General features: G+C 70.7%; 60 protein-coding genes and 1 tRNA gene (1 of these 61 cut by a window edge). 34 read left to right on the top strand and 27 right to left on the bottom strand.

Annotated elements, in window-relative coordinates; translation table 11 throughout:
• Nucleotides 1–29: 29 nt before the first annotated feature.
• Genes ACFQU4_RS25430 through aroA form a run of 4 tightly spaced genes read left to right on the top strand, consistent with a single transcriptional unit; the run spans nucleotide 30 to nucleotide 3,496 of the window.
• Nucleotides 30–635: a TetR/AcrR family transcriptional regulator gene (locus ACFQU4_RS25430; RefSeq protein ID WP_377497369.1), complete on the top strand. Its 606-nt coding sequence runs from the start codon at nucleotides 30–32 to the stop codon at nucleotides 633–635.
• Complete coding sequence (locus ACFQU4_RS25425; protein ID WP_377497367.1) at nucleotides 632–1,261, top strand: GNAT family N-acetyltransferase; 630 nt, start codon at nucleotides 632–634, stop codon at nucleotides 1,259–1,261. Before ACFQU4_RS25430 ends, ACFQU4_RS25425 begins: the two co-directional genes overlap by 4 nt.
• Before the next feature lie 9 nt (nucleotides 1,262–1,270).
• Nucleotides 1,271–2,155, top strand: coding sequence for a DoxX family membrane protein (locus ACFQU4_RS25420; protein WP_377497365.1), 885 nt, complete (start codon nucleotides 1,271–1,273; stop codon nucleotides 2,153–2,155).
• Nucleotides 2,156–2,206: 51 nt separating this feature from the next.
• Nucleotides 2,207–3,496 (top strand): 3-phosphoshikimate 1-carboxyvinyltransferase, encoded by a 1,290-nt coding sequence (aroA, locus tag ACFQU4_RS25415; protein ID WP_377497363.1) that lies wholly within the window; start codon nucleotides 2,207–2,209, stop codon nucleotides 3,494–3,496.
• Here aroA and ACFQU4_RS25410 read toward each other — a convergent pair.
• Complete coding sequence (locus ACFQU4_RS25410) at nucleotides 3,493–4,077, bottom strand: DUF1361 domain-containing protein (protein WP_377497361.1); 585 nt, start codon at nucleotides 4,075–4,077, stop codon at nucleotides 3,493–3,495. The genes aroA and ACFQU4_RS25410 overlap by 4 nt on opposite strands.
• A 100-nt stretch (nucleotides 4,078–4,177) precedes the next feature.
• On the opposite strand from ACFQU4_RS25410, the gene rsgA reads away from it, so the two are divergent.
• From rsgA to ACFQU4_RS25395, 3 genes are all read left to right on the top strand, one after another.
• The gene (gene rsgA / locus ACFQU4_RS25405) at nucleotides 4,178–5,155 is read left to right on the top strand and encodes a ribosome small subunit-dependent GTPase A (protein WP_377497359.1); all 978 of its coding nucleotides are present in this window, start codon (nucleotides 4,178–4,180) and stop codon (nucleotides 5,153–5,155) included.
• A 217-nt stretch (nucleotides 5,156–5,372) separates the two neighbouring features.
• Nucleotides 5,373–6,233 (top strand): inositol monophosphatase family protein, encoded by an 861-nt coding sequence (locus tag ACFQU4_RS25400; RefSeq protein WP_377497357.1) that lies wholly within the window; start codon nucleotides 5,373–5,375, stop codon nucleotides 6,231–6,233.
• Nucleotides 6,234–6,277: 44 nt separating this feature from the next.
• Nucleotides 6,278–7,222, top strand: coding sequence for an SRPBCC family protein (locus tag ACFQU4_RS25395; protein ID WP_377497355.1), 945 nt, complete (start codon nucleotides 6,278–6,280; stop codon nucleotides 7,220–7,222).
• Between the two features lie 30 nt (nucleotides 7,223–7,252).
• Here ACFQU4_RS25395 and serA read toward each other — a convergent pair whose 3' ends face one another.
• The gene (gene serA / locus ACFQU4_RS25390) at nucleotides 7,253–8,452 is read right to left on the bottom strand and encodes a phosphoglycerate dehydrogenase (protein ID WP_377497353.1); all 1,200 of its coding nucleotides are present in this window, start codon (nucleotides 8,450–8,452) and stop codon (nucleotides 7,253–7,255) included.
• Between the two features lie 222 nt (nucleotides 8,453–8,674).
• Between serA and ACFQU4_RS25385 the strand changes: the two genes are divergently transcribed.
• A complete protein-coding gene (locus ACFQU4_RS25385; RefSeq protein ID WP_377497351.1) occupies nucleotides 8,675–9,847 on the top strand; it encodes an MFS transporter in 1,173 nt (390 codons plus the stop codon).
• Here the strand turns inward: ACFQU4_RS25385 and ACFQU4_RS25380 are convergent.
• The gene (locus tag ACFQU4_RS25380; protein WP_377497349.1) at nucleotides 9,788–10,099 is read right to left on the bottom strand and encodes a hypothetical protein; all 312 of its coding nucleotides are present in this window, start codon (nucleotides 10,097–10,099) and stop codon (nucleotides 9,788–9,790) included. The genes ACFQU4_RS25385 and ACFQU4_RS25380 overlap by 60 nt on opposite strands.
• A 78-nt stretch (nucleotides 10,100–10,177) precedes the next feature.
• Between ACFQU4_RS25380 and ACFQU4_RS25375 the strand changes: the two genes are divergently transcribed.
• Nucleotides 10,178–10,636, top strand: a complete 459-nt coding sequence (locus tag ACFQU4_RS25375) for a MarR family winged helix-turn-helix transcriptional regulator (RefSeq protein WP_377497347.1) — start codon at nucleotides 10,178–10,180, stop codon at nucleotides 10,634–10,636.
• Between the two features lie 40 nt (nucleotides 10,637–10,676).
• Nucleotides 10,677–11,090 (top strand): hypothetical protein, encoded by a 414-nt coding sequence (locus ACFQU4_RS25370; RefSeq protein WP_377497343.1) that lies wholly within the window; start codon nucleotides 10,677–10,679, stop codon nucleotides 11,088–11,090.
• Here ACFQU4_RS25370 and ACFQU4_RS25365 read toward each other — a convergent pair whose 3' ends face one another.
• Complete coding sequence (locus ACFQU4_RS25365; RefSeq protein ID WP_377497341.1) at nucleotides 11,091–12,179, bottom strand: Gfo/Idh/MocA family protein; 1,089 nt, start codon at nucleotides 12,177–12,179, stop codon at nucleotides 11,091–11,093.
• Nucleotides 12,176–12,994 carry a ThuA domain-containing protein gene (locus tag ACFQU4_RS25360; protein ID WP_377497339.1) on the bottom strand — a complete coding sequence of 273 codons (819 nt, stop codon included), beginning with the start codon at nucleotides 12,992–12,994 and terminating at the stop codon, nucleotides 12,176–12,178. The genes ACFQU4_RS25365 and ACFQU4_RS25360 overlap by 4 nt, the downstream gene beginning before the upstream one ends.
• Nucleotides 12,995–13,064: 70 nt before the next feature.
• Between ACFQU4_RS25360 and ACFQU4_RS25355 the strand changes: the two genes are divergently transcribed.
• Together ACFQU4_RS25355 and ACFQU4_RS25350 are read left to right on the top strand one after the other, a co-directional pair.
• Nucleotides 13,065–14,246, top strand: coding sequence for an aromatic acid exporter family protein (locus ACFQU4_RS25355; RefSeq protein WP_377497337.1), 1,182 nt, complete (start codon nucleotides 13,065–13,067; stop codon nucleotides 14,244–14,246).
• Nucleotides 14,247–14,304: 58 nt separating this feature from the next.
• A tRNA-Met gene (locus ACFQU4_RS25350) sits at nucleotides 14,305–14,381 on the top strand.
• A gap of 142 nt (nucleotides 14,382–14,523) precedes the next feature.
• Here ACFQU4_RS25350 and ACFQU4_RS25345 read toward each other — a convergent pair.
• Nucleotides 14,524–15,147, bottom strand: a complete 624-nt coding sequence (locus ACFQU4_RS25345) for a hypothetical protein (protein WP_377497335.1) — start codon at nucleotides 15,145–15,147, stop codon at nucleotides 14,524–14,526.
• Between ACFQU4_RS25345 and ACFQU4_RS25340 the strand changes: the two genes are divergently transcribed.
• Entirely contained in the window at nucleotides 15,124–15,726 is a 603-nt protein-coding gene (locus ACFQU4_RS25340) for a S41 family peptidase (protein ID WP_377497333.1), read from the top strand. The genes ACFQU4_RS25345 and ACFQU4_RS25340 overlap by 24 nt on opposite strands.
• A gap of 41 nt (nucleotides 15,727–15,767) precedes the next feature.
• Here the strand turns inward: ACFQU4_RS25340 and ACFQU4_RS25335 are convergent, their stop codons facing one another.
• The 4 genes from ACFQU4_RS25335 to ACFQU4_RS25320 form a co-directional block, all read right to left on the bottom strand.
• Nucleotides 15,768–16,367, bottom strand: coding sequence for a dihydrofolate reductase family protein (locus tag ACFQU4_RS25335; protein WP_377497331.1), 600 nt, complete (start codon nucleotides 16,365–16,367; stop codon nucleotides 15,768–15,770).
• A gap of 96 nt (nucleotides 16,368–16,463) precedes the next feature.
• Nucleotides 16,464–17,045 (bottom strand): dihydrofolate reductase family protein, encoded by a 582-nt coding sequence (locus tag ACFQU4_RS25330; RefSeq protein ID WP_377497329.1) that lies wholly within the window; start codon nucleotides 17,043–17,045, stop codon nucleotides 16,464–16,466.
• Nucleotides 17,046–17,101: 56 nt separating this feature from the next.
• Nucleotides 17,102–17,926, bottom strand: a complete 825-nt coding sequence (locus ACFQU4_RS25325; RefSeq protein WP_377497327.1) for an MBL fold metallo-hydrolase — start codon at nucleotides 17,924–17,926, stop codon at nucleotides 17,102–17,104.
• 107 nt (nucleotides 17,927–18,033) lie between these two features.
• On the bottom strand, nucleotides 18,034–18,429 hold the full coding sequence (locus tag ACFQU4_RS25320; protein WP_377497459.1) for a RidA family protein: 396 nt from the start codon (nucleotides 18,427–18,429) through the stop codon (nucleotides 18,034–18,036).
• 100 nt (nucleotides 18,430–18,529) lie between these two features.
• Here ACFQU4_RS25320 and ACFQU4_RS25315 point away from each other — a divergent pair, with 100 nt between their 5' ends.
• Complete coding sequence (locus ACFQU4_RS25315) at nucleotides 18,530–19,498, top strand: helix-turn-helix transcriptional regulator (protein WP_377497325.1); 969 nt, start codon at nucleotides 18,530–18,532, stop codon at nucleotides 19,496–19,498.
• Nucleotides 19,499–19,564: 66 nt separating this feature from the next.
• The gene (locus tag ACFQU4_RS25310) at nucleotides 19,565–20,566 is read left to right on the top strand and encodes a TerC/Alx family metal homeostasis membrane protein (protein ID WP_377497323.1); all 1,002 of its coding nucleotides are present in this window, start codon (nucleotides 19,565–19,567) and stop codon (nucleotides 20,564–20,566) included.
• Here the strand turns inward: ACFQU4_RS25310 and ACFQU4_RS25305 are convergent.
• The gene (locus tag ACFQU4_RS25305) at nucleotides 20,563–21,174 is read right to left on the bottom strand and encodes a maleylpyruvate isomerase family mycothiol-dependent enzyme (protein ID WP_377497457.1); all 612 of its coding nucleotides are present in this window, start codon (nucleotides 21,172–21,174) and stop codon (nucleotides 20,563–20,565) included. The genes ACFQU4_RS25310 and ACFQU4_RS25305 overlap by 4 nt on opposite strands.
• A gap of 26 nt (nucleotides 21,175–21,200) precedes the next feature.
• A complete protein-coding gene (locus tag ACFQU4_RS25300) occupies nucleotides 21,201–21,542 on the bottom strand; it encodes an ArsR/SmtB family transcription factor (RefSeq protein ID WP_377497321.1) in 342 nt (113 codons plus the stop codon).
• A gap of 92 nt (nucleotides 21,543–21,634) precedes the next feature.
• On the opposite strand from ACFQU4_RS25300, the gene arsM reads away from it, so the two are divergent.
• The 3 genes from arsM to ACFQU4_RS25285 all read left to right on the top strand — a co-directional run bounded on the left by arsM (nucleotide 21,635) and on the right by ACFQU4_RS25285 (nucleotide 24,693).
• The gene (gene arsM, locus ACFQU4_RS25295; RefSeq protein ID WP_377497319.1) at nucleotides 21,635–22,435 is read left to right on the top strand and encodes an arsenite methyltransferase; all 801 of its coding nucleotides are present in this window, start codon (nucleotides 21,635–21,637) and stop codon (nucleotides 22,433–22,435) included.
• A gap of 51 nt (nucleotides 22,436–22,486) precedes the next feature.
• Nucleotides 22,487–23,446, top strand: a complete 960-nt coding sequence (sigJ, locus tag ACFQU4_RS25290; RefSeq protein ID WP_377497317.1) for an RNA polymerase sigma factor SigJ — start codon at nucleotides 22,487–22,489, stop codon at nucleotides 23,444–23,446.
• A gap of 71 nt (nucleotides 23,447–23,517) precedes the next feature.
• A complete protein-coding gene (locus ACFQU4_RS25285; protein ID WP_377497315.1) occupies nucleotides 23,518–24,693 on the top strand; it encodes an NAD(P)/FAD-dependent oxidoreductase in 1,176 nt (391 codons plus the stop codon).
• On the opposite strand, the gene ACFQU4_RS25280 is transcribed toward ACFQU4_RS25285, so the two are convergent.
• Together ACFQU4_RS25280 and ACFQU4_RS25275 are read right to left on the bottom strand one after the other, a co-directional pair.
• The gene (locus tag ACFQU4_RS25280; protein WP_377497313.1) at nucleotides 24,658–26,223 is read right to left on the bottom strand and encodes a glycosyltransferase; all 1,566 of its coding nucleotides are present in this window, start codon (nucleotides 26,221–26,223) and stop codon (nucleotides 24,658–24,660) included. The genes ACFQU4_RS25285 and ACFQU4_RS25280 overlap by 36 nt on opposite strands.
• Before the next feature lie 71 nt (nucleotides 26,224–26,294).
• The gene (locus ACFQU4_RS25275; RefSeq protein WP_377497311.1) at nucleotides 26,295–26,684 is read right to left on the bottom strand and encodes a VOC family protein; all 390 of its coding nucleotides are present in this window, start codon (nucleotides 26,682–26,684) and stop codon (nucleotides 26,295–26,297) included.
• Nucleotides 26,685–26,749: 65 nt separating this feature from the next.
• On the opposite strand from ACFQU4_RS25275, the gene ACFQU4_RS25270 reads away from it, so the two are divergent.
• Nucleotides 26,750–27,481 (top strand): ArsR family transcriptional regulator, encoded by a 732-nt coding sequence (locus tag ACFQU4_RS25270; RefSeq protein ID WP_377497309.1) that lies wholly within the window; start codon nucleotides 26,750–26,752, stop codon nucleotides 27,479–27,481.
• A 9-nt stretch (nucleotides 27,482–27,490) separates the two neighbouring features.
• Here ACFQU4_RS25270 and ACFQU4_RS25265 read toward each other — a convergent pair whose 3' ends face one another.
• Nucleotides 27,491–27,856, bottom strand: a complete 366-nt coding sequence (locus ACFQU4_RS25265) for a cupin domain-containing protein (RefSeq protein ID WP_377497307.1) — start codon at nucleotides 27,854–27,856, stop codon at nucleotides 27,491–27,493.
• 30 nt (nucleotides 27,857–27,886) lie between these two features.
• Here ACFQU4_RS25265 and ACFQU4_RS25260 point away from each other — a divergent pair, with 30 nt between their 5' ends.
• Together ACFQU4_RS25260 and ACFQU4_RS25255 are read left to right on the top strand one after the other, a co-directional pair.
• Nucleotides 27,887–28,453 carry a mismatch-specific DNA-glycosylase gene (locus ACFQU4_RS25260; RefSeq protein ID WP_377497305.1) on the top strand — a complete coding sequence of 189 codons (567 nt, stop codon included), beginning with the start codon at nucleotides 27,887–27,889 and terminating at the stop codon, nucleotides 28,451–28,453.
• The gene (locus ACFQU4_RS25255) at nucleotides 28,450–28,881 is read left to right on the top strand and encodes a GNAT family N-acetyltransferase (protein WP_377497303.1); all 432 of its coding nucleotides are present in this window, start codon (nucleotides 28,450–28,452) and stop codon (nucleotides 28,879–28,881) included. Before ACFQU4_RS25260 ends, ACFQU4_RS25255 begins: the two co-directional genes overlap by 4 nt.
• Here ACFQU4_RS25255 and ACFQU4_RS25250 read toward each other — a convergent pair whose 3' ends face one another.
• Nucleotides 28,882–29,544, bottom strand: coding sequence for a GPP34 family phosphoprotein (locus ACFQU4_RS25250; protein WP_377497301.1), 663 nt, complete (start codon nucleotides 29,542–29,544; stop codon nucleotides 28,882–28,884). It lies immediately after the preceding gene.
• Between the two features lie 62 nt (nucleotides 29,545–29,606).
• Here ACFQU4_RS25250 and ACFQU4_RS25245 point away from each other — a divergent pair, with 62 nt between their 5' ends.
• From ACFQU4_RS25245 to ACFQU4_RS25235, 3 genes are read left to right on the top strand one after another with little or no spacing between them, the layout of a single operon-like run.
• Nucleotides 29,607–30,923: a M16 family metallopeptidase gene (locus ACFQU4_RS25245; RefSeq protein WP_377497299.1), complete on the top strand. Its 1,317-nt coding sequence runs from the start codon at nucleotides 29,607–29,609 to the stop codon at nucleotides 30,921–30,923.
• On the top strand, nucleotides 30,920–32,269 hold the full coding sequence (locus tag ACFQU4_RS25240) for a M16 family metallopeptidase (protein WP_377497297.1): 1,350 nt from the start codon (nucleotides 30,920–30,922) through the stop codon (nucleotides 32,267–32,269). Before ACFQU4_RS25245 ends, ACFQU4_RS25240 begins: the two co-directional genes overlap by 4 nt.
• 32 nt (nucleotides 32,270–32,301) lie before the next feature.
• Complete coding sequence (locus tag ACFQU4_RS25235) at nucleotides 32,302–32,694, top strand: zf-TFIIB domain-containing protein (protein WP_377497295.1); 393 nt, start codon at nucleotides 32,302–32,304, stop codon at nucleotides 32,692–32,694.
• Nucleotides 32,695–32,769: 75 nt separating this feature from the next.
• Here ACFQU4_RS25235 and ACFQU4_RS25230 read toward each other — a convergent pair whose 3' ends face one another.
• Genes ACFQU4_RS25230 through ACFQU4_RS25215 form a run of 4 tightly spaced genes read right to left on the bottom strand, consistent with a single transcriptional unit; the run spans nucleotide 32,770 to nucleotide 37,704 of the window.
• Entirely contained in the window at nucleotides 32,770–35,592 is a 2,823-nt protein-coding gene (locus ACFQU4_RS25230) for a UPF0182 family protein (protein ID WP_377497293.1), read from the bottom strand.
• Nucleotides 35,589–36,167 (bottom strand): PPA1309 family protein, encoded by a 579-nt coding sequence (locus ACFQU4_RS25225; protein WP_377497291.1) that lies wholly within the window; start codon nucleotides 36,165–36,167, stop codon nucleotides 35,589–35,591. Before ACFQU4_RS25225 ends, ACFQU4_RS25230 begins: the two co-directional genes overlap by 4 nt.
• A gap of 38 nt (nucleotides 36,168–36,205) precedes the next feature.
• Nucleotides 36,206–37,246 (bottom strand): PDZ domain-containing protein, encoded by a 1,041-nt coding sequence (locus tag ACFQU4_RS25220; RefSeq protein ID WP_377497289.1) that lies wholly within the window; start codon nucleotides 37,244–37,246, stop codon nucleotides 36,206–36,208.
• Nucleotides 37,243–37,704 (bottom strand): molybdenum cofactor biosynthesis protein MoaE, encoded by a 462-nt coding sequence (locus ACFQU4_RS25215; protein WP_377497287.1) that lies wholly within the window; start codon nucleotides 37,702–37,704, stop codon nucleotides 37,243–37,245. The genes ACFQU4_RS25220 and ACFQU4_RS25215 overlap by 4 nt, the downstream gene beginning before the upstream one ends.
• Nucleotides 37,705–37,886: 182 nt before the next feature.
• Between ACFQU4_RS25215 and ACFQU4_RS25210 the strand changes: the two genes are divergently transcribed.
• Together ACFQU4_RS25210 and ACFQU4_RS25205 are read left to right on the top strand one after the other, a co-directional pair.
• Nucleotides 37,887–39,389, top strand: coding sequence for a zinc-dependent metalloprotease (locus ACFQU4_RS25210; RefSeq protein WP_377497285.1), 1,503 nt, complete (start codon nucleotides 37,887–37,889; stop codon nucleotides 39,387–39,389).
• Complete coding sequence (locus ACFQU4_RS25205) at nucleotides 39,386–39,919, top strand: NUDIX hydrolase (RefSeq protein ID WP_377497283.1); 534 nt, start codon at nucleotides 39,386–39,388, stop codon at nucleotides 39,917–39,919. The genes ACFQU4_RS25210 and ACFQU4_RS25205 overlap by 4 nt, the downstream gene beginning before the upstream one ends.
• Here the strand turns inward: ACFQU4_RS25205 and ACFQU4_RS25200 are convergent.
• Nucleotides 39,885–41,282, bottom strand: a complete 1,398-nt coding sequence (locus ACFQU4_RS25200; RefSeq protein WP_377497281.1) for a serine hydrolase domain-containing protein — start codon at nucleotides 41,280–41,282, stop codon at nucleotides 39,885–39,887. The genes ACFQU4_RS25205 and ACFQU4_RS25200 overlap by 35 nt on opposite strands.
• A gap of 46 nt (nucleotides 41,283–41,328) precedes the next feature.
• On the opposite strand from ACFQU4_RS25200, the gene ACFQU4_RS25195 reads away from it, so the two are divergent.
• From ACFQU4_RS25195 to ACFQU4_RS25185, 3 genes are all read left to right on the top strand, one after another.
• Entirely contained in the window at nucleotides 41,329–41,751 is a 423-nt protein-coding gene (locus ACFQU4_RS25195) for an OsmC family protein (protein WP_377497279.1), read from the top strand.
• Between the two features lie 372 nt (nucleotides 41,752–42,123).
• The gene (locus ACFQU4_RS25190) at nucleotides 42,124–42,531 is read left to right on the top strand and encodes a MarR family winged helix-turn-helix transcriptional regulator (RefSeq protein WP_377497277.1); all 408 of its coding nucleotides are present in this window, start codon (nucleotides 42,124–42,126) and stop codon (nucleotides 42,529–42,531) included.
• Nucleotides 42,532–42,548: 17 nt separating this feature from the next.
• Complete coding sequence (locus ACFQU4_RS25185) at nucleotides 42,549–43,436, top strand: LLM class F420-dependent oxidoreductase (protein WP_377497275.1); 888 nt, start codon at nucleotides 42,549–42,551, stop codon at nucleotides 43,434–43,436.
• Nucleotides 43,437–43,439: 3 nt separating this feature from the next.
• On the opposite strand, the gene ACFQU4_RS25180 is transcribed toward ACFQU4_RS25185, so the two are convergent.
• The 3 genes from ACFQU4_RS25180 to ACFQU4_RS25170 form a co-directional block, all read right to left on the bottom strand.
• Nucleotides 43,440–44,033, bottom strand: coding sequence for a M48 family metallopeptidase (locus ACFQU4_RS25180; protein WP_377497272.1), 594 nt, complete (start codon nucleotides 44,031–44,033; stop codon nucleotides 43,440–43,442).
• 13 nt (nucleotides 44,034–44,046) lie between these two features.
• On the bottom strand, nucleotides 44,047–44,382 hold the full coding sequence (locus ACFQU4_RS25175; RefSeq protein WP_377497270.1) for an L-rhamnose mutarotase: 336 nt from the start codon (nucleotides 44,380–44,382) through the stop codon (nucleotides 44,047–44,049).
• A 109-nt stretch (nucleotides 44,383–44,491) separates the two neighbouring features.
• Nucleotides 44,492–44,788, bottom strand: a complete 297-nt coding sequence (locus ACFQU4_RS25170; RefSeq protein ID WP_377497268.1) for a hypothetical protein — start codon at nucleotides 44,786–44,788, stop codon at nucleotides 44,492–44,494.
• 638 nt (nucleotides 44,789–45,426) lie between these two features.
• On the opposite strand from ACFQU4_RS25170, the gene ACFQU4_RS25165 reads away from it, so the two are divergent.
• The 4 genes from ACFQU4_RS25165 to ACFQU4_RS25150 all read left to right on the top strand — a co-directional run bounded on the left by ACFQU4_RS25165 (nucleotide 45,427) and on the right by ACFQU4_RS25150 (nucleotide 48,220).
• Nucleotides 45,427–45,588: a DUF5679 domain-containing protein gene (locus ACFQU4_RS25165; protein ID WP_170304471.1), complete on the top strand. Its 162-nt coding sequence runs from the start codon at nucleotides 45,427–45,429 to the stop codon at nucleotides 45,586–45,588.
• A 168-nt stretch (nucleotides 45,589–45,756) separates the two neighbouring features.
• On the top strand, nucleotides 45,757–46,653 hold the full coding sequence (locus ACFQU4_RS25160) for a hypothetical protein (protein WP_377497265.1): 897 nt from the start codon (nucleotides 45,757–45,759) through the stop codon (nucleotides 46,651–46,653).
• A gap of 5 nt (nucleotides 46,654–46,658) precedes the next feature.
• A complete protein-coding gene (locus tag ACFQU4_RS25155) occupies nucleotides 46,659–48,038 on the top strand; it encodes an ABC1 kinase family protein (RefSeq protein WP_377497262.1) in 1,380 nt (459 codons plus the stop codon).
• A 5-nt stretch (nucleotides 48,039–48,043) separates the two neighbouring features.
• The gene (locus tag ACFQU4_RS25150) at nucleotides 48,044–48,220 is read left to right on the top strand and encodes a hypothetical protein (RefSeq protein WP_377497260.1); all 177 of its coding nucleotides are present in this window, start codon (nucleotides 48,044–48,046) and stop codon (nucleotides 48,218–48,220) included.
• Nucleotides 48,221–48,451: 231 nt separating this feature from the next.
• Here the strand turns inward: ACFQU4_RS25150 and ACFQU4_RS25145 are convergent, their stop codons facing one another.
• From ACFQU4_RS25145 to ACFQU4_RS25135, 3 genes are all read right to left on the bottom strand, one after another.
• Nucleotides 48,452–48,763, bottom strand: coding sequence for a WhiB family transcriptional regulator (locus ACFQU4_RS25145; RefSeq protein ID WP_377497258.1), 312 nt, complete (start codon nucleotides 48,761–48,763; stop codon nucleotides 48,452–48,454).
• Nucleotides 48,764–48,900: 137 nt separating this feature from the next.
• A complete protein-coding gene (locus ACFQU4_RS25140; RefSeq protein ID WP_377497256.1) occupies nucleotides 48,901–49,272 on the bottom strand; it encodes a hypothetical protein in 372 nt (123 codons plus the stop codon).
• 85 nt (nucleotides 49,273–49,357) lie between these two features.
• A complete protein-coding gene (locus ACFQU4_RS25135; protein ID WP_377497254.1) occupies nucleotides 49,358–51,547 on the bottom strand; it encodes an ATP-dependent DNA helicase UvrD2 in 2,190 nt (729 codons plus the stop codon).
• Between the two features lie 162 nt (nucleotides 51,548–51,709).
• Between ACFQU4_RS25135 and recC the strand changes: the two genes are divergently transcribed.
• Nucleotides 51,710–53,559, top strand: the 5' portion of a protein-coding gene (recC, locus tag ACFQU4_RS25130) for an exodeoxyribonuclease V subunit gamma (RefSeq protein WP_377497252.1). The gene runs 1,534 nt beyond the window's last position; only the first 1,850 of its 3,384 coding nucleotides appear in the window; its start codon is at nucleotides 51,710–51,712; its stop codon lies beyond the right edge, outside the window.

The following is a 53,559-nucleotide window of genomic DNA, read 5'->3' as shown; positions in this document are numbered from 1 at the left end:
AGTTCACTCAACAGCCAGGAGGATCGACGGTGCCGCGGAGCGAGGCGCAGAACGAGGCGATCCGGGCGGCGACCCGGGACAAGTTGCAGGCGGCGGCGATCACGCTGTTCACGCGCAAGGGTTTCGCGGCGACCAGCGTCGGCGACATCGCGGGCGCGGCCGGGGTCAGTGTCGGGTTGCTGTATCGGCACTACCGGACCAAGGAGGACCTGTTCGGGGACCTGGTCGAGCAGGCGGCGACCGGGTTGGAGCGGGTCGCTGCGATGTTTCGGACCGAGGCACCGGCGGACGAGTTGATCTTGGCGTTCGCGACCGAGTTCCTGGACGACATCGCAGCCGGCGGGGCGACGCTCGAGTTCTATCTGCTGCTGCAGCAGGCGGTGCTCAAGGGACCGGACGACGCCCGGATCGAGGCCCTGCTGGACCGGCACCGGGAGTTGCACGGCGAGACCGTACGGCTGATCGAACGGGGTCAGCGGGACGGCACCTTCCGGCCCGGGCCGGCCGATGCGCTGGCCGATCTCTTCTACGCCGCTCTCGGCGGTCTGGCCCAGCTGCGGCTGATCCGCGGCGACCGGTTCTCCGGCCCGAGCCCGGAGCTGCTCACCACCTTCTTGATCAAGGAGCCCTCATGATCGACATCGTGCCCGCCCGCTCCCTCGGCGACGATGCCGCGCGGAGCGTCAGCGAGATCTTCGTTGACGGCTTCGGCCAGCACTTCACCGCGTTCGCGAAGGACCCGGCGCGCCTGGTCGACGCGTTCGCGCACACGTTCGTCCTGGACCTGTTCCACGTCGCGACTGTGGACGGTGAACCGGCCGGGATCGCCGCCTGCACCGACGGCGTGCAGGGCTGCGTCCGGTCCGACGTGGCGACCATGCGCCGGCACCTCGGGCTGATCCGCGGCAGCTTCGCGCACTGGGTGTTCACCAGCCAGTTCAGTGAGCCGATCAAGGATCCGCGGCCTCGGCAGGGCTCGATCGAGTTCGTCGCGACGGCGGCCCGGCACCGCGGCCGGGGTGTCGCGTCCGCACTGCTCCGGCAACTGCACACGCTCCCCCAGTACGACAGCTTCGTGCTCGCCGAAGTCGCCGACAGCAACGCCGCCGCGCTCAGCGTCTATCGCCGGCTCGGCTACGTCGAATACGACCGCAAGCCGGTCCGGCACGGCCGGTTCTCCGGGATCAACGCGTACGTGTCGCTGCGGTACGCCAAGGACTCACCGGCCGCCCCACTTGGCCGCGGTCCGGCGGCACGGTAGGAATGGGTCATGACTTTGCTTCGTGCAGCCGCCCGAACCCTGCTCGCCTCGTACTTCGTGGTCTCCGGGGTCAAGGCCGTCAAGGATCCGGACTCGCTCGTCCCCGCCGCCCAGCCGATCGCCGACAAGGTGGTGCCGCTGGTCAAGGACTACGCGCCGGACGCCGTCGCCAAGTACATCCCGGAGGATGCGGCGACCCTGATCAGGATCAACGGTGCGCTGCAGCTGGCCGGCGGGTTCGCCCTGGCCACCGGCAAGGGCCGCCGGCTCGGTGCGCTGCTGCTCGCCGCCTCGCTGGTGCCCAGCACGATCGCGAAGCACCCGTTCTGGACCCGGGACACCCCGGAGGAGGAAGCGGTCGACAAGGCCCACTTCCTCAAGAACGCCAGCCTGCTCGGTGGGGTGCTGCTGGCGGCCGGTGACACCGAGGGCAAGCCGAGCCTGGCCTGGCGGGCCCGGCGCGGCAGCGAGGCACTGGCCCGGGACACCAAGAAGTCGGGCAAGAAGGCCGCCAAGGAGGGCCGGGAGTTCGCCGAGGAGGCGCTGGCCAGCGGCGCCCTGCTGGCGGGCACGGTGGTCGCCGGGTCGCGGCGGGCCCGGAAGAAGGCCGCCAAGGATCTGAAGAAGGCTCGCGAGGTCGCCGAGAAGCAGGCGGTCGAGGCGCGCAAGGTGGCCGAGAAGCAGGCGGCGGAGTTCAAGAAGAACGCCGAGCGCGCCGCCAAGGACGCCAAGAAGAACTTCAAGAAGGGCCGGGACAACCTGGCCAAGGGCGCCGAGCAGGCCCGGGACGACGTCGCCAAGCAGGCCGAACAGGTGATCAAGGACGTCAAGAAGAGCGACGTCGCGAAGAAGATCAACAAGGCCACCGAGAACATCCACCTCGGCGAGAACTGATCATCACCCGCGGTGGCGGCCGCGGCAGGTCAACCGCGTAAACTCGCCCGCGTGTCCGCGACCCCGACCGCCACCTGGCCCGCACCGCTGGCCCCGGCCCCGATCCGGGCCACCGTCTCGGTGCCCGGATCCAAGTCCGAGACCAATCGCGCGCTGATCCTGGCCGCGCTGTCCGACGGGCCCTCCACGATCAGGTACGGGCTCGACGCGCGGGACACTCGGCTGATGCGGGACGCGCTGCGCACCCTCGGGGTCAAGATCACCGAGTCAGCGGACGAGTGGCGGATCGAGCCGCCGGCGACCTTCACGGCCGGCGGCACCATCGACTGCGGACTGGCCGGGACCGTGATGCGGTTCGTCCCGCCGGTGGCGGCGCTGGCGCCCGGCGAGGTGGCGTTCGACGCCGACGAGCAGGCCTACCGGCGGCCGATGGACGTGCTGCTGAACGCGTTGCGGGACTGCGGAGCGACGGTTCCGGACGAGGCCTCGACGCTGCCGTTCCGGCTGACCGGCCGGCCGGACCTGCCGGGCGGCGTGATCACCGTCGACGCCTCCACCTCGAGCCAGTTCGTCTCCGCCCTGCTGCTCGCCGGCGCCCGGTTCGCCCAGGGTCTTGATCTTCGCCACGACGGCAAGGACGTGCCGTCGCAGCCGCACATCGACATGACGGTGGCGATGCTGCGTGACCGCGGGGTTGCGGTCGACGACAGCGAGCCGGCCCGCTGGGTGGTCTCCCCCGGCCCGATCGCGCCGGTCGACGTCGACATCGAGCCGGACCTCTCCAACGCGGCGCCGTTCCTGGCCGCCGCGGCGATCACGGGCGGTACGGTCACCGTACCCAATTGGCCGGAGCAGACCCACCAGCCCGGTGATCATCTTCGGGAGATCCTGACGAGGTTCGGCGCCGCGGTCGGCCGCAACGACTCGGGACTGACCGTGATCGGCACCGACCAACTGCACGCGGTTGATCTTGATCTTCGCGAGGCCAGCGAACTGACCCCGGTGGTCGCGGCGATCGCGGCGCTGGCCGACGGCACCAGCCACATCCGTGGTGTGGCGCACATCCGCGGCCACGAGACCGACCGGCTCGCCGCGCTCGAGACCGAGTTGGACGCCCTCGGCGCCCACGTCAGCCAGACCGACGACGGGCTGACGATCCATCCGAAGCTGCTCGGCGGCGCCCTCTGGCACTGCTACGCCGACCACCGGATGGCGCATGCCGGTGCGTTGCTCGGCCTGGTGGTGAACGACATCGAGCTGGACGACATCGGCTGCACGGCCAAGACGATGCCCGAGTTCGCCGAACTCTGGCAGACCATGATCAACGACTCGGCCGACTAGACCAGGCTCCTGGCGCGGTTCATGATCGTCGGCAGGGCCCGGGCCAGGGCCGCGCCGACGGCGAGGATGCCGAACAGCGCCAGCAGCACCAGCACGGTCCGCGGCTGCGGGATCCGGACCAGTTCGAGCAGGCCGCCCGGATCGGCCACCACGTCCCAGGAATTGAACCGGAACACCCGGCCGATCACGATCCCGACCGCGCACAGAGCGTGCAGCGCGAGGTCGATGATGATCACCGACCGGCGGGACACACCCCGGGCGGTCAGCCAGCGCTGCAGCCGGACCAGGGCCACCACGTAGGCGCCGAAGCCGATCGCGAACAAACAGAGGTATTGCGTCAGCAGGGCCGCGACGAGCCAGGGATTGCCGTGCGCGACCGCAAGATCACCGGGCAGGTGCAGCACGTCGGTCAACACGTACGGCGCGTTCGGCAGGAACACGACGAACGCGGCGGCACCGATGATCAACAGCCAGACGGGACGCTCGCGCTTGCCGAAGATCAACCAGGCCAGCAGCAGCGGCACCAGGGCGAGGATCGTGTTCCAGGTCATCCAGAACGCGTTGCCCACCAGCAGAGACATGCCATGATGGTAGCCAGGATCGGACCCACCCCAAGGAGGTCGGAGAGATGAATCAACGCCCGGCCCACCAGGTGTCGACCTGCGGCCGATCAGCGATCGGATGACGACTCGCGGACTGCGGGACGACGACCACACCGGCTTCGACCGGCCTCGTCGGCGCAGCAGGCCCCGGACCAAGGACCGGCCGGACTACTCCGAGGCCGAGATCGGCATGATCATCACGATCGACCGCGGGCGCTACCGGGTCCTGGTCGACGGCCGTGAAGTGACCGCGGTCAAGGCCCGCCAGCTCGGCCGCAAGAGCGTGATCGTCGGCGACCGGGCCCGCGTCGTGGGCGACACCTCCGGTGAGGAGGGCACGCTGGCCCGGATCGTCGAGGTCGAGGACCGGACCACGGTGCTGCGCCGGACGGCCGACGACGACGACCCGTACGAGCGGCCGGTGGTCGCCAACGCCGACCAGCTCGCCATCGTCACCGCGCTGGCCGACCCGCCGCCGCGGACCGGGATGATCGACCGGATCCTGGTCGCCGGGTACGACGCCGGCCTGGAGCCGCTGCTCTGCCTGACCAAGGCGGACCTGGCCGCCCCCGACGAACTGCTGGCCGCCTACCGGCCGCTCGGCGTACCGAGCGTGGTGCTGGCGCCGGACAGCGACCTGGAGCCGCTGCGGGCGGCGCTGGCGGGCCGGGTCAGCGTCCTGGTCGGGCACTCCGGTGTGGGCAAGTCGACCCTGGTGAACCGGCTGATCCCGGGCAGTGACCGGGCGATCGGCCAGGTCAACGAGGTCACCGGCCGGGGCCGGCACACCTCGACGTCGGCGATCGCGCTCGCCCTGCCGGGCGGCGACGGCTGGGTCATCGACACGCCCGGCGTCCGTTCCTTCGGGCTCAGTCACGTCACCCCGGACCGGATCGTCGCCGCCTTCGGCGACCTGGCCGAGTTCGCCGCGGACTGCCCCCGCGGCTGCCACCACACCGCCGCCGACCCGGAATGCGCGCTGGATGCCGCGGTCGCCGACGGCCGGCTCGGCGCCGGCCGGCTGGAGTCGTTCCGGCGAATGATCACGACTGCATAGGAGGGTGGTGTCGGACGGTGGCCGTAGCGAGCAGGTGCCCGGGTGCGTGCATCGGGGCGCGCGAGGCGCGAAGGGCTACCGGGCCGTAACGCGAGCGCCTCGCGCGCCGCGAGGCGCGTGCCCGGGTGCCGCGCAGTAGGTCACCGTTCGACACCACCCTCCTGCACGGCGTGGTGGCGCCGGGGACTGTCGGCGGGTCACTAGTACGGTATGCCCCATGGCGGCGAGCATCCCCTCCCAGCAGAGTCTGACGGACGATCTGCGCTTGGCGCATCTGCTGGCCGATGACGCCGATTCGATCACGATGAGCCGGTTCAAGTCGCTCGATCTGCACGTGATGACCAAGCCCGACCTGACCCCGGTGACGGATGCCGACACCGAGGTCGAAGAGGTGCTCCGGCGCACGCTGGGCCGGGCCCGGCCGCGGGACGCCGTCCACGGCGAGGAGCTGGACGACACCGGCTGGGGTCCGCGGCGCTGGGTGATCGACCCGATCGACGGTACGAAGAACTTCGTCCGCGGCGTGCCGGTCTGGGCCAGCCTGATCTCGCTCATGGTCGAGGAGGAGGTCGTGGTCGGCGTGGTCAGCGCCCCGGCGCTCGGCCGCCGCTGGTGGGCCTCGCTCGGCAACGGCGCGTACACCGGGAAGTCGCTGATGTCGGCCAGCCCCTGCCACGTGTCGGACGTGACCAAGATCGAGGACGCGTCACTCAGCTACTCCTCGATCGGCGGCTGGGTGGAGAACGGCCAGGGCCAGGAGTTCGTCGACCTGCTGCGGTCCTGCTGGCGGACCCGTGCGTACGGCGACTTCTGGTCCTACATGCTGCTCGCCGAGGGTGCCGTCGACATCGCCTGCGAGCCGGAACTGGCCCTGCACGACATGGCCGCGTGTTCGATCGTGGTCGCCGAGGCGGGCGGCCGGTTCACCGATCTGGACGGCCTGCCGGGACCGAACGGCGAGGGCGCGTACGCCACCAACGGGAGGCTGCACGAGGCCGTCCTGGACCAGCTCAGACCCGATGACTACGAACCCGAGACCGAGGGCGCCGACGACGAGGAGGACGTGCCGGGCGCCTGAGGTGAAGTTGGCAGCCAGCCACGACTGCAGGAGACAATGACCGGATGCAGCTCAACCACCGATTCACCGTCCCAGCCCGGGTCGAGGATGTGTGGGCCGCATTCCATCGCCTCGACCGGGTCGCCCCGAGTTTCCCCGGCGCCACCCTGGAGAGTGTGCGCGGAGACGACTTCACCGGATCGATCAAGATCAAGTTCGGCGCGATTCTCCTGCTCTACAGCGGATCCGGACGGATCGTCGAGCGTGATCAGGCCGAGCGCCGGCTGATCATCGAGGCCAAGGGCCGGGACCGCCGCGGTCAGGGCGGCGCGACCGTCGAGTTGACCGCGCGGTTCGACGGGCTCGGTCGCGCGGGCACCGAGATCGTGGCCGAGACGAATCTCAACCTGACCGGCCGGCCGGCCCAGTTCGGTGAGGCGGTGATCTCCGACGTGGTGGACCGGGTCCTGGAGCGGTTCGTGCACGGGGTCGCCGACCAGCTGACCGGGCGGGCCGCGGCGCCGGACCTGGAGCCCGTTCCGGCCGAGCCGGCCGCGGAGCCGGAGCCCGAGCTGGTCGAGTTCGCCGAGGACGAGGAGCAGGTCGACGTCGAGCAGACCGCCGCGGCCGACGACGAGTTCGGGTACGACGAACTGGGCCCGGTCGCCACGCCGGAGGCCGAGGCCCCGGAACCACCGGCGGAGCCCGAGCCCGAGCCTGCCGGCGCACCGGTGGACGACTTCGTGGACGAGGACGACGATCCGATCGTCGATCCCCGCGGGGACGACGCCGATTTCGCCACCGCCCCGATCCCGGAGCCGGCGCCGCCGGCCGGTGCGGCGGCGCGAGACGACCGGGCCGGCCAGGAACTGGTCCGACCCACCTCTGGGAGCCTGCCGGTGCCGACCGACACCGCCGCCACGGTCAAGCGGTACGCGCCGGCCGCGGCCGCCGCCGTCGCCGGCGTGGCCGCGGTCGTGGTCTGGGCCCTGGGCCGCCGGCGCCGCTGAGCAGACCCGGACTCCGGCGGACCGACCCGGTCAGTCCGCCAGGCGGAGCCGGATCGTCTCCGGCAGGCTGCCCAGCTTGTCCAGCAGCTCGGCCGGTACTCCCCCGGCGACGTCGGTGATCACGTAGCCGAGGTCGCCGCGGGTGGACAGCGACTGGCTGTCGATGTTGACGCCGAAGTCGGCCAGCACCCCGTTGGCGGTGGCCAGGACGCCGGGCACGTTGCGGTGGATGTGCAGGATCCGGGTCCGGTCCGTCGGCGTACCGTCCAACTGCACGGTCGGCAGGTTCACCGACATCGTGGTGGCACCGGCACCGAGGTAGTCGCGCAGCTTGCCGGCCACGAACCGGCCGATGTCCTCCTGCGCCTCCTCGGTCGAGCCGCCGACGTGCGGCGTCAAGATCACGTTCGGAATCCCTTGCAGGGAAGAGGTGAACGGGTCCCCGGTCTTCTTCGGCTCACTCGGGAAGACGTCCACCGCGGCGCCCGCGATGTGCCCGGACTCGAGCTGCGCGCGGAGCGCCTCATGATCGACGACGATGCCCCGGCAGAGGTTGAGGAACAGGCTGCGCGGGCGCATCTTGGCGAACTGCTCGGCGCCGAAGAGACCCGCGTTGCCCGGCCGGCCGTCGACGTGCAGCGACACCGTCTCGGACACCTCGAGCAGCTCGTCCAGCGTCTCGCAGCGGCGCGCGTTGCCCAGCGCCAGCTTGTCGGCCACGTCATAGAAGTAGACCTGCATGCCGAGCGCTTCGGCGATCACCGAGAGCTGGCTGCCGATGTTGCCGTACCCGACGATGCCGAGGGTGCGGCCGCGCACCTCGTGCGCACCGGTGGCCGACTTGTCCCAGACCCCGGCGTGCATCTTGGCGTTCTTGTCGGTCAGGTGCCGGGCCATCGAGATGATCTCGGCGATCACCAGCTCGACGACGCTCCGGGTGTTGGAGAACGGAGCGTTGAACACCGCGACACCGTGGCCGGTCGCCGCGGAGAGATCGATCTGGTTCGTGCCGATGCAGAAGGCACCGATCCCGACCAGCTGCGGAGAGGAGGAGATCACCCGCTCGGTCACGGTCGTCTTGGACCGGATGCCGAGCAGCTGGACGTCGCGGACGGCGTCGATCAGCTCGTCCTCGTCCAGTGCGCCCTTCACCGTCTCGAGCTCGATCCCGCGCTCGGTCAGCAGTCGTTCGGCCTCGGGGTGGATGTTCTCCAGCAGAAGTGCCTTCATCGCTCCTCATCAACTCGGGTTCGCCCGGGCCATTCTAAGGACCGTCCCGAGCCGGGTCGTCCGTAATCTCATCCCCGCGTCCGTAATCGGAGACTAGAGTTCGCCCCGTGGAGTGGAGATCACCCGGTGTCCCGGGCCGGCGCTGACCGGCCCGACTGAGACGTTCCGAGGCCCGCAGCGCCCTTCCTTGCGCCATCACTCCTTCTGCCGCAAAGGGTCTCCGTGTTCCTCCTGCTCCTGGCCTACCTGGCCTTCCTCAGCCTTGCCCTCCCGGACGGGATGCTGGGCGTCGCCTGGCCGACGATGCGGCTCAGCCTGGACGAGCCGCTCGACGCGCTCGGCTGGCTGCTGCCGTTCGGTGTCGGCAGCTATCTCGCCTCGGCCGCGCTGACCGACCGGCTGGTGGCCCGGCTCGGGCTCGGCCGGTTGCTCGCCCTGAGCACCTTCGGTACGGCAGCGGCCCTCCTCGGCACCGGGCTGGCGCCGGCGTTCTGGGTCACCATCGCGGCGAGCGTGCTGAACGGGCTCTCCTCGGGCGCGATCGACGCCGGCCTGAACAGCCATGCCGCCCGTACCTTCACCCCGACGGCGATCAACGTGATGCACGCCTGCTACGGGATCGGCGCCGCCCTCTCGCCGCTGCTGGTCACCGCGATCATCGTCGGCAACGGGTCCTGGCGCTGGGCGTACCTGATCGTCGCCGGGCTGCAGCTCGGGATCGCCGTCGCGTTCCTCGTCTCGGCCTCGCGCTGGCCGGCCCCGCCGCCGGCAAACCGCCCGGGCGGACCGACCACCGGGCCCCGCCTACCGAGCCGGGCGGCGGTGCTCGGCGTCGTCGCGGTCGGAGTGCAGTCGGCGTTCGAGTCGAGCCTGAGCCTGTGGTGCTTCGTCTTCCTGACCCAGGGCGCCGGGCTGTCCACCGCCGCCGCGGGCCTGACCGTGTCCGGCTACTGGGTGGCGCTCTGCGCGACCCGGCTGGCGATCGGCCCGGTCGCCGACCGGGTCGGTCCGTGGCCCGTGCAGCGGGTCGCCGCCGGTGGCTTGGTGATCTTCGCCGCGCTGCTGTTACCGGGTCGGCCGGTGCCCGCCATGATCGCGGTGATCGGGCTCGGCATCGCCGCCGCTCCCCTGTATCCGCTGCTGATGCTGACGACCAGGGACCGGGCCCACCGGGTCGACCGGGTGGTCGGCCTGCAGACGGCAGCCTCGGGACTCGGTGCCGTGGTCCTGCCCGGGTTGCTCGGGATGATCATCGAAGGATCGCCCGGCCGCTACGCGATGATCATGGCCGGGTTCGCCGTCCTGGTACTGCTGTTGCAGGCCGGACTGGCCCGGTCACAGGATCCAGTACGCCGAGACGGCCATCGGCAGCAGCCCGAGCAGCGCGAACGGTGACCAGGGCCGGCGCCGGTTGACGACCAGGGTCGCCACCGCCGTGATCAACCCGATCACGCCGGTCATCACCCACAACCCGACCGTACGGGAGTAGCCGAGATCGGACTCGCCACGCACGGCGAGGTAGGCCGCGAGCACGATCGCGATGGAGCCGAACACGATCCAGGCGGCGACGCTCAGCAGGGCCCGCTGGACGACGTCCAGGCTCTGCCGCTCGGCCTCCCGTTCCTCCCGGCTCAGGCTGGCAGGCATTCGATCACTCTCCCCGGTCAACATCACACGCTAAGGGTTCGTACCCTAATCGTTCGTGCATTAACTATACTCTCCGGCATGCCTTCCGAAGCACCGAGCCCCGACGCCGCGGACACCGACCTGCTTGCCCTGGAGCAACAGGTCTGCTTCGCCCTGGCCGTCGCGTCACGGACCGTGATCGGCCTCTACCGCCCGTTGCTGGACCCGCTCAAGCTGACCCACCCGCAATACCTGGTGATGCTGGCCCTGTGGCAGCACGGCACCCTGTCGCTCCGGGAACTCGGCGACCTCGTCTCGTCCGACGCAGCCACCCTGTCGCCCCTGGTCAAGCGCCTGGCCGAGATCGGCTACGTGACCCGCGAGCGCGAGCCGGGCGACGAGCGCAGCCTCCGGATCACGCTCACCCCGGCCGGCCGCAGGCTGCGCCGCCAGGCCGTCAAGATTCCGCCGGCGATCCTCGACCGGCTCGGCATGGACCTCTCCGAACTGCGCCGGATCCACGCGGACCTGACCGACCTCATCGCGCGAGCCCGATGATGATCATGAACGCACGGACCTGATCTGCGAGGATGACGCCATGGCGAGGGGACGGGCCGCGGGCCTGCTGGCGGGGTTGATGATCATGGGACTGCTCGGCGGCTGTGCGTCGGCCGGGCAGGATCCCGAGGGTACGGCGACCGAGTGGCTGAAGCGGTTCGACGACGGCGACCATGCCGGCGCCTGTGCTCTGATGGTGGACACCGACGACACGCCGGTCGCCCGGAAACCTCAGCAGCGCAAGGATTCCTGCGTCGCCGGGCTGGAACGGCTGGCCGATCAGGCGGCGCAGAGTTCGCTGGACGCGTGGCGCAGTTCCCCGCGCACGACCCGTACCGAAGGAAACACGGCGGTGATCGAATTCACCGCCGTGCAGGGCAAGCTCAGCGAGGTCCGGGTCGACGACGTCTGGTACGTCGCCGACCCGGGTCTCGGAGTGTTCTCGTTCGCCTGATCAGAGCGCGACTTCGGTGCCCTTCGCCGCAGACGCGTAGATCCCGTCCAGCACCTTGGCCCGGATCAACGCCTCCTCGCCGCGATGATCACCGAACTTGCCGGACTGGACCTTGTCCAGGAACTGCAGCACGCTCGCCTCGTGGTGGCCGGCGGGCGGCACGATCGGCTGCAGCTCGGCCGGGATGCCGTCGATCTCGGTCCACACGTTGAGCCGCTGGTACGGCTCGACGCCCCAGCCGCCCCACTCGATGCTGGCGCCGCCCTCGGACCCGTACAGCGCGACGTAGCACTGGTCGTACGGAATCCACTGGGCCCAGCTCGACTCGAGCAGCAGCGTGCCGCCGCCGTCCAGCCGGAGGAACGCGGTGGACAGGTCCTCGACCTCGAAGTCGACCTTGGTGTCGGCGTTGGCCCGCGGGCCGTACGCCGAACCACCGCGGCCGCGCGGGCCGAACTCGGCGTAGGTGGCGGCGGTGGCCGACGACACCTGCGGGTTGCCCAGCAGGTGCAGCGCCATGTCCAGCATGTGCACGCCGATGTCCATCATCGCGCCGCCGCCGGCGAGCGAGGCGCGGGTGAACCAGGTGCCGAGGCCGGGGATACCCTGCCGCCGCAGCCAGCCGGCCTTGGCGTAGTAGATCTGGCCCAGCCGGCCACGGTCGACGATCTCCTTCAGCGCGGTGACCTCGCCGCGCTGCCGGTGGTTGAACGACACGTCGAGCACCCGGTCGTTGTCCTTGGCGGCCTGCACCATCGTCGCCGCCGCGGCGCCACTCTCGGCCATCGGCTTCTCCGACAGCACGTGGATCCCGGCGTTCAGCGCGCCGACCGCGATCGGTGCGTGCAGGGCGGTCGGAGTGGCCACGCTGATCACGTCCAGGTCACCGGACCTGACCATGGATTCCCAGTCCGGGTAGCGCCGTTCGACGCCGTACTTGTCGCCCAGTTCGGCCAGCTTCTCGGACTCCATGCCGGCCAGCGCGACGAGGTCGGCGTTGGCGGCGTCGAAGTAGGCCTGCATGTGCTGCTGGCCCGCCCAACCGAGGCCGACCACGCCGGCCCGGAGCTTCTTCTGCTCGTCGGTCACTTGTCCTCCTTCAGGCCGCGACCGGTGAAGATCGGCGGCGGCTGGTTGACCACGGACGGGGTGACGAACTCGCCGGCCCGATCCGGCGCGGCCCAGCGGACGCCGTTGGCCAGCACGCGCTTGATGTCCGGGTGGTGGTAGACGGGGTACTCCTGATCACCGGGCGAGAAGTAGAACACCTTGCCCTTGCCGCGGCGCCAGGTGCAGCCGGACCGGAACACCTCGCCGCCGGAGAAGGTCGAGATGAAGATCTGCTCGTCCGGGTGCGGGATGTCGAAGTACTCGCCGTACATCTCCTGCTCGTCGATGACGATCGGATGCGGTACGCCCTCGGCGATCGGGTGGCCGGGATTGGTCGTCCAGACCAGCTCCGTGTCCTGGGAGTTGCGCCAGGTCAGCGAGCAGCTGGTCCCCATCAGCTTGATGAAGATCTTGGAGAAGTGCGCCGAGTGGAGCGCCAGCAGCCCCATCCCGCCGAGCACCCGCTGGTAGACCTTGTCGACGATCTTGTCGTCCACCTGGCCGTGCGTCGCGTGGCCCCACCAGGTCAGGACGTCGGTGCTCTCCAGCACCTCGTCGGTCAACCCGTGCTCGGGCTGGTCCTGGGTCGCGGTGCGAACCTGAACCTGGTCGCCGAGCAGCTCGGTCAGGCCCGCGGCGATGGCGCCGTGCATGCCATCCGGATAGCGCTCAGCCATCCCCTCGCGGTCACGGTCGCTGTTCTCGTGATGATTTTCGCCCCATACGGTGACGCGGATCGGTGAAGTCACGATGGACAAGTCTGCGCCTTCAAGTCCCGGCACGCAAAGCCCCATTTCGCAGCGGTCCAGCACGCGGGACGCGTCGGTCGGTGGCGAGCGCCGGCCGGCGGGCCATGATGGTGCGATGGAGCGCCGATCGCGGGCTGACCAGGGTGCCGACGCCGAGGACGGGCGGCCGCCGGTGCCGTTGATCCGTCAGTTGAGCCTGCGCGCCTTCGATCTGTCCGGGCGTACGCTGCGGCGCAGCCGGGAGTCCGCGGAACGCCGGGTCAGCCGCTGGCGGGACCGCATCTTCATGATCATCCAGTGTGCGGTGACCGCCGGGCTGGCCTGGTTGCTGGCCCAAGTCGTCCTCGGCCACCCGATGCCGTTCTTCGCTCCGGTCGCGGCGATCATCACCCTCGGATTCACGTTCGGGCAGCGATTGCGGCGCGGCATCGAGGTCGCGATCGGCGTCGCCGTCGGCGTTCTGGTCGGCGATCTGTTCGTGATCGCGTTCGGCACCGGGCCGGTGCAGATCATCCTGGTCTGCGCGATCGCGATGTCACTGGCCACCCTGCTCGGCGCCGGCAATCTCATGATCATCCAGGCCGGCGTGCAGTCGATCATCGTGATCACCTTGACCCCGATGCCCGGCCAGGGAGTCAACCGCTGGCTGGACGCGGTGACCGGCTGCGCGATCGCCCTGCTGCTGGCCACCATCGCCCCCAGCGCCCCGCTGCGGCTGCCCCGGCTGGTCGCGGCCAAGATCCTGCAGGAGTTCGCCGCCACCCTGGACGCCGCCGCCGAGGCGCTGCGGACCGGGGACGAGGAGGGCGGCGACGCCGTTCTGGTCCAGGCCCGGGCGACCGAGACCGCGCTGGACGACCTGCGCGAGGCGACCGACGAGGGCCTCGGCGTGGTCCGCCACTCCCCCTTCCGCCGCCGCGACCTGCCCGCCGTGCAGGCGTACGCCGATCTCCAGGTGCCGCTCGACCACGCCAGCCGGAACCTCCGCGTCCTGGCCCGCCGCAGCGCCATCGCCCTGTGGCGGGACGAGACCGTACCGCTGGCGTACCTGACCTTGATGAAGGATCTGGCGGACGCCGTGCGCTACATGGCCGGCGAGCTGTACAACCGACGGCTCCCGACCGCCGCCCAGGCCCGGCTGGTCGCCCTGGGCCGAGCCAGCTCCCGGCTGCGGCTCGCCGACACCATGTCCGCGGTGGTGATCTTGGCCCAGTTGCGGTCGATCATCACCGACCTGCTGGAGCTCACCGGCCTCGACTACGCCGAGGCCAGAACCCGCGTCCCGGACATGGACTGAGGGTGTCCGGGGGTCGATTTGTGATCTCCGGAGGCGTGAACTATGGTTATCAACGCGACGCGGGGTGGAGCAGCTCGGTAGCTCGCTGGGCTCATAACCCAGAGGCCGCAGGTTCAAATCCTGCCCCCGCTACCACCAGAAGGGCCCGGACCGAAAGGTCCGGGTCCTTCGTTGTTTTCAAGGGATCCCAGGCGTTGCCTGCCGTGGGCCGTCTTGGGTACGGACCCGTCGGTAGGTTGTGGGCGTGGCCTCCGATCAGCTCGCTCCCGCGAGTGATTCAGCGCGCAGCCTCTATCTCCCGCCGGATCGATCCGGCGTCGCCTGGCTCCTGGATCCCAGCAGCGCGGCGGCGTCCAGGCTGGCTCGACAAGCGAAGGTTCGGAGCAGTGGGGACGCCTGCGACTCGGCTGCGTTGGCTGCCGATCTTCCCGATCTTGCCGTGCTGATCACCGAGCGACATTTCGGAGTCGCCGATGGGGTCCTGGACCCGGCTGCTGCCGAGGACGTACTCGACCGGTGGCGGCACCGGCTCCGATCCGAACAGCCGCGAACGTGGGGCCAGGCGTTGGGCACGTCCGTTCATGATCTTCGCTGGCTCTTCCACGACAACCACCTCTGGGCGGCCGGCGAAGATTCGGACCTTCTCCGCGCGGTCGACCGACGAGCCGACGAACCCGTGCTGCAGGATGACCCGGGCCCCGTGGTGAGCGAAGAGATCGTCGAAGGGGTGCTGTGCATCCGGCTGCGCCAGTGCGGTGGCGGCGGTCCCGACGGCCGGCTGCTCACGCAGCAGTGGCGGGGCGATCATGCCCGGCACTTCACCCACGACCGGATCCTTGTCGATCTTCGGGGCAATCCCGGCGGCGAGGACTCGCACATGATCGCTTGGATTCGTGATCATGTACGTCGCGAGGTCGTGTGGCCCGGGTGGCGTGAGTGGCGCATCGGCGAGCAGGTGGTCAACCGGTGGAACGTGGCCGTCTTCAGCGAACCCGAGGGTCGTGGCGCACCGCTCGAGTCGATCATCGACGCGTTCGCACTCAGTACGTCCAGCAGCCTGCGAACGGTCGATGAGCCGTACATGATCGCCAGGTCGGCTTCGCCCTGGAGCGGGCGCATGCTGGTCCTGACCGACAAGGGCAGCGCACCGGCCGCGGAGAGTGCTGCCTGGATGCTCCGCACCGGTCTGGATGCGAAGATCATCGGCGGACGCTCGGCGGGCGCCGTCGGCTTCGGGAACCTGGCTCCCTATCTCCTGCCGCGCAGCGGACTGAAGCTCGACCTCCCCACGGCCTCGTCCGGCTGGCACGAAGAATCGATGACCGGGATGCCGATCGACCTCGCCTACGACGTGTGCGCCACACTCCACGAGACCGCAGCCAACTTCGACGCGCTCCATGCCGACGCACACGCCGCAAGCCGCGAGGTCTCTGTGGAACTTTCGGCCGCGTTTGGTGCCATCGAAGTTCCACGCTGTTGATCGGGGCCCGGGCCAGCCCGGGCACGGAGCCGAATGAAGGTCTAGCGGACCCGGTCGTAGGTCAGGGCGAGCACACCGGGGCCGCTGACCTGATGATCGACGAGTTTCCAGTCGGTCAGCGGGTTGTCGTCGTCGAACAGCCGGATTCCGTCGCCGCCGAGGACGGGGGCCACCACGAGATTGAGGCGGTCGATGGCGTCGGCGGCGAGCAGTTGCTTGATCACGCTGGCGCTCCAGTTGATCAAGATGTCGCCCTGACCGGTGGACTTGAGTTCCGCGATCAGCTCGGCCGCGGGCGCGTTGACGACCCGTACGCCCTCCCACGGCGATTCGGTCAGGGTGCTGGTCAGCACGATCTTCTCGGCGGCGACCAGCCACTTGGCGTACTTCTCGTCGCGCGGGTCGACCTTCTCGGTGCCGATCACGCTCGGCCACCAGACCAGGAACTCCTCGGCGTTGACCCGGCCCAGTACGGCGGTCGTCGCCGTCTCGATGGTCCGCACGATCTGGTCGTAGCCGACTTCCGCATCACCGAGGTAGGCGATGCCCTCGTCGCCACTGCGGCGGTAGTAGCCATCGAGGCTGAGCCCGATGTTCGCCACGACTCGGCGGCCGGCTGCGTGTTCGTGATTGCTGGTCATTGATGACTCCTTGGCGTCTTCCTCGGACGGCCCCTGCGGCCGCTTGCCAACACCACGAACGGCCGAGCCCGAATCGGACACCCGGGCCGGACTTGATCAAGAATTCTGGCGTACGCGATAACGGAGGTGCGTGGCCTCGGGGGTGTCGATCACCCGCATGACGTCCAGTTCGACCCGGTCGGGCAGTACGTCGAACAGGCGCAGCCCACCGCCGAACAGCACCGGCACCAGGTGGACCTGCAACTCGTCCAGCACGCCGGACTCGAGGGCTCGCTGGGCCACGGAGGCACCGTGCATCAGCACGTCCTCGCCCCGAGCCGCCGCCAGGGCCTGGGCCACGGCGGATTCGATGTCGGTGACGTAATGCACCAGCGGAAACTCCGCCACGGCCGGGTCCGGCGGGCGGTGGCTGACGATGAAGATCGGGACCCCGTTGTGGTTGTCCCCGTTCCAGTGGTTGACCTGTTCGGCGGTACGTCGTCCGGCGATCAGCGCGCCGGTCCGGTCCCATTCCTGGCGGAACTCGGTCGGGACACCGGGCCGGATCTTCCAGTCCTCGGTCCACATCCAGTCGTGCAAGCGATCGAACCCGTCACCGCCGGGGTTACCGGGGTTGTCGTTGGGCCCGGCGATGTAGCCGTCCAAGGACATCGACATGTACAGCACCGTTGAAGCCATGCTCGCCTCCTGGGGTCGTGGCGGCCCGGCAGCCCGCCCGTTGATCATCCTGCAGGTCAGCCGCCGGGCGTCTCGTTGCGGCGCTCGGCGAACGTCCGGAACTGGCCCGTGTGGATGTCGCCGACCCATTCCCAGCCCGGCTCGGCCGAGACGACCCGCGGATCTTCGGTGGACTGCCCGTCGCGCAGGGCGACGACGTAGGCGCGGTCCAGCTCGATCCGGTCCCGGACTTGATCACCGACGGAGCCGTGGCCGGGGATGACGACGTCGAGCTCGCCGGCCACGTCCGCCAACTGCTGCAGCCCGACCAGGTACTCCGCTACGGGGTCGTTGGCGCCGTTCGGCTCGTCGAGCATCGGGACGAAGAGGTCGGACAGCATGTCGCCGGCCACCAGGACGCGGCGTTCCTTGATCAACAGCGCCGCGTGGCCCGGGGAGTGGGCCGGGTGCTCGATGATCAGGACCTCGGGTCCGGCCCAGGGCAGCCGGGTCGTTCCCGCGGGCAGGCCGGTGATGAGGCCGAACAGGTCCAGCGGAGTCTCGTCGGCGATCTCCGGCGGCAGGCCTTCGGTGACGCGGGTCCGCCAGTCCGGGTCCGACCGCAGCTCCTCCATCCGGGCCGCACAACGAGCCGTACCGTAGCGGGGAGCGTCGCCGAGCTCGGTGTGCCAGAGCACGTGGTCCCAGTCCGGGTGCGTCGCGAACCCGGCCACGACGGGCCGGCCGAGCTCGGCCACGTCGCGGGCCAGGCAGGACAGCTCGGCGTCGGTGATGCCGGGATCGATGATCAACACGCCGTCCCGGCCCTGCACGACGACGGCGTTGTTCCGCAGCAGCGCGCTCTGGTGCACCAGCACACCCTCCGCGACCTGACTCAGCATCGTGCACCTCCGCTTTTAGTTTGCAACCACTTGTCGCGACGGTATCCCCGGCTGCGATCCTTGGCAAGCCATCCGGCGGAAGGAAGATCAGCCCTTCCACCGTTCGGTCAGGCGACGGCGGTGCCTTCGAGCTCGACCAGTTGGCCGGGGATCGCCAGCCTGGTCACGCCGAGCATCGTCGTGGCCGGAGCCACCCCGGCGGCACCGAGCCGGCCGGCCAGGATCCCGTAGTGCCGGAACAGCAGGTCGACGTCGGTGGTGTAGACGTTGAGCCGGACGAGGTTGGCAAGAGTCATGCCGGCCGCACCGAGCACGGCCTCCAGGTTGTCCAGGCTCAGCCCGAGTTGCCCGGCCAGGTCGCCGTCGTGCTGAGGCTTCCCGTCGGCGCTCATCGCGGTCTGCCCGGAGCAGTACAGGGTCCGGGTCTGGCCGGAGACGACCTCCCCCTGGTTGAATCCCAGGTCCGCCGACCAGGTCACCGGATTGACCGCGGTGCGTTCCATGATCACATCAGCTCCACTTCTGTTTCGAGGGGTACGAACGCGGGCCAGCCTGGCAAGCAATCACGACATCCTTGGTCAGGTATTGGCCTACAGTTCGGGGATGCGTGCGGACAGGTTGGTGTCGCTCGTGTTGCTGCTGCGGCAGAGCGGCCGGCTCAGCGCCACCACGCTGGCCCGCGAACTCGAGGTCTCCACCCGCACCGTGCTGCGCGACATCGAGGCGCTGTCCGCCGCCGGTGTCCCGGTCTACGCCGAGCGGGGCCGGCACGGCGGTTTCGCCCTGCTGCCGGGCTTCCGCACCGAGCTGACCGGACTGAATCACGACGAGGCACTGGCGCTGCTGATCGCGGGTTCCCGGCGCGGAGCGGAGGCGTTCGGGCTCGGTTCGGCGCTCGCCTCGGCGATGCTCAAGGTGGTCGATGCGCTGCCGGACGGCTATCGCGACACCGCCGCCGGGGTGGCCGAACGGCTGCTGATCGATCCGGAGACCGACCTGCTCGCCCGACGACTGGTCGCCGACGAGGTGTCCGACGCCGTCCTGGCCGAGATCCGGCGGGCGGTCCTGGCCGGGCACCGGCTGCGACTCCAGTACGAGGCCGTCGATCAGCCGCCGACCTGGCGCACGGTGGACCCGATCGGGCTGGTGAACGTACGAGGGCAGGGCTATCTGCTGGCGACGCGGTCGGGCGAGGACCGCACCTACCGGCTGTCCCGGGTCCACGCGGCCGAGGAGCTCGCGGAGCCGGCCGACCGGCCGCAGCGGGTCGACCTCGACCGCGCCTGGCGGGAACGCAGCGTCCGGTTCCGGACCGGCGGCGACCAGGTCACGGTGCTGGCCCTGATCGCACCGCAGCGACGTGCGGAGATCGTCGGTACGGCACTCGCCGTGCTCACCGAGCAGGCCGAGCCGGACGGCCGGCTCCGGCTGGAGTTGACGTTCCAAGATCAACGGCACGCGGTCTGGGCCCTCTGGCAGCTCGGACCGGACGCGGAGGCCCTGGCGCCGCCGTCGTTGCGGACTGCCCTGCACGACCGGGCCGCGGCGATCGCGGCACGGTATGCGGAGTGACGGCACCCGCCGGATAAGATAGTCACGCTATGGAGGTGACCGCCTCCGGCGTCCGGAGGTCGTGCCTTGATCACTGCTGTGTCACCGCTGGTCTGGATCATCACCGTGGTGGCGCTGTTGGCGATCATCGCGCTCGACCTGCTGGTGATCGCCCGCCGGCAACGTACGGTCTCGATCAAGGACGCCACCCGCTGGGTGATCATCTACATCGGGCTGGCCGCGCTGTTCGCGGTCGGGCTGTTCGTCTTCCATCCGGGCCCGGCCGGGTCGGAGTTCGTGGCGGGCTACATCACCGAGTACAGCCTCAGCGTCGACAACCTCTTCGTGTTCGTGATCATCATGTCCCGGTTCGCCGTGCCGGCGCTGGCCCAGGACAAGGTGCTCTACATCGGCATCATCGTGTCCCTGCTGCTGCGTGCGGTGTTCATCGCGGCCGGGTCCGCCGCCATCGCGGCCGCGAGCTGGACCTTCTACCTGCTCGGCGCGTTCCTGATCTACACCGCGATCCGGCTCGCCGTCGACGGCGAGAGCGACGCGGACTTCAAGGAGAACGCGGTGTTGCGGCTGCTGCGGCGGGTCCTGCCGTTCAGCGCCGACTACGACGGTGCCCGGCTGGTGACCCGGACGGACACCCGCCTGCCGGGCCGCCGGAGCCGGGTGCTGCTGACCCCGCTGGTGATCGTGATCGCGGCGATCGGGATGGCCAACGTGATCTTCGCGCTGGACTCGATCCCGGCGATCTTCGGGCTGACCCAGGACGCCTACATCATCATCACGGCCAACGCGCTGGCCCTGATGGGCCTCCGCCAGCTGTACTTCCTGATCGGCGGGCTGCTGGAACGGATCGTCTACCTCAACGTGGGCCTGGCGGTGATCCTCGGCTTCATCGGGCTGAAGTTGATCATCGAGGCTCTGCACGGCTCGCACATCGACGATGTCGGTTTCGTGCACCTGCCGCACATCGGGATCGCCGTGTCGCTCGGCTTCATCCTGGCCACCCTGCTCGTCACGACGATCATCAGCCTGGCCAAAACCGGGTACGACCGACGGCGGCAGGAAGCCGACTAGCCGAGGCGCCGCTGCAGCACCTCGGCGCCGGGTCCGCTGAGCTCGCGGGCCACCGTCGGCCGGCCGGCCAGCGTCATCAGGACGGCCTCCGCGCTCCCCCGGGCCTCGGGTCCGCGGCCGTACGACCAGTCCAGATCGGTGGCGACGATCCGTACCCCGCGGACGTGCCAGAACCCGCGCAGCGGCGGCGCCGTGACGGCGAACGACAGGACGACGCGGAGCCGCTCGGCCGGGATCGTCCGGGGCACACCCAAGGGCCGCCGGAGGTCCTGGTGGTGGATCAGCCCGTCGGCCAGGCCGACCTTGCCGCCGAACTTGGCCGTCGAGCCCTGCGGGGTCAGGTGCTCGCGCAGGAACGCCACCAGCCCGCGCGGCCCCAGGTGCGCATACTCGGCCCGCGCCACGTCGTTCAGCCGGCCGAAGCTGAACCCGGCCCGCCGCAGCCTGCGGAACATGTCCCGCAGGTCGTGATCTTCGTAGCTGATCAGGTGGGCGACCAGGTCCCGGACCCGCCAGCCGTGGCAGAGGGTCGGCACCTCCCACTGCTCAGGTGTCAACGTGTCAAGGAAATCCGCAAGATCGACTCGCTCCGCCCGGGCCAGACTCATCACGTCCACGCCCGCATTCTTCCAGGCTAGCGAGCTCCCACCGGAGCGATCAGGGCCGCCATCGCGGTGAGCGCCGCCGGCTGCAGCCGGTAGTAGGCCCACTTGCCGCGCTGTTCCCGGGTCATCACGCCCGCCTCGACCAGCAGCCTGAGGTGGTGCGACACGGTCGGCTGGGACAGCCCGACCGGCTCGGTGAGATCGCAGACGCAGGCCTCTCCCCCGTCGTGCGCGGCGACCAGGGAGATCAGCCGCAGCCGGGTCGGGTCGGCGATCACCTTGAGCGACGCCGCCAGCGCCTCGGCCTGGTCGACGCTCAGCACCTCGCCGGTCAGCGGCGAGCAGCAGGCGACGGTCGCGATCGGAACCATGGCTCGAGTGTAGATCATGTATTGACAGCTATCGATGAGACCTGCCTAGAATCACACACATCGAAGATCATCGATTTGAAGGGATGTCCATCATGACAGGGATCACGGGGGCTGAGCAGGAGCTGGTGGAGCTGGTACGGCAGCGGTACGCCAGCGCCGCCAGCAGCGTCACGGCCGGCGGCGAACGCGCCGGCTGCGGGGGCGCCGAAGCCGAGTCGTCCGGCGCCTCGTGTTGCGGGCCGGAGCCGGTCGAGGTGTCCGAGACGTTCGGCTCGACGCTCTATGCCGCGACCGAGCGGGACGAGCTCCCGGTGGCGGCCGTCGCGGCGAGTCTCGGCTGCGGCAACCCGACCGCGGTCGCCGAACTGCGCGCGGGCGAGCGGGTGCTCGACCTCGGCTCCGGCGGCGGGATCGACGTCCTGCTGTCGGCCCGCCGGGTCGGCCCGACCGGCTTCGCGTACGGCGTCGACATGACCGACGAGATGCTCGACCTGGCCCGGACCAACGCCACCCAGGCCGGCGCGACCAACGTCGAGTTCGTCAAGGGCACCATCGAGGACGTACCGCTGCCGGACGCCGCGGTCGACGTGGTGATCAGCAACTGCGTGATCAACTTGTCGGTCGACAAGCCGAAGGTGCTGGCCGAGATGTTCCGGGTGCTGGCACCGGGCGGCCGGATCGGGATCAGCGACGTGGTCGCCGAAGATCAACTCACGCCCGCCGAACGGGCCGAGCGCGGCAGCTACGTCGGCTGCATCGCCGGCGCGCTGTCCCGGACCGAATACCTGGACGGCCTGGCCCGGGTCGGGTTCGTCGAGACGTCCGTCGAGTTCACCCACCAGGCCGCCGACGGCATGCACGCCGCGATCGTCCGGGCCGTCAAGCCGACCTGACCGGTGGTTCGGCGCGCCGCTCTCCTGGGCCGCGTGCTTCACTGGTAGGCGATGGCGATCAACACGTACGACGTCGATCTGTTCGAGCAGAGCCGGGGCAAGCTGGAGGCGATCGCCTACCGGCTGCTCGGTTCCGCCACGGACGCCGAGGACGCGGTCCAGGACACCTTCCTGCGCTGGCACGGCGCCGCCCGGGACCGGATCGAAAATGCCGAGGCCTGGCTGACCAAGGTGCTCACCAACGTCTGCCTGAACCAGCTCGGCTCGGCCCGGGTCCGGCGGGAGCGCTACATCGGCACCTGGCTGCCGGAGCCGCTGCTCGCCGGCGACCGGATGCTCGGCCCCGACGAGACCACCGAGCAGCGCGAGTCGGTCTCGATCGCGATGCTCACCCTGATGGAACAGCTGTCGGCCAACGAACGCGCCGTCTACGTGCTGCGGGAGGCCTTCGGTTACCCGCATGCCGAGATCGCCCAGATCCTCGACCTGACCGAGGCGAACTGCCAGCAGCTGTACCGGCGCGCCAAGCAGCGGCTGACGCTGGACCGGACCCGGCGGGTGATCAACACCGCGACCGCGGACAAGATCACCGAGGAGTTCCTCGCCGCCGCGATCGGCGGTGACCCCGAGCCCTTGATCAAGATGCTCACCGACGATGCGGTGAGCGTGTCGGACGGCGGCGGCAAGGTGCCGGCCCGGAGTACGCCGATCGTCGGCGCACTCAAGATCGCCAGGTTCCTGACCGGGCTGTTCCGGCCGAGCGCGTCCCGGCAGGCGCTGGTCGAGGACGTCTTCCACGGCATCCCCGACCTGTATCCGGTGATCAGCAACGGCGAACCGTCCGTGCTCGCGGTGGCCGGCGACCGGGTGATCGGCGTCGTCGGGCTGCGGGTGACCGAGGACGGCGTCGCCGCGCTGTACATCCAGGCCAATCCGGACAAGCTGGCCCGGCTCACCCGGCAGTGGCCCGACCTCGATCACGGCGAGCCGCTGGCCCGCTTCGGCGGCTGACCGACGCAGACTGTCAGGTTTCGCGGCCCTGTCCGGTTCTTGGGATGTCACCTCGGGACAAGGAGCGGAACATGAACCATCGCATCGTCGTCCTCGGCGCCGGTTATGCCGGTGCGCACGCGGCGGCCAAGCTGGCCCGACAACTCGGCGACGGGGTCGAGATCGTCCTGGTCAACGCCGAAGCGGACTTCGTCGAACGGGTCCGGCTGCACCAGCTGGTCGTCGGCCAGGACCTGCCGGCCCGGCCGCTGCGGGACCTGTTCGCGGGCCGCCGGGTCACGATCCGGCAGGCGCTCGTGTCCGCGGTCGACGTCGATCGCCGTACCGTCCAGCTGCAGGAGTCCGGCGGCATGGTCGAGCTCGGCTACGACACGCTCGTGTACGCCCTCGGCAGCACGACCGCCGACCTGGGGGTGCCGGGCGTCGCCGAACACGCGCACGCCGTGGCCGGCCGGACCAGCGCCCTCCGGCTCCGGAACCGGCTCGCCGAGCTGCCGGCCGGTGCCGCCGTGGTCGTCGTCGGCGGCGGCCTGACCGGGCTGGAGACCGTCACCGAGATCGCCGAGTCCCGGCCCGACCTGCGCACCGCTCTGGTCGCCCGGGAACGGGTCGGCGAACGGCTCAGCCCGCAGGCCCGGCGGCACCTCGGCCGGGTGCTGGCCCGGCTCGACATCACCGTCCACGACGAGCGCGAGGTACGCCGGGTCGAGGACGGCGCCGTGATCACCGACGCCGGCCCGATCCCTGCCACGGTGGCGATCTGGACCGTCGGGTTCGCGGTCCATCCGATCGCCGCGGCCAGCGCGCTCGCGGTCACCGACACCGGCCAGATCGTCGTCGACGCCACCATGCGCTCGGTGTCCCACCCGGACGTGTACGCGGTCGGCGACGCCGGGTCCGCCGCCGGGGTCAAGGGCACGATGCTGCGGATGTCGTGCGCCTCCGGCTTCCCGATGGCGATGCGGGCCACCGACGCGATCGCCGCCCGGCTGACCGGTCGGCCCACCCGCGAGCAGCCGGTCAGCTACTACCTCCGCTGCATCAGCCTGGGCCGGCGCGACGGGATCATCCAGCCGGTGACCCGGGACGACCGGGCGCTCCCCGCGGCGATCACCGGGCCGGCCGCGGCCCGGATCAAGGAGTGGGTCTGCTCCGGCGCGGCCTGGCTGGCGACCCATCCGCTGGTGCTCGGACCGGCCCGGAACGGCGTCCTACCGACGGCGCGGGACCGGCAGCAGGCGGCGTAGCCGCCGGATCGCCCGCCGGGCCGGGCCGGGCGCCGGCCGGGGCGGGCTGGTCGTAGTGAGGCGCAGGTAGCCGGAGCGGGTCCGGCCGAACACCGCGGTGGTCGCGGACGGATCCGGCTCCCCCGCCTCGTCGGCCGGAGCCAGCCGGTCGTCCCAGTCGACCCGGGCGGTCGCGATCAGCGCGCCACCCTGCAGCGCCACGCAGTTGACGTCCCAGACAGCTCGACCGCGGACCATTGCGGCCAGCCTGTGCGGCCGCAGGTGGACCTGGTAGCGGCCGGGCCGGTCGCCCGGTGCGCCGTCGACCCGTACCGTCAGCGGCTTGCCGCGGCGGACGAACTCGACGCAGGTCTGGTCCGGTGCCGCGGCGTGCAGCGGCAGTTCGAGGTCGATGCCGAGCCGGATCCCGTCCGGCTCGGATTGCACGTCGACCAGCCGGTACGAGGAGCGCAGCGGCTCCCGGGCACGCCGTACCGCCTCCGGCAGCAACTCCTCCAGCCGGGCCGGCAAGGCGTAGACCAGCACCCCCTCGGCGACCTTCGTGGTACGCCCGGGCAGCCAGCGGTTCAGGTCGACGAGATCGTCGGCGGTGCCGCGCAGCGCGGTCCAGAGCCGGAGCCGCGCGACGTCGGTGGCCTCGGCGAGGTGCCGGTCGTCGAGCAGCGGCAGCACCTCGGCCTTCAGGGTCGCGATCGCCTCCGCCCGCTCGGCCGCCTCGGCGCCGAGGTACGGACCGCCGAGCCCGGCCGCGAGCGTCCGCAGCAGGATCCGGTCCAGGTACGGCGACCGGACGGCGGGATCGACGTGCCGCACGATCAACCGGGACATCCGGGTCACCGTGAGCAGCTTGTTGCGCAGCGGCTGCGACCGCCGGGACAGGTTGCCGCCGTCGGCCCGCTGCCGGCGGAAGTAGTAGTCGTAGTCGTCCAGCGTGGTCACCCGGGACGCGGCGAACAGCGCCGTGGCGACGAAGACCTGGTCCTCGCCCTGCACCATGTCGTCCGGGAACCGCAGCCCGTGCCGCTCCAGCAGCGCCCGCCGGAACAGCTTCTGCGGGCCCAGGCTGCGCCAGACCCCGTCGCCGATCAGGTCGGCGTCCACCGCACCGGTGAGCTTGCCGGCCCGGCGCCCGTCCGGGGTCACCTTCTGGATCCGGCCGACCACGACGTCGGAGTCGTACCGGTCCGCGGCCGTGACCCAGCGTTCCAGCGCCTCGTCACCGAGCCAGTCGTCGGCGTCGTGGAAGAAGACGTACCGGCCGGTGGCCCGCTCGATCCCGACGTTGCGGGCTTCGCCCGGGCGTCCGGTGTGCGGTTGCGGGATGACCTGGAGTCCCGGCCAGGACGCCCGTTCCTGCTCCAGGTACGCCAGCGTGCCGTCGGACGAGCCGTCGTCGACGATGATCACCTCGAACCGGTCCGTCCCCAGTGTCTGGGCGCGCAACGGTTCCAACGCGTCCCGGAGAAACTCGAGCGCGTTGTACGTCGGCATGATCACCGAGACCGCAGGTGCTGCATCATCCCCAGCCACCAGGCGAATCTAGCCGTCCCGGAGCCGGTCCCGGGCCGTTCCGCGGAAAGCCGGCCCGGCGAGTCGGCGGCTCAGCCGTTCGGCTTCCTCGGCTCGGACAGTTCGATCGGGTTGCCCGACGGATCCTCGAGCAGGATCTGCTTGCCGCCGAAGCCGGTCACGATCTCGTTCCGGAAGGACGCGCCGGTGGCGCGCAGCCGCTCCACCTCGGCGTCCAGATCCTCGGTGGTGATCACGATCCGGTTCCAGCCGCCCGGCTCGGGCTTGCGCCCGTCCGGCATCACCTGGGCCGCGCCACCCGCGCCGACCGGCTCGGACAGCATCAGCCGGAGGTCGCCGCGGCTCAGCGCGGCGAAGCCGGGTGCCGGGTGCAGCTCGACGGTGAACCCGAGATTGCCCGTGTAGAAGGCGATCGCCGCCTCCACGTCGTCCACGATGTAGCGGACCGCCACTTGGACCATGATCGACATCTCCCTTGATAGATCAATTCAATTTGATTCAAACACCGCTGATGTAGTGTGTCAACATGGATCCGGCCGCCGCACCACCGCCGTTCCTCGGCCTGGTCGCCCACCCGCTGCGCTGGAGTCTGCTGACCGCGCTGGGCCGGAGCGACCGCCGGGTCCGCGAGCTGACCGAGCTGGTCGGCGAACCGCAGAACCTGATCTCCTACCACCTGGGCCAGCTCCGGCGCGCCGGCCTGGTCGAGGCACGGAGGAGCAGCTTCGACGGGCGGGACAGCTACTACCGGCTGGACCTGCAGGCCTGTGCCGAGGCGCTGGCCGCCGTCGGGTCCGAACTGCACCCCTCGCTCCGGCTCGCCGAACCCGGAACCGGGGGAAGGCGCCGGGCTCCGGTCCGGGTCCTGTTCACCTGCACCGGCAACAGCGCCCGCTCGCCGATGGCCGCAGCCCTGCTCCGGCACCAGGCCGGCGACCGGGTCCAGGTGCACAGCGCCGGCAGCCGGCCGCGCCCGCTCGATCCGCGCACGGTCAAGGCCTTGCGCCCGTACGGTCTCGACCTGACCGGTCACCGGCCGCAGCCGCTGGACCGCTTCGCCGGACGCCGGCTGGACCACGTGATCAGCCTGTGCGACAAGGTGCGCGAGGAGTTACCCGACTTCACCAAGAGGCCGGTGCTGCGGCACTGGAGCATCGCCAACCCGGCCGACGCCGATGATCAAGAGGCGTTCGACCGGACCGCGGCCGAACTCGACGTTCGGGTCCGGCAGCTGGTCCCCGCGCTCCTGGCGCGCTAGGGCCTGTGATCACTCCCCGACGGTCTGCCGGTCCGGGTCGGAGAAGGAGATCACGAAGATCGCCTGCTCGGTGCCGAGGTTGCGGGCGTTGTGCACCTTGCCGGACGGGATGCTCACGGTGTCACCCGGCCCCATCTCGAACGTCGCGTCGTCGACGCTGTGCAGGATCCGGCCCTGCAGCACGTGTAGCACCTCGTCGCAGTTCGGGTGGTAGTGCCGCGGGTTCTGCTGGCCGGGATCGAGGTAGCACCGGCCGACCGTCATCGTGGTCGAGTTGCCCTGCCGGCCGGACACCATCCAGACCAGGCGGCCCCAGTCCTGATCCTCGGTGATCACCTGGTCTGCGGGCACGAGGTGTTGGTCTTGGTTCGACATGATGTCCTCTGTGAGCCTTAACATTCGGGGGTGGGATTCACCCGGGCCGAGCTGGAGTCGTACCGAAACCGTACCGTCCCCGATCTGATCGGCCCCGGGGTGCTGCTGCTCTTCGTCGGCATCAATCCCGGCCTGTGGACCGCAGCGACCCAGACCCATTTCGCGCACCCGGGCAACCGGTTCTATCCGGCACTGCGGCTGGCCGGCATCGTCGATCGTGATCTTGACCGCTCGGCCGGGCTGACCGACGACGACCGGCGCTACCTGATCACCCGCGGGATCGGGATCACGAACCTGGTGCCGCGGGCCACCGCGCGGGCCGACGAGCTGACGCCGGAGGAACTGCGGGCCGGCCGGCAGCGGCTGCTCGACGTGATCGCCGAGCACCGGCCCCGGGTGGTCGCCGTCGCCGGACTGTCCGCGTACCGGATCGCCTTCGGCCGGGCCAAGGCCCGGGCCGGCCGGCAGCCGGAACCGATCTCGGGAGCCGAGCTGTGGCTGGTGCCGAACCCGAGCGGCCTGAACGCGCACGCGACGACCGCGTCGCTGGCCGAGGACTACGCCGCCGCGGCGCGCGCGGCCGGGGTGATCACATGACCGGCGCGTTGGTCATCGCCGCCGAGCCGGCGGTCGACGAGCAGGAACTGATGATCTTGTACGCCGCCGTCGGCTGGACCGCCTACACCGCGGACCCGGCCCTGCTGCGGCAGGCGGTCGCGAACTCCTCGCACGTGGTCACCGCCCGCCGTGCTGGCCGGCTGGTCGGGCTGGCCCGGGCGATCTCCGACGACGCCACGATCTGTTACCTGCAAGATGTTCTGGTCCATCCCGACGAGCGCCGGTCCGGGATCGGCCGGGCCCTGGTGACGGCGGTCCTGGACCGCTACGCCCGGGTCCGGCAGAAGGTCCTGCTCACCGACGACGAGCCCGGCCAGCGCGCCTTCTACGAGAGCCTCGGCTACACCGAGCTGCGCGACCTCGGCGACGGGACGCTGCGCGGCTTCGTCAGGTTCGACCGGCCGTGATCATGCGCTGGCCGCCGCCTGCTGGGAGTACACCTGGGACACCGCCTGCCGCACCTGCGCGGCCAACGGGTCGGCGTCGATCAGTTCCTTCGCCCGCGCCTTCAGCCGGGCCCGGTCGCCGGTCGGCACGAGCTTGATCAACAGCCCGGCCGCCAGCGCCAGGGCCACCAGCACCGAGGTCTCCGGATCGGGTCGCCCGTCGGCGACCAGCGCGTAGTGCAGCCGTTCCCGGGTCAGCCGGTCCGGCCGGGGATCCCGGGTCGGCCAGGCCGTCGCCGGGAACACGCCGAGCACCCGGTCGACCCGCTGTTCCAGGATGCCGGCCGCGACCAGCCGGCTCAGCAGCTGCCCCGACAGGTCCTTGATCAGCGGGCGGAACCGGAACGGGTTGATCGCGTCGGCGATCTTCTGGTCCGGCTTCGCCACCAGCCCGGCCAGCACCGGGTCGAGCACGGCGTCTCCGGTCGGCGCGGGGTCGACGACGACGAGCCGGCGGCGGCGCAGCAGCCCGTCGCTGTCCGGAGTGATCGAGATCCGCCCACGCAGCACCAGTTCGGCGGCGACGGCGCCGTGCAGGGCCGGCTCCAGGCGACTCCGGCCGGCGATCCGTTTGCCGGACTCCTGGTCGACGCAGAGCAGCAGGAACCTCTCCGCGATCAACATTCCACCACCGTACCGACGGTGCCCGCTCTGCGGGCCTGGTCCGATGTGCTGTGATGGTCCGCATGACCTCGCCCGCATCCGACACTCCCCCGGACCAGCCGGACCCGTCGCCGACGTCGTACCCGATCTCGCAGACCGTGCTCGGCAACGGCCTGCGGGTGATCGCCAGCCCGGATCACGGGGCACCGTCGGTCGCGGTCAATCTCTGGTACGACGTCGGCTCGCGGCACGAGCAGCCGGGCCGGACCGGGTTCGCGCACCTGTTCGAGCACATCATGTTCCAGGGCTCGGCGAACGTCGCCGCCGGCCAGCACATCGGGCTGATGCAGGCGGCCGGCGCGATGGTCAACGCGACCACGTCGATGGACCGGACCAACTACTTCGAGACGCTGCCGACGGGCGGCGCCGACCTGGCGCTGTGGCTCGAGGCCGACCGGCTCGGCACGCTGCTGGACGCGCTCACCCAGGAGAACCTGGACACCCAGCGCGAGGTGGTCAAGGAGGAGAAGCGGCAGCGCTACGACAACGTCCCGTACGGCGACGCGATGCAGCGGCTGATCGAGCTGACTTTCCCGGCCGACCACCCGTACGGCCACACCACCATCGGCTCGATGGACGACCTCAACGCAGCGACCGTGGAGGACGTCCGGGCGTTCTTCGCCACCCACTACCTGCCCAACAACGCCGTGCTGACCATCGCCGGTGATCTTGATCCGGAGGACGCCTTCGAACGCGCCCAGCGCTACTTCGGCGGCCTGGCGTCCGGGCCCGCCCCGGCCGACCCGGACCCGACCCCGCTGCCGGTGATCACCGGGCTGCCTCAGGCCGAGACGAAGGCCGCGGTGCCCGCCGAGGCGATCTACCTGACCTGGCGGCTGCCGACCCGGGACACCCCGGAGTTCGACGCGGCCGACCTGGCCCTCTCGGTGCTCGGCCACGGCCAGACCTCCCGGCTGCACCGGGCGCTGGTCCGCGGCGCCGAGGTCGCCGAGAGCGCGGCGGCGATGACCATGCCGCTGATCGGCGGCACCTCGATCGGCCTCTGCTATGCCCGGGCCCGGTCCGGGGTGACGCCGGAACAGCTGACCGAGGCCCTGCTGGCCGAGGTGCACCAGCTCCGCAACGACGGGCCGACCGAGATCGAGGTCCGCCGGGCCAAGGCCCAGTTCGAACGGCACTGGCTCAACGAACTGGCCCGGATCGACTCCCGGGCGGACACGATCGGCGAGTACGCCACCCTGCACGGCGACCCGACCATGATCAACTCCCGGCTGGCCACCTTCACCGCGATCGACCATGATCAGATCGCGGCCGCACTCACCGAACGGCTCGATCCCGATCATCGGGCCACCCTGATCTACCGCAAGGAGTCCGAGTGACGTCGCAGCTGCCCCAGCCCCCGATCGAGCCGCCGCGGGAATGGCTGTTCCCGGCGCCGGAGCGGCACCGGCTGGACAACGGGCTGGCCGTGGCGCTCTACCGGATGCCGGGCCAGCACGTGATCTCCGGCCACCTGGTGATCGACGCCCCGCTGGACACCGAGCCGCGCGACGTCGAGGGCGTCGCGACCATCTGCGCCCGGACCCTGGACGAGGGCACCCACCGGCACGGCGGCGAGGAGTTCGCCGAACAGCTGGAGACGCTCGGGGCCGGGTTCGGCGTCGACGTGTCGCTGGCCGGACTGCAGGCGGTGCTCGACGTCCCCGCGTCCCGGCTCCGGCCGGCCCTCGAACTGTTCGCCGAGGCGGCCATCGAGCCGGCCTTCGCCGACAGCGACGTCGAGCGGCACGTCACGCTGCGACTGGCCGAGATCGACCAGGTGTACGCCAACCCGGCCCAGTCGGCCAGTGTCGCGTTCCGGTCCGGCGTGTTCGCCCAGGAGAGCCGGGCCAGCCGGATGAACAGCGGCGTGCCGGACACCGTGGCCGCGGTGACCGCCGAGTCCGTACGGGCCTTCCACCAAGATCATTTCCGGCCGGACCGGGCCACCCTGGTGCTGGCCGGCGACTTCCCCGAGGACCCGCTGCCGATGATCACCGGCGCGTTCGGTGCCTGGACCGGAACCGGGCCGGGGCCGTCGGCGCCGGAGCATCGCGCGCCGCAGGCGGCCGCGCCGCGCGCGGTGATCATCGACCATCCCGGTGCCGTGCAGGCCGATCTGCGGCTGGGCGGCTTCGGGATCGACCGGACCGACCCGCGCTGGGCCGATGTCACCGTGGCCGGCTACGCGGTCGGCGGCGCGTTCCTGTCCCGGCTGAACGCGGTGCTGCGGGAGGAACGCGGCTACACCTACGGCGTCCATCTCTCATTCGGACCGCTGCGCCGGGCCGGGTCGTACGCGATGCAGGGCGCGTTCCGGACCGAGGTCGCCGCGGCGGCCCTGGCCGAGGGCCGCGAGCTGCTCGATCTGGCCGAGAAGCCGATCACCGCCGAGGAAGTACGCGACGCCGTCGCCTACTACACCGGGGTGTCGCCGCTGCGCTATGCCACCGCCGACGGGGTCACCGACCAGGCCGGCAGCCAGCTGTTGGCCGGGCTGGACGATGATCATCTGAACCGGAGCCTGGCCGCGCTGCGGCAGGTGACGCCGGAGTCGGCCACCGCCGGCTACCGCTCGGTCGTCGAGCTGGACCGGCTCAGCCTGGCCGTCGCGGGCGACGCGGAGACCTTGGCCGAGCCGATCCGCGCCCTCGGCTACGACCTGGTGGTGCTCGAGCATCCCTGACCCCTGCCGGAGCCGCGGCTACCCTGGTCCGCATGCAATGTCCCGTGGATCAGACCGTCCTGCAGATGTCCGAGCGCCAAGGCATCGAGATCGACTACTGCCCGACCTGTCGCGGGGTGTGGCTCGACCGCGGCGAGCTCGACAAGATCATCGAGCGCGACAACGCCGGCGGTGGAGCGGCGCCGCGACAGGACCCGCCGGCCACCGCACCGACCCAGGCCCAGCCGGTCCGTCCGCCGGTCCCCCCGCCGCCGGACCCGTACGAGAGCGTCGGGTATCCGCAGCAGGGTTACCAGCAGCAGCGCTACCGCTACGGCTCCGCCGGCTCGCCCGATTCCCCGGACTACCGCTACGGCGGCCATCCGCAGGGACACCGGCGGCGCCGCAAGGGCGGCTTCCTCGGCGACCTGTTCGACTTCGACTGATCGGCACCGGTCCCGACACGCACTGAGCCTGTCGGAGGAGCCTCGAACGAGGCCCTCCGACAGGCTCAGCCTGTGTTACTTGTTCAGTGCGTCCTCGGCCCGCTTGATCGCTTCCTGGGCCTCCCTGATCTTGGCCTGGTAGCCGGCCAGATCACCCTTCTTCAGCGCCGCCTCGGCCTCCTCGAAGGCCTTGCTCGCGGCCGCGATCGCCGCGCTGGCGGCCGGATTGTCCGGGTTGCCGCCGCCGGGCTTGGGCGGTGTGTCGCCACCCTCCTCCTCGGTGTTGGCACCGGCGTCGCCCTTGAACACCTGGTCCAGAGCATCCTGGAGGGTGTCACCGATCGCCACCGAGGAACCGAACCGGACCAGCACGAACCGCAACACCGGATAGGCACCGGTACTGCCCTGCCGCTGGGTGTAGACCGGCTGCACGTACATCAGCCCGCCGCCGACCGGAAGGGTCAGCAGGTTGCCGAACTGGGCGGCCGCCGTGCCCTGTTGGAACGGGCGCAATCGTTCGGCGACCACTTCGTTGGAGTTGAAGACGTTCGCTGTCTGGCCCGGACCGTCGATCTGGGTCTGCGCGGACATCCGCAGGATCCGTAACTGGCCGTAGTCCGGACTGCTGGCGTCGGCGTTCACCGCCATGTAGGCGGCAAGGTTCTGCCGCCCCTCCGGCACATAGGTCGACGTCAACGAGAACACCGCCGACTCGTCACCCGGCCACTTGATCGACAGGAAGTTCGGCGTCTCCTTCGAACCCGTCTGCTGCGGATCGTCCGGAACCCGCCAGAGATCCGAGTTCTGGTACCAGTTCTGCGGATCGGTGACGTGGTAGCGCGCCAGGATCTCGCGCTGCACCTTGTACATGTCCTGCGGGTAGCGCAGGTGCTTGAGCAGGTCGGCCGAGATCTCCGTCTTGTCCTTGACGATGCCCGGGAAGACCTTCTTCCAGGTCTGCAGAACCGGATCGGTGTCGTCCCAGGTGTACAGCGTCACCGTGCCGTCGTAGGCGTCGACGGTCGCCTTCACGGAGTTCCGCATGTAGTTGATCATCGACGCGGGCTGCGCCGGCAGCCCCATCTGCGTCCGCGAGTCCGACGTCGCCGTCTCCAGCGAAACGCGCTGGCTGTACGGATACGAGTTGGACGTCGTGTAGCCGTCGGCGATCCAGACGATCCGACCGTCGACCACCGCCGGGTACATGTCGCTGTCGACCCGGAGCCACGGCGCCGCCTTCATCACCCGTTCCCGCGGGTTGCGGTCGTAGATGATCTTGGACTCGGGGTTCAGCTCGGTGGACAACAGGATGTTCACGTCGGCGAACTTCGCGGCGTAGAGGAGCCGATTCGCCAGATCGCCGATCGGCACCCCGCCCTTGCCCTCGTACGTGGTCGTCGCCGGGTTTCCGCCCTCGCCGCCGGACGGGGTGTCGAACTCGACGGGGGCCGCGCCCTCCGGGGCTCCGACGATCGAGTAGTCCGTCTGCTTCTCGCCGAAGTAGATCCGCGGCTCGTACTCGGTCAACTTGCCGGTCGGCGGGATGTCCCGCACGATCCACTCCGGCTCCCCACCCGGCTGCCGGCGGTTGCCGTAGGCGGCGACCAGTCCGTAGCCGTGCGTGTAGACCCGCTTCAGGTTGTTCCAGTTCTGGGCTTCGATGCCCTCGTGGTTCATCTCCCGGACCGCGACCACGGCATCGGTCTCGGTGCCGTCGATCGTGTAGCGGTCGACGTCGAGGATCTCGCTGAACGAGTAGTAGCCGCGGACCTGCTGCAACTGTTCGAACGCCGGGCCGACGCGAGACGGATCGATCAACCGGATCCCCGGCAGCGCCTCCGCATCGGCGCGCAGCTGGCCCGCGGTCGCCGTCGTCTTCGCCGAGTAGTCGGCGATCTCGACGTCGTCCACACCGTACGCGGCACGGGTCGCCTCGATGTTCCGTTCGATGTACGGCCGCTCCCGTACCGGCTCGTTCGCACGGACCTGGAGCAGCTGGACACCGGCCGGGTAGACCACACCGAGGATGATCGCCGAAAGGATCATCAGGGTCAGCCCGATGATCGGCACCGACCAGCGGCGCAGCACCGCGTTGGCGAAGAACAGCAACGCACACAGCCCGGCGATGATCGCCAGGATCACGTCGGCGTTACGGGTCGCGTTGTCGGCGGTGTAGTTGACGCCGGTGAGGATCGTCGCGTCCGCGATCATCAGCCCGTACTGGTCGAACCAGTAGCCGACGCCGCGGGCCAGCACCGCAAGGCCGACCAGGATCGACAGGTGCGCCTGCGCGCCCGGCGACCCGCCCCGGGCCGCACCGGTCAGCCGCAGCCCGCCCATCAGGTAGTGGATGACGGCCGCCGCCGAGGCGCTGAACAGCAGCGCCACGAACACGAACGACAGCGCGAACCGCCACCACGGGTAGTCGAAGACGTAGAAGCCGATGTCGAGGTTGAACACCGGGTCGGTGGTGCCGAACGGCGTCGAGTTGCGCCAGGCCAGATAGGTGAACACCTGGCCGCTCGCGGTGGCGCCGGCGAACAGGCCGACCACGACGCCGATCCCGACGATCACCCAGACCAGCCGGGCCTCCAGCACCTCCCGGTAGCGCTCCAGCAACGGGCTCGCCGGACCCGCGCCGCGGACCCGCGGCCGCAGCCGGTACGCCACCGCCGCGTTGGCCGCGACCACGGCCGCCATCATCAGCCCGAACGAGGCGAACAGCCCGATCCGGGTGATCAACATCGTGTTGAAGACGCCGCCGAAGTCGAACGAGACGTACCAGAGCCGGTCGGTCCACACGTTGGTGAAGATCGCGAACAGGATCACCAGCACGGCTGCGATCACCAGCGTTGGCAGCAGGGCGCTCCTGGGCCGACCCAGCCGAATCGTACTCACGATCTCTCCTCACCATCAGGCTCGTCGCTGTTCAGCGTATGCGCTAGGGCCGCGCCCAGCCCGGGCACCAGGTCCGGTGCCGCCAGCAGGTCCTCCGGGCGCGAGGTCAGCCGGGCCACACCGTGCCGATGTCCGGCCCGGTCGACTCCGACCACGACCCGGACATCCTGCCGGTCCGGGTGTTGATTGACGAATTCGGCGGCCTGGTCCGGGTCGTCCGGCAGCTCCGCCTCGGCCGCAGCGGGCAGGAACGTCCGCTCCGCCGCGATCGCGCAGCCGAACACCGGCTCCGGCCAGATCACCGGCGCCAGGTCCGCCACCAGATCGCCGGTGCTCTGGAAATGATCTTGCTCGATCGCGGTCAGCGCGTCCTCCGGGGCTCCGTCGGCGCTGCCGCGCAGACCGAGCCGGTCGACCAGGGCCGGCTCCGCGGCGATCACGTCGTCCGTCCGGACCAGGGCGAACAGCCGGGGTGGCTGGTCCCAGCCGGCCTCCCCCACATGCCGTTCCAATTCGATCAACGCCGCGACCAGTGCCTCGTCGGCCTGGCCGGGCTCTTCACTGTCCGTACTCATCCGATCCTCATCCGCACTGTGCTCGTCCGCCTCGGGGTTCATCCACATCGGGGCAGGGTCTCCGGCCGGTCCAGCCGGCTCAGCGAGTCGACGCCGTCCTTCACCGTGGTCACCTTGATCAACTCCAGGTCGGTCCGCAGACCGGCCAGTTCGGCGCAGTTGGGCGCCGGCACCAGGAACACCGTCGCGCCGGCGTTGTCGGCCGCCGTGATCTTCTCCTGCAGCCCGCCGATCGCGCCGACGTTGCCGTCCGGGTCGATCGTTCCGGTGCCGGCGATGTGCCGGCCGGCGAACAACTCCCCCGGCGTGATCTTGTCGTAGATCGCGAGCGCGAACACCAGCCCGGCGCTCGGCCCGCCGATCCGGTCACCAAGATCGAACTCGATCTGCGGATCGTAGGAATAGCCCAGCCCGATGGTGATCCCGACGATCGGCACCCCGGGATCGATCTTCGACTCGATCGTCTGGACGACGACCTTCACCTTGCGATGATCACGGAGCACCTCGAACGGCACCCGGTAGCCGACCCGGTGCTGCTTGATCAGCGCGCCGGCCTGGTCGACCTCGCTGACCGGCTTGCCGTCCACGGAGATGATCAAGTCGCCGGGCAGCAGTCGATCATGGGCCGGGCCGTCGACGATCACCGAGGACACCACCGGCATCGGGCGCACCGGCTGGTTCGCCGCCCGCAGCGCCGCCACGATCGCGTCGTGCTGCGCCGTCTCCATGCTCAAGCTCTGTTCCTGCTCGGACTCCTCCACCGAGGTGTCGTCCCGGTAGACGCTGGCCCGCGGCAGCGCGTCCCGGCCGGGCAGCCAGTACGAGAGCACCGCCTCCGGCAGGCTGACCCGGGCGTCCACCCGGGACACCGACACGGTGGTCAGGTCGAGCCGGCCGCTGGTCGGATAGGTCGGGGTGTCCTTGATCGAGATGATCGGCGTGCCGTTGACCTCGCCCAGGGTGTCCTGGACCCCGCCCGGCGACCAGGACACGAACGGCGCCGGTACGAACACCAGCAGAGCCGTCAACGCGATGAACACGGCCGCAGAACAGAAGGCCGTCCAGGTCTGCTTGGTCACCCGACCACTCCGGCCGACGGGGTCTCGCTGCTCCGGCCGTCCAGGCCGACCCAGGAGGTGTCGCCCGCCGCGTACTCCTGTTCCTTCCAGATCGGGACCTCGGCCTTGATCCGGTCGATCAGCTCGTGACACACGTCGAGCGCCTCGGCCCGGTGCTCCGCACCGACCGCGACGATCACGGCCACGTCCCCGATCTCGAGCCGGCCGGTCCGGTGCTCCACCGCCGCGGTGAGCACGCCGCGGTCCGCTGCCGTACGGCTGATCAGGTCGGTCAGCACCGCCTCCGCCGACGGGTGTGCGGTGTAGTCCAGGGTGGTCACCTCGCGGCCCTCGTCGCGCCGGCGGACCGTACCCACGAAGAGGCCGATCCCGCCGACCCGCTCGTCCGCGACGGCCGCGAGCACCCGGTCGACGCTGAGCGGCGACGGGGAGATCTGGACGTGCCGGACGGCAACCATGCGCAGCACCCTACCCAGCCGCCCTGTGGATCGAACGGGGCGGACTCCACGCTCGGCCGATTCTCAGGAATCGAGCCTCGGCGGAGCGGGACTGTGCGCTGTCAGCGATCAGGTACGGGCTGCTCCGGCGGGGACGCGTACGGTGGTGGGAAGACGTCAACGAACCGAACGAGGAGATGGCCATGGCCGAGGATCGTCGCCCCGACGACCAGCCGGACCCGGACCGCGAGCCCGACGACGCGACCGGCCCCGACGAGGCCGCGCGTTCGGACAAGGCCGGCGACGGGCCGGCCAATCCGCTCGAGGCGCTGTTCTCCCAGCTCGCCGGCGGGAACGCCGGCCTCGGCAAGCCGGGTGAGCCCGGCAATCCGCAGGACATGAACGCCCTGATCGGCCAGCTGCAGAACGCTTTCGCGATGCTCGGCGGGTCCGGTTCGATCTTCTCCCAGACGACCGAGACCGGCTCCGGGGTGAACTGGGACGTGACCAAGGACACCGCGCGCAAGGCGGTCGCCGCGCTCGGACCCGACCCGACCCCGAACGACCGGCAGCGGCGCGACATCGATCAGGCCGCGTCGATCGCCGAGGTATGGCTGGACGAGGCGATGATCTTCCCGCGCACCGCCGGCACGATGCGGGCCTGGAGCCGGGCCGACTGGGTCGAGCAGACGCTGCCAGTCTGGCGTCGGCTGGTCGAGCCGGTCGCCAGCCACATCGCCGACGCGATGGAGGGCGCGCTGAGCTTCAGCCTCGACTCCGAGGAACTGCAGCAGCTGCCGCAGATGGCCGGCCTGGAACAGATGCTGCGGCCGATGCTGCGGACCTCCGGAGCGTCGATGTTCGGGCTGCAGCTCGGTCAGGCGCTGGGCCGGCTGGCCTCCGAGGTCGTCGGTGCCACCGACATCGGGCTGCCGCTGAGCAAGCCGGGCCAGGCGGCGCTGCTGCCGACGAACGTCGAGGCGTTCGGCAACGGCCTGGACCAGGAGCAGAGCGACGTCCTCCTCTATCTCGCGTTGCGGGAGGCGGCCCGGCAGCGGCTGTTCGCGGCCGTCCCGTGGCTCCGTGAGCAGGTCCTGGCGCTGGTCGAGGAGTACGCGCGCGGCATCACGATCGACACCTCGGCGCTCGAGGAGGCGGTCGGCCAGATCGACCCGAACAACCTCGAGGAGCTCGGCCGTTCGCTGGAGGGCGGGCTGTTCGAGCCGCAGAAGACGGCCGAGCAGAAGGCGACCCTGGACCGGCTGGAGACGATGCTGGCGCTGATCGAGGGCTGGGTGGACCACGTGGTGACCCGGGCGACCTCGAAGTGGATGCCGGCCGCCGATGCGCTGGCCGAGACGGTACGGCGGAACCGGGCGTCCGGCGGCCCGGCCGAGGCGACCTTCGCCACCCTGGTCGGCCTGGAGCTGCGGCCCCGGCGGATGCGGGACGCGGCCAACCTGTGGGCGGCGCTGACCGAGGCCCGGGGCGTCGACGGCCGGGACGCGGTCTGGTCGCACCCGGACGTGTTGCCGACCTCCGCCGACCTGGACGACCCGCTCGGCTTCGTCTCCGGCGAGACCAAGACCGAGGACTCCGACTTCGACGCGGCCCTGGCCGAGCTGCTCGACGCCGAGGAACGGCGCGACGAGCAGCATGATCAGGACAGCAAAGATGATCAAGACGGCGGGGCCGGCAAGGAGTGAGCCTGCTCGACAGCTGCCGCGACGTGCTGTCCGACTGGCGGCCGGCCGAGCCCGACCAGGAGTCGCTCCGGCTCGCCTACCTTGATCATCTTCGGGCACGGCCGGACGGCTGGTCGCGCGACTGCCCCGGCGCCCACCTCACCGCCAGCGTGTTGATCAAGGCGCCGGAGACCGGTCAGGTGCTGCTGGTGCTGCACCGCAAGGTCGGCCGCTGGCTGCAGGCCGGCGGCCACCTCGAGGCCGGTGACACGACCCTGCCGGGTGCCGCGTTGCGGGAGGCGACCGAGGAGAGCGGCCTGTCCATGATCACGATCGACCCGGTCCCGCTGCGGCTGTCCCGGCACCGGGTCGCCTTCTGCGGTCCCGGCGGCAGTGATCATCTCGACGTCCAGTTCCTGGCCACCGTGCCCGGTCGGCCGGAGCCGGTGGTCAGCGACGAGTCGGACGACGTCCGCTGGTTCGACCCGGACCAGGTCCCGGCCGAGGACGCGTCGGTCACCTCGCTGGTCGGGGCGGCGCTGCTCCGCTGACCCGGCGGAACGGGAGTTCCTGGCCGCTCACCTCGATCCGTCCGGTGCCGGCCGGTGCTCCGTCGGTTCCGAGCTCGAAGACGAAGTCGGCGTTCTGCGACGGCAGGAACAGCCGGTCCGCGGCGGCGGCCGGCAGCGGTTCGGGCTCCTCCCCCGGCGACATGATCATCAGGGTTCTCGGGCCGCGGGCCACGGTGAAGCTCGCGTCGCTGCCGTACCGGTAGCTGCCGAGCAGCCGGGCCTGCTGGGCGTCGTCCAACTCGACCGAGGGCCGGATCCGCGGGCCGAAGTCGGGCCAGCCGCGGTGGCTGGCGATACTGCCGACCAGACCCTCGATCAGTTCCCGGCCGCGGCCGCCGTTGGTCAGCACGACGGCGCCGTCGCCCGGACCGAGGTAGCCGGTGATCAATCCGACGAAGCCCTCGGTGTCGCCGCTCTTGCGGACGTACGGTCGCGCCGCGCCACCGCGGTCGAAGCCGAGCGCGCGGCCGGGCCGGACCTCGGCGAGCAGCTCGCGTACCGGCGCCGGGTCGAGCGGACCCGAGCCACCGGCTTCGGCCCGCAGCACGGCGACGACGAACCGGCCGAGGTCCGCGGCGGTGCTCCACAGGCCCGCCGCGGCCGCCGCCGGGTAGCGGTAGGGACCGCCCGCGACGGGGACGCCGTCGGCGGCGTGCGGCTGGGCCGCGCCGGCCGGCGGCTGCTGGCGGAACGTGCTGTCCGCCATGCCGAGCGGTTCGAAGATCAACTCGCGGAGCAGGGCGTCGAACGGCCGCCCGGCCGCGTCCTCGAGCAGCTGCTGTACGACCGCGTAGCCACCGCCGGAGTAGTGCCAGTCGCCGACGTGGGCCGGCTCGATCCGTACCGGCGGGGTGTCGGCCGGCGTGGCGCCGTCGATCACCTGGCGGAGCGTGGGCACCGGCGTTCCGGCGGCGTGACCCCGGAACCCGCGGACCGTGGTGCCGGCGGTGTGGCTCAGCAACCCGCGCAGGGTCACCGGCCGGCCGGCCGGATCCGCGGGCGGGAGCCAGCCGCGCGCGATAGGGGCGACGTCCTCATCGAGCGACAGGCCGAGAGCCGGGGCCGCGATCACGACGCCCAGGGCGGCCACGGCCTTGCTGATCGAGCCGGCCTGGAACGGGGTCCGCTCGGTGATCATGGTGCCATCCGGACCGGTGCGGCCGTAGCCCTTCGTCCAGGCCACCCGGCCGTCCTCGATCACCGCCACGGCGACGCCCGGCACGCCCAGCCTGGCCGATTCGGCGTCGAGGCTGCGGGTCGGGACCGGCTGTCCGGCGACGACCATCGGCGGCCGCAACCCGTTCTCGATCACCGCCTGATCACGCGCCGCGTCGTCAGTCACCCGGCGAGCCTACTGATCATGAACACGGCTCTGGCAGGGTTGGCTCATGGCGAATGACTCCACGCACCGCTCCGTGTCCCTCACCCGGGATGCCGAAGGCACGTTCACGGCCACCAACGTCCGCGGCGGCACCGTCACGATCGGTTCGACGGACACCGACTTCACGCCGGTCGAGCTGCTGCTCGCTGCGATCGCCGCGTGTACGGCGATCGACGTCGGCACCGTGACCGCGCGCCGGGCCGAGCCGGAGTCGTTCCAGGTCGACGTCGACGCGGAGAAGGTCCGCGACGAGCACGGCAACCGACTGACCGACCTGGCCGTGACGTTCCGGGTGGCGTTCCCCGACGGAGAGGCCGGCGACGCCGCCCGCGAGGTGCTGCCGAAGATCGTCGCCCAGTCGCACGACCGGCTCTGCACCGTCGGCCGAACCGTCGAACTCGGCACCCCGATCGCGACCAGGATCGAGTGACCCTGGACCGGAGTTGCCACTCCGCTCCGATCCCGACAGACTTGCAACCCTGCGGCGCCGCAGTGAGGCCGCGCTTCGCGCTGGTCTCGCCGCCTCACCTTCCCCCGAGGGTGGGGCGGTTTTATGCCCACCCTCGGGCCGCCCCGGTCCAGCTCCCGCTCCGCGCATCTCCGGCCGCCCTGCGACGGCTCGGTCGAGCTGGCCGAGTTTGGTACGCGGACGGCACCGGCCCATCCTGATCTTGCTCGGACGCCCGAACCCGACCTTCCGCCCGCACACACCCGCCTCCGGACCGCCGACCGGTCACTCCGCCAGCGACACGCCGGCAGAACGGCCGCGGGGCGAAGGGTCCGCGGTTTGTACGGTTGGGGTGTGATTGAGGCAACGCTGGCGTTCCGGCTGCTCAAGGCCTCGAAGGCCGGCCGGCCGGCGATCTGGCCGGTGCTCGCCGAGGTGGGACTGCACCCCGGGCAGGATCTGCTGCTGTCCCGGCTCTGGGAGTCCGACGGGATCGCCCAGTCGGAGTTGATCGCGCGGATTGGGGTCGAGCCGCCGACGGTGACCAAGGCGCTGCAACGACTCGAGCGGGCCGGCTATCTGCGTCGTGAGCCGGGACCCGGGCGGACCAGGACCGTTCACCTCACCGAGGCCGGGCGGGCACTGCAAGCCCCGGTGGAGCAGGCCTGGCAGGAGGCCGACGCCTTGATCAGGTCCCGGCTCAGTGATGCCGATGCGGCTCAGCTCGCCGAGTTGCTGAGTCGCATCATCGATCTGGATTAGCCGGCTAATATGGGTCCATGAAGATCGGACTCCATGTCATGAAATTCGGCCTGCCCGACGGGCCTGCCGCCATCGGCCCGACCCTGAGCCGCGTCGTCCGCGACGCCGAGCAGGCCGGGATCCACTCCTTCTGGCCGATGGACCACTTCTTCCAGATCGGGATCGCCGGGCCGCCGGAGGATCCGATGCTCGAGGTCTACTCGACGCTGGCCTGGGCGGCCGGCCAGACCACCACCCTGCAGCTGGGCGCGCTGGTCACCGGCGTGCACTACCGCCACCCCGGGCTCCTGATGAAGACCGTCTCGACCCTGGACGTGCTGTCCGGCGGCCGTGCCTGGCTGGGCCTCGGAGCGGCCTGGAACGAAGATGAGTCGCGCGGGCTCGGCGTACCGTTCCCGCCGCTGGCCCAGCGGTTCGAGATGCTCGAGGAGTCGCTGCAGATCGCGCACCGGATGTTCACCGGCGACGAGACCCCGATCGAGGGCCGGCACTACCAGCTGGAGCAGCCGCTGAACCGTCCGGCGCCGCTGCGCCGGCCGCCGATCATGATCGGCGGCATGGGCGAGCGGAAGACGATGCGCCTGATCGCCAAGTACGCCGATGCCAACAACTTCTTCGAACTCCCCGCGCCCGGTGCGCTGAAGCAGAAGCTGGACGTGCTGCGCCAGCGCTGCGACGAGGCCGAACGCCCGTACGACGACATCGTCAAGACCACGATGGGGATGCTCGGCGACCGGGACCTGGACGCGGCTCGGCGGCGCTTCGAGGCGCTCGCCGAGCTCGGCGTCGACCTCGCGATCGTCGACCTGCCCGACCCGTCGGACCCGAGCACGTTCGATTACCTGGCCAAGCTCGTCGAGGAGGTTGCACCGCTCGGCCGCCCGACGCCCGCCCAGCTCGGGTAGGCGTCAGAACAACCTCGGCTCGCCCGGTTCCACGGCCGCCGGGCCGGCCTCGGGACTGTCGTCCTCGGCGGCCGAGGCGCCCTGGCCGGCCAGGTAGCCCTCCAGATAGCCGCGGGCCTTGCCAGCCTCCGGGTAGCGGTCGACCAGGGCCCAGAACTCGGGCGAGTGGGCGCCGTGGACGAGGTGGGCCAGCTCGTGCAGCAGGACGTAGTCGACCACCCAGGACGGCATCGGCTGCAGCCGGTGGGACAGCCGGATGGTGCCGGTGCTCGGCGTACAGGAACCCCACCGCTGCTGTTGGTTGTGCACCCAGCTGACCCGGGTCGGCCGCGGCGGATAGCCGAGCGCCGGCGCGAGGAACCGTTCGGAGAGGTCGGCGGCCCGGCGGCGCAGTTCGGCGTCGCCGGCCGGTGCCCGGTCCCGGGTCTCCCGATCCAGCACCTTGCGGACCATCTCGCTGACAAAGCGGGACTCGTCGGCTTTCGACATCCGCTGCGGGATCAGGACCACGATCGCGTCCCGCTCCCGGTACGCGGTGACCGTGCGCTTCCGCCGCGCGCTCCGCCGCACCACCACGTGCGGTTCGCCCTGCTCCACCCCGCCTCCTCGGTCAGAGAGCTCCCAACTGCTGCTTCAGATTGAACACCTCGGGTACGACAGTCGCAGCCTCGTCGGCGCGTCGGTCGAGGTCGAGGAAGAACCCCTGCATCGACGCCTCCCAGCGGGCCGCGACCTCGGACCGGGCCAGGTAGGCGGCGCTCGCCTCGTCGGAGTCGGTCTCGTAGTAGCCGATCAGCAGGCCGTCGTCGCGCAGGAACAACGAGTAGTTGCGCCGGCCGGAGGCCTCGATCTCGCGCAGCATCTCGGGCCAGACCGGGGTGTGCCGCTGCCGGTACTCCGCCAGCCGCGCCGGATCGACCTGGACCGTGAAGCAGACCCTCGCCATCGTTGCCCTCCGCGTTGCCGTCATCGTTCTTCGTCCGGACACGGGCGAGGGGGCCGCCCGGTGTCGTCCTCCGACACCGTACGGCCCCCTCGCACCGAACTCCGCGCCGCTAGTTGGACGCCGCCAGCCGCTCGGTGACGACCGGCGCCTCCTCGGACTTCCGCGCCTTCTCGAGCTTCACAGTCTTCTCGGTCTGCTCGGTCTCCTCGGAAACCTCCGCCTCCTCCGCAACAGCGAACTCCTCCAGCCGAGCCTGCTGCTTCGACCAGACGTGGAGCTCACCGCACCACAGACACTGAGTCGCACCCTGATCCAGCTTCATGGAATCCCACGCAGCCTTGTCGAGGTCGATCCCGGTCGGGATGTCCTTATGCGTAGACGGACAGTTGATCACGACCTGTGACATCGCCTCTCACCTCCCTCCCCTGTTTCGGGGCCCCCGGTCATTCGATGTGTGAGCGCAAGCCGAAGGACCACCCTTGTCCGGACCCAACCATCGACCAGCTCGGGGTCGTTTCCCCACCAGGTGCCGGTCCCGAATTCATCACGCGCGGATGAGTCTAATTGCTCGTCTCAGTTCGCAGGAAATTACTTCGTACCAGCATGCCCAGAGGTCTTGAGTTTCCATTTGGCTTCTGACCAGCGCAGGCACCGGAAAGCTCAAGATTGTCCACAGTCTCCGACGCTCAACCCACAGGGATACCCACAGGATTGTCCACAGATTCTCACGGCGTGTCCGGCGACCCGTGTTGACGCCGGACGGCCGAAGCCATAGCGTTCAGTCCACGAAGCCTCCAGTTGGTCGGCGCGCTCGCAGGGGAAGGCAAGCGCACACCGAACTCTGGAGGCTTCGTTTTGCCCTGCCCTCGCCTCGATGTCTTGCCGTGGCCCGCCTGGAGCCGGGCCCGATAACACGCCGCGTGCCAACACGCCAGTCCGCGTCCGCTCGCGTAGAGTAACCGGCGACCGAGCGCTGCAGGCCGCAACGCGGTCCCGCGGACAACCGACCAGGTCTGCGGAGGATTTCGAGCAAGGAGACGAACGATGGCTGCAGAAACCTACAGCGGTGAGTTCTACTGCGTGAAGTGCAAGGCCAAGCGTGAGGCGACCGGCGAGGTGCACGTCAACGACAAGGGCACCCGGATGGCCAAGGCCAAGTGCCCCGAGTGCGGCACCAACCTGAATCGCATCCTCGGGAAAGCCTGAGCAACCCTGGCTCCGGCCGGGATCTGCGGCTCAGGCCGCACCCGATGAACGGCCGCGGATCGCCCGCCTTCCAGCGGCGTTCCGCGGCCGCCGCGTTTCCGCCCTCCCCCGAAACCGACCCTGTGGACAACCACTGAGCCGGCCGGCGACCCGGGTGAGGATGGGTACGTGAAGCCGTCCGTCGCCGCGCCCGCCCGGCCGCGGCTGGTCAGATATCCGGGGCTGACCAGGTCGACCGTGTTCCTCCGCCGCAGCCCGGACGCCGTCCAGGTCGGGATCGACACCGAGGCGTCGCTGCTGCTCGCCGGGGTCGCCCCGGCCCTCGCCGACGTGCTGTCCCAGATCGACGGACGGCAGACGCTCGGAGCGCTGCGCCGGGCCGCTCGTCGGCTCGCCGTACCGGAGCGTCAACTGGACGACGCCCTGGCCGTGCTCCGGCAGGCCGGGCTGGTCGTCGTCCGGTCCTCCGCCGCGCCGCCCGCCGACCCCGCCAGGACACTCTCCGGAGCCCGGATCGGCCTGGTCGGCAGCGGGCCACTGGCAAGCCGGCTGGCCGAAGCGCTGACCCGGTGCGGCCCGGACGACCTGATCCGGTCGCCCGATCCGGACGCCGCGCCGCCGGACCTGACCGTGGTCGCCACCGGCACGGCCGAGCCGGACCGGGTGCTGACCGCCTGGTTGGTCCGGACCGACCAGCCCCACCTGATCGTCCGCACGGCCGGGGAACTGTCCGTCGTCGGCCCGTTCGTGCTGCCCGGCCGGTCCGCCTGCCTGCGGTGCCTCGACCTGACCCGGGCCGGGGCCGATCCCGGCTGGCCGGAACTGCTCGCCCAGCTCTGCCGGCGCCCGACCGCCGCTCCCGAACTGGCGGCCGGCTGGGCCGTCGGCGTCGCCCTGCTGCAGGTCCACACCGCCCTCCGGTACGTGGCCGGGACACCGGACGCCGAGCCGCCCGAGACGCTCGGCGCCACCCTCGAGCTGGACGGTACGAACCTCGCGCCCCGGCTGCGCAGCTGGCGCGGCCATCCCGGGTGCGGCTGCGGTTGGGGCGGCCCGGCAGAATGACCTCCATGACCACCCCACGGCCAGCCGACGGCGAGTCCGGTCCCCCGCCGGAAGGCGGTCCCGAGACCGCCGAGTCGGGCGACCTGGCCAGGTCGGCCTGGCGGCGCGGTGCGCGCCTCGCCTCGCTGCCGTTGGGTTACGCCGGCCGGGCCACCGTCGGGTTCGGCAAGAAGCTGACCGGCACGCCGGCCGAGGCGGTCAGCGAGGAGATGCAGCGGCGGGCGGCCGACCAGTTGTTCCGGGTCCTCGGCGAGCTCAAGGGCGGCGCCATGAAGTTCGGCCAGGCGCTCAGCATGTTCGAGTCGGTGCTGCCCGAGGAGGTGGCCGCCCCGTACCGGAAGCATCTCTCGCGGCTGCAGGACTCGGCGCCGCCGATGCCGACCTCGCGGGTGCAGGCGGTGCTCGCGCGCGAGCTGGGCGGTGAATGGCGCAGCCGGTTCCGTTCCTTCGAGCCGCGGCCCGCAGCTGCCGCGTCGATCGGCCAGGTGCATCGAGCGGTCTGGCAGGACGGTCGCAAGGTGGCCGTGAAGGTGCAGTATCCCGGCGCCGACGAGGCACTGCGGTCGGACCTGAAGCAGTTGCGCCGGCTGTCCCGGGTGATCTCGCCGCTGATCGGCGGCCTCGACGTCGAGCCGCTGGTGGACGAGCTGACCGAACGGATCGCCGAGGAACTCGACTACACCGTCGAGGCGACCTCGCAGCACCAGGCCGCGGTCGGTTTCGCCGGCCATCCCGACTTCGCCGTGCCGGAAGTGATCGCGCAGACTCCGCGAGTGCTCGTCACCGAGTGGCTGGACGGGGTCCCGATGTCACGGGCCGAGGGGTTCGACGAGGAGCGCCGGAACCGGATCGCCCTTCGCTACGTACGATTCCTGTTCGCCGGTCCGTCCACGGTCGGGCTGCTGCACGCCGACCCGCACCCGGGCAACTTCCTGATCCTGCCCGACGACCGGCTCGGCATCGTCGACTTCGGCCTGGTCGCGCGACTGCCCGAAGGGCTGCCGTCGGCGATGGGCCGGATCCTGCGGATCGCCCAGAGCGGTGATGCGGCGACCGTCGCGGCCGGCCTGCACGAGGAGGGCTTCGTCGCCGCCGACGTCGACCCGAGTGACCTGCTGGACTACCTGAGCCCGTTCGTCGAGCCGGCGACCGTGCCCGAGTTCCAGTTCACCCGGGACTGGATGCGGGAACAGTTCCAGCGGGTCAAGGATCCGACCGCGTCCAACGGGGTGGCGACCCGGCTCAACCTGCCGCCGACGTACCTGCTGATCCACCGGGTCTGGCTCGGCGGGATCGCCGTCCTGTCCCAGCTGAACGCCCGGGCGCCGTTCGGTTCCGTACTCGAGGAATTCCTGCCCGGGTACGCCGAGCCGAGCCCGAGCTGACCGTCGTGGAACGCTGTACCGGGTGCGGCCGGGAGCCGGAGCCGGACGAGCCGACCTGGACCTGGAGCCAGGAGCGGCTGGCGGACGACGAGACCGAGGACCAGGTGGTGTTCCTGTGCCCCGCGTGCGCGCGCGAGCACGCCCGGAGCATCGAGGCCAAGCTCGATGCCGAGTGGTGGTGAACAGAAACAGTCCGTACGGCCGTGGAAGGCCCGGGCCCGCCGTCAGTTGATCATGCTCGCGACGCGGACAGCCGTCGTGCTGCGATGTTGATCATGACAGAGCCCGTGCCAACCAGAGCCGCACGGCGTGGACGAACCGGGCCGGCGCCGAAACGCCGGCCCCCGCGACGGCGGCGGACGGACCTGCCGATTCCAGGTCTACGTCCGCACACCGCCGCTCGGCAATGCCGTTCATGCCGCCTGACCCGCCCCGGCTTCGGTGTACGGGTCGACCGGGTACTTCCGGGGACGACCACGCGGGCGCTTCCGCGGCACCACGACACCGGACACGAACAGCTCGCCGCCCCAGACGCCCCACGGCTCACGCCGCTCCAGGGCGCCGGCCAGGCATTCCGCCACGACCGGGCATTCCTTGCAGAGAGCCTTCGCCGACTCGACGTCCGCCGGGGACTCGGCGAAGAACACCTCCGGATCAACCTGCCGACAGGGCAGCTTGTCCAATTCCTGCGCTGAACCAAGTGACTCCAGCACTGAGACAGTCACTTGTTCACCTCCTTGATCAATTCGGCCTACTTCGGATCGACCGGTGATGTCGATCCGGAACTTCTGGGCCGGGAATCACAAAGGCCGTGATTCCCGGTGGTCTGGGAGTCACGGCCTGGAGGCTGCGCGGTGTTTTGCTACACCGGCGGACTACAGGAACTTCGTCCCAGATGGGTCGGCTTGGTGGCGGCCTTGCCACGGTTGGACTGCAGATGGGTCATGCCTGCGGAGACCCGGAGACCCGTCACCGGACCGCCGATCATCACCGGGCTCGTCGGAGCCGGAATGGCGACGGAGGTGCGCGGGCCGTAGGAGACGTGCGATGCGGCCGGTGCGCCCATGTCTGCACCGGAATCGGCGACGCAGACTGCACCGGAGACGATCGCGCGAGCTGCACCGACCAGGTCGTCACGACGACATTCGGTGGGCAGCACGACGGAGGCGCGCAGAGCAAGATCAACCTGGAAGGTGGTGATCTTGTTCGGGATGATCATGGTTTTGGTATCCATCTGCGTGCCTCCTCTCGATGAGATTGTGGGTCTTACTCTGACTGTTGCTCTCCGGCCTTTTCATCCGCCGGCCGGTGAGCCTTGCTCAGCTTAGAGAACCGTCTGCCGCGGGTGCAAACTCTTTTCGCAACAATCTCAGATTATTTGACAAATCCCCGTCCGGGCCCGCGGAGCCGCTCGTTCCGGGGGTCGAATCGGCCAGGACGGCAAGGACTTCCGGCCCGTACTTCTTGGCTTTCGTCAGCCCCAGGCCGTGGATCTTGATCAGGTCGGCGGGCGTCCCGGGCCGCGCCTCAGCGATCGCCACCAGCGTCGCGTCGGTGAACACGCAGTACGCCGGCACGCCCTGCTCGGCGGCCGCCTCCTTGCGCCACACCTTGAGCGCCTCCAGCGTTGCCTCGTCGTACGTCGACGGACAGTCGGTGTGCCGGCCGAGCTTGCGTTCGGCCGCACCGGACAGCTGCCGGCCGCAGCTGCGGCAGCGCGCCGAGAGCTCGGACCGGCGACTCCCCGGCTGGCCGCCGGGCCGGGTCGCCCGCCGGTCCCCCGACGGCAGCACCGGGCCGAGGAACCGGGACGGCTTGCGGACCGCGCCGCCGCCGTTGCGGGTCCGCGCCCAGGAGATCCGGAGCCGGCGCCGGGCCCGGGTCACGCCGACGTAGAGCAGCCGGCGTTCCTCGGCCAACTGGTCCGGAGTGTCGGCCAGGATGAACGGCAGCGAGCCCTCCTGGATTCCGTACAGCGCGACCGCGTCCCACTCCAAGCCTTTGGCCGAGTGCAACGTGGACAGCGTGACGCCCTGCGCGGCCGGCACCTGCTGCGCCTCGGCCCGCCGTTCCAGCTCGGCGGAGATCTCGGCCAGCCCGACCGGTCCGCCAGCCGCTGTGGTCAGGTCCTCGGCGACCGCGACCAGCGCCGCCAGGGACTCCCAGCGCTCCCGGACCGCGCCCGCGCCGGTCGGCGGCTCTGGTGTCCAGCCGAGCACGGAGAACAGCGCCTTCAGCCGGTCCGCCCCGCTCGTCCCGTCGTCGGCGGCGTCGAGGGTCCGGGCCTCGGTCCGGACCTGGAGCAGGGCCTGCCGGACCTCGGGCCGTTCGTAGAACCGTTCGCCGCCGCGGACCAGGTACGGGATCCCGGCCTCGGCCAGGGCCTGCTCGATCGGCGGGCTCTGCGCGTTGATCCGGAACAGCACCGCCATCTCCCGGTACGAGATCCCGGTGTCGGCCAGCCGGCGCAGCCAGTCGGCGATCCCGGACGCCTCGGTCGACTCGCTGGCCGCCTCCGCGTACTCCACCGCCGGGCCGGACGGCTGCTGCGCGACCAGCGTCACCGCACCGAGCTCGCGGCCGCCGCCGGCCGGGGCGGCGTCCATGATCGCGTTGGCGGCACCGACCACCTCGGGCGTCGAGCGGTAGTCGCGGACCAGCCGGATCACCGCCGCGCCGGGATGCCGGCGGGCGAACCCGGTCAGGAAGTCGGCCTGCGCCCCGGCGAAGGAGTGGATCGTCTGGGCCGGGTCGCCGACCACGCAGAGATCGGCCCGATCGCCGCGCCACAGGTCGAGCAGAGCCTGCTGCAGCGGGCTGACGTCCTGGTATTCGTCGACCACGAGATGGCGGTACGTGCTGCGGACCTGGTCGGCGACCTCCGGGTTGTCCGAGATCAACGCGGCCGCACACAACAGGATGTCCTCGAAGTCGATCCGGCCCCGCTCCCGCTTGACCTCCTCGTAGCCGGCGAAGACACGGGCCACGGTCTCGTGGTCGAACGAGGCCAGCCCGCGGTGCCGGGCCGCGGCCACCTGGGCGTAGTCCTCCGGCCCGACGTTGCTGACCTTGGCCCAGCCGATCTCGCCGACCAGGTCCCGCAGTTTCGGGGTGTCGACGGCGACCCGGAGCCGGCCGGCCGCGTCGGCGACCGCGCCCATCCGGTGGTCCAGCACGGCCGGCAGCTCGCCGCCGTACACCTTGGGCCAGAAGTACTGTGCCTGCCGCAACGCCGCCGAGTGGAAGGTCCGCGCCTGTACGCCGGGCACGCCCAGCTCCTGCAGCCGGCCGCGCAACTCCCCCGCCGCACGCTGGGTGAAGGTCACCGCCAGCACCGACGTCGGGCGATACACCCCGGTGGCGACCCCGTAGGCGATCCGGTGCGTGATCGCCCGAGTCTTGCCGGTGCCAGCACCGGCGATCACCGCGACCGGCCCACGCAGGGTGGTCGCCACTTCCTGCTGCTCGGGGTCGAGTGCCGCGAGCAGACGATCGGATTCCACGGCCACCCGATCACCCTAAACCGCCCCACCCACACCCACCCCAAACCCGCCGACCGGGCACAAAAGCAGCCGTTTTCACGGCGTGTCGCTGCGCAACTGACCGGTCGATGCGAGATTGCGGCGGCCGTCCACCTGGCTGTCGGAGACGGGCCCTAGGGTGGCCTGATCATGAGCCTGCATCTCCATCGCGCGGAACGCTCCGACCGGTTGGTCGCGGCGCTCGGTGACGTGCTCGGGCAGCCGTTGGCCGATCCGTTCGCCACCGAGATCGTCTGTGTGCCGACGCACGGCGTGGAGCGGTGGTTGTCGCAGCAGCTCTCGCACCGGCTGGGTACGGCGGCGGGCGGCACCGACGGGGTCTGCGCCGGCGTGGAGTTCCCCTCCCCACACCGGCTCGCGGCCCGGGCCACCGCCGCGGTCACCGGCATCGACCCCGGCGCCGATCCGTGGCAACCGCACCGAGCCGTGTGGCCACTGCTGGCCGAGATCGACGCCGCCCGGACCGAGCCGTGGGCAGCGCCGCTGTGGGCGTTCCTCGGACCCGACCGATCCGCTCCCGCCGAGACGCCGGACGAGGATCCGCGCGGCGGGCGGCGGTGGTCGATCGCGCAGCACCTGGCCGAGTTGTACGGGGCGTACGCGAGCAGCCGGCCGGGCATGGTGCTGGACTGGCTGGCCGGCCGTGACGCCGGGCCGGACGGTGCCCCGCTCGGCGCGGACCGGATTTGGCAGGCGGAGCTGTGGCGGCGGTTGCGGCGCCGGATCGAGCTGCCCAGTCCGGCCGAACGGATCGGCCCGGTCTGCGAACGGCTGGCCGAGGAGCCGGGACTGAGCGACCTGCCGGAGCGCCTGTCGGTGTTCGGGCCGACCCGGGTGCTGCCCGATCACCTCCGGCTGCTGACCACGCTGGCACGGCACCGCGACGTCTACTTCTGGCTGACCCAGCCCTCCCCTGTGCTCTGGGACCGGATCGCCGCGACGGCCGCCGAGGCCGAGGGTTCGCTGGTCGGGCCGCGGGCCGCGGACCGTACCGTCGACCTGCCCCGGCACCGGCTGCTGGCGTACCTCGGCCGGGACAGCCGCGAGCTTCAGCTCACCCTGCTCGACGAGTTGGCGTCGACCGAGGTGACCCACGTGCACCACCCGGCGCCCGACCGCGACGGCCCGGCGACGCTGCTCCGGCTGCTCCAGGACGACCTGGCCGGCGACCGCGAGCCGGCCGCGCCGACCGAGGATCGGCGGCTCGCCGAGACCGACGAGAGCATCCGGCTGCACGCCTGCCACGGCCCGGACCGGCAGGTCGAAGTGCTGCGCGAGGTGCTGCTCGGCCTGCTCGCCGACGACCCGACGCTGGAGCCGCGGGACGTGATCGTCATGTGCCCCGACATCGAGACCTTCGCACCGCTGATCTCGGCCGGGTTCGGGCTGGCGGACGCGGCGCCGGACCAGGCCCATCCGGGACACCAGCTGCGGGTCCGGCTGGCCGACCGCTCGCTGCGCCAGCTGAATCCGCTGCTGAACACGCTGTCCACGCTGTTCGACCTGGCCACCTCCCGGGTCGAGGCCGCGGCCGTACTCGATCTGATCTCGACCGAGCCGGTGGCCCGGAAGTTCTCCTTCTCCGACGACGACCTGGCCCGGATCGCCGATCTGGTCGAACGGGCCGGGGTGCGCTGGGGGCTGGACGCGCCGCACCGGGCGGCGTTCGCGATGTCCGGGTTCGGCCAGAACACCTGGGCGGCCGGGCTGGACCGGCTGCTGCTCGGCATCGCGATGGACGAGTCCGGCCACCACTACCTCGGTACGGCGCTGCCGCTGGACGACATCGACTCCTCCGACGTCGACCTGGTCGGCCGGCTCACCGAATGCGTCGAGCGGATCCGCAAGGCGGTCACCGACTTCGGTCGGCCATGGCCGCTGCCGGAGTGGATCCGGCTGGCCCGGGAGGCGGTGCAGGCGCTCACCGCGGTCGGCCGAGCGGATTCCTGGCAGCTGAGCCACGCATACGCCGAGCTGGC

This window comes from Microlunatus sp. GCM10028923, assembly GCF_042666975.1.
Classification (GTDB): Bacteria; Actinomycetota; Actinomycetes; order Propionibacteriales; family Propionibacteriaceae; genus Microlunatus.
Note: the sequence above shows the minus strand (reverse complement) of the source record. Positions and strands in the feature narration are given on the sequence as shown.

Bases quoted from the DNA above. Each gene is read 5' to 3' on its own strand.
- ACFQU4_RS25425 (WP_377497367.1), top strand. From the start codon at position 632: ATGATCGACATCGTGCCCGCCCGCTCCCTCGGCGACGATGCCGCGCGG.
- ACFQU4_RS25420 (WP_377497365.1), top strand. From the start codon at position 1,271: ATGACTTTGCTTCGTGCAGCCGCCCGAACCCTGCTCGCCTCGTACTTC.
- ACFQU4_RS25410 (WP_377497361.1), bottom strand. From the start codon at position 4,077: ATGTCTCTGCTGGTGGGCAACGCGTTCTGGATGACCTGGAACACGATC.
- rsgA (WP_377497359.1), top strand. From the start codon at position 4,178: ATGACGACTCGCGGACTGCGGGACGACGACCACACCGGCTTCGACCGG.
- ACFQU4_RS25400 (WP_377497357.1), top strand. From the start codon at position 5,373: ATGGCGGCGAGCATCCCCTCCCAGCAGAGTCTGACGGACGATCTGCGC.
- ACFQU4_RS25395 (WP_377497355.1), top strand. From the start codon at position 6,278: ATGCAGCTCAACCACCGATTCACCGTCCCAGCCCGGGTCGAGGATGTG.
- serA (WP_377497353.1), bottom strand. From the start codon at position 8,452: ATGAAGGCACTTCTGCTGGAGAACATCCACCCCGAGGCCGAACGACTG.
- ACFQU4_RS25380 (WP_377497349.1), bottom strand. From the start codon at position 10,099: ATGCCTGCCAGCCTGAGCCGGGAGGAACGGGAGGCCGAGCGGCAGAGC.
- ACFQU4_RS25375 (WP_377497347.1), top strand. From the start codon at position 10,178: ATGCCTTCCGAAGCACCGAGCCCCGACGCCGCGGACACCGACCTGCTT.
- ACFQU4_RS25370 (WP_377497343.1), top strand. From the start codon at position 10,677: ATGGCGAGGGGACGGGCCGCGGGCCTGCTGGCGGGGTTGATGATCATG.
- ACFQU4_RS25360 (WP_377497339.1), bottom strand. From the start codon at position 12,994: ATGGGGCTTTGCGTGCCGGGACTTGAAGGCGCAGACTTGTCCATCGTG.
- ACFQU4_RS25355 (WP_377497337.1), top strand. From the start codon at position 13,065: ATGGAGCGCCGATCGCGGGCTGACCAGGGTGCCGACGCCGAGGACGGG.
- ACFQU4_RS25340 (WP_377497333.1), top strand. From the start codon at position 15,124: ATGATCGCTTGGATTCGTGATCATGTACGTCGCGAGGTCGTGTGGCCC.
- ACFQU4_RS25345 (WP_377497335.1), bottom strand. From the start codon at position 15,147: ATGATCACGAATCCAAGCGATCATGTGCGAGTCCTCGCCGCCGGGATT.
- ACFQU4_RS25335 (WP_377497331.1), bottom strand. From the start codon at position 16,367: ATGACCAGCAATCACGAACACGCAGCCGGCCGCCGAGTCGTGGCGAAC.
- ACFQU4_RS25330 (WP_377497329.1), bottom strand. From the start codon at position 17,045: ATGGCTTCAACGGTGCTGTACATGTCGATGTCCTTGGACGGCTACATC.
- ACFQU4_RS25325 (WP_377497327.1), bottom strand. From the start codon at position 17,926: ATGCTGAGTCAGGTCGCGGAGGGTGTGCTGGTGCACCAGAGCGCGCTG.
- ACFQU4_RS25320 (WP_377497459.1), bottom strand. From the start codon at position 18,429: ATGGAACGCACCGCGGTCAATCCGGTGACCTGGTCGGCGGACCTGGGA.
- ACFQU4_RS25315 (WP_377497325.1), top strand. From the start codon at position 18,530: ATGCGTGCGGACAGGTTGGTGTCGCTCGTGTTGCTGCTGCGGCAGAGC.
- ACFQU4_RS25305 (WP_377497457.1), bottom strand. From the start codon at position 21,174: ATGAGTCTGGCCCGGGCGGAGCGAGTCGATCTTGCGGATTTCCTTGAC.
- ACFQU4_RS25300 (WP_377497321.1), bottom strand. From the start codon at position 21,542: ATGGTTCCGATCGCGACCGTCGCCTGCTGCTCGCCGCTGACCGGCGAG.
- arsM (WP_377497319.1), top strand. From the start codon at position 21,635: ATGACAGGGATCACGGGGGCTGAGCAGGAGCTGGTGGAGCTGGTACGG.
- sigJ (WP_377497317.1), top strand. From the start codon at position 22,487: ATGGCGATCAACACGTACGACGTCGATCTGTTCGAGCAGAGCCGGGGC.
- ACFQU4_RS25285 (WP_377497315.1), top strand. From the start codon at position 23,518: ATGAACCATCGCATCGTCGTCCTCGGCGCCGGTTATGCCGGTGCGCAC.
- ACFQU4_RS25275 (WP_377497311.1), bottom strand. From the start codon at position 26,684: ATGGTCCAAGTGGCGGTCCGCTACATCGTGGACGACGTGGAGGCGGCG.
- ACFQU4_RS25270 (WP_377497309.1), top strand. From the start codon at position 26,750: ATGGATCCGGCCGCCGCACCACCGCCGTTCCTCGGCCTGGTCGCCCAC.
- ACFQU4_RS25265 (WP_377497307.1), bottom strand. From the start codon at position 27,856: ATGTCGAACCAAGACCAACACCTCGTGCCCGCAGACCAGGTGATCACC.
- ACFQU4_RS25255 (WP_377497303.1), top strand. From the start codon at position 28,450: ATGACCGGCGCGTTGGTCATCGCCGCCGAGCCGGCGGTCGACGAGCAG.
- ACFQU4_RS25250 (WP_377497301.1), bottom strand. From the start codon at position 29,544: ATGTTGATCGCGGAGAGGTTCCTGCTGCTCTGCGTCGACCAGGAGTCC.
- ACFQU4_RS25245 (WP_377497299.1), top strand. From the start codon at position 29,607: ATGACCTCGCCCGCATCCGACACTCCCCCGGACCAGCCGGACCCGTCG.
- ACFQU4_RS25235 (WP_377497295.1), top strand. From the start codon at position 32,302: ATGCAATGTCCCGTGGATCAGACCGTCCTGCAGATGTCCGAGCGCCAA.
- ACFQU4_RS25225 (WP_377497291.1), bottom strand. From the start codon at position 36,167: ATGAGTACGGACAGTGAAGAGCCCGGCCAGGCCGACGAGGCACTGGTC.
- ACFQU4_RS25215 (WP_377497287.1), bottom strand. From the start codon at position 37,704: ATGGTTGCCGTCCGGCACGTCCAGATCTCCCCGTCGCCGCTCAGCGTC.
- ACFQU4_RS25210 (WP_377497285.1), top strand. From the start codon at position 37,887: ATGGCCGAGGATCGTCGCCCCGACGACCAGCCGGACCCGGACCGCGAG.
- ACFQU4_RS25195 (WP_377497279.1), top strand. From the start codon at position 41,329: ATGGCGAATGACTCCACGCACCGCTCCGTGTCCCTCACCCGGGATGCC.
- ACFQU4_RS25185 (WP_377497275.1), top strand. From the start codon at position 42,549: ATGAAGATCGGACTCCATGTCATGAAATTCGGCCTGCCCGACGGGCCT.
- ACFQU4_RS25175 (WP_377497270.1), bottom strand. From the start codon at position 44,382: ATGGCGAGGGTCTGCTTCACGGTCCAGGTCGATCCGGCGCGGCTGGCG.
- ACFQU4_RS25170 (WP_377497268.1), bottom strand. From the start codon at position 44,788: ATGTCACAGGTCGTGATCAACTGTCCGTCTACGCATAAGGACATCCCG.
- ACFQU4_RS25165 (WP_170304471.1), top strand. From the start codon at position 45,427: ATGGCTGCAGAAACCTACAGCGGTGAGTTCTACTGCGTGAAGTGCAAG.
- ACFQU4_RS25155 (WP_377497262.1), top strand. From the start codon at position 46,659: ATGACCACCCCACGGCCAGCCGACGGCGAGTCCGGTCCCCCGCCGGAA.
- ACFQU4_RS25140 (WP_377497256.1), bottom strand. From the start codon at position 49,272: ATGGATACCAAAACCATGATCATCCCGAACAAGATCACCACCTTCCAG.